Raw genomic sequence first — 56,654 nt, 5'->3', positions numbered from 1 at the left:
GCAGCAGCGCCCGCACCAGGGGGTTGTCGGGCGCGCGGCGCCACATGGCCCACATCTCGGATGAGGGATGCTCGCCGCGCAGCGGCTTGAAAGCCAGGCGCGGAAAGCCCACGCGCTGCAGCGACGCAGGCACCAGCGCCACGCCCAGCTCCAGCGACACCATCGACAGCACCGACAGCCAGTGGCGCACCTCGTGGCGCACCTCGGGTGCAAAGCCGTGCGCCAGGCACATCTCGTAGATGCGCTGGTGGTAGGTGGGTGACACCAGGCTGGAGAACAGGATCAGCCGGTCGTTCTTCAACTCCGCCAGGTCCACGTCGGCGGCACGGCGCAGCCGGTGGCGCGGGGGCAGGCAGGCGACGAAGGGCTCTTCCACGATCAGCTCGCTGGCGATGCCCTCGGGCGGCAGGGTGGAGTGCACCAGCGCCACGTCCAGCCGCAGCTGCTGCAGGCCCAGCACCTGCTCGGCGCTGTTGGCCTCCAGCAGGTCCACGCGCACCTGCGGGTGGCTTTGCTGCAGGCGCTCCAGCGCCTGGGGCAGGCCGCGGTACAGGCTGGAGCCGACAAAACCCAGGCGCAGGTGGCCGCGCGTGCCCTGGGCCACGTCCTGCGTCTCCTGCGCGGTCTGGCGGCTGAGCGCCAGCAGTTGGCGCGCGCGCTCCAGCAGGTGCTCGCCGGCGGCCGTCAGGCGCACGCCCTTGCTGCTGCGCTCGAACAGCTGCGCCCGCAGTTCGTCCTCGAGCTGCCGGATGGCCACCGACAGCGGCGGCTGCGAGATGAACAGGCGCTGCGCCGCGCGGCCGAAATGCAGTTCCTCGGCCAGGGTGACGAAGTAGTGCAGCAGGCGCAGTTCCATGATGACGATTCGCAAATCCTATGGACGAACATTTTATTGATATTGGACACGAATGATCGAGCGGATTCCAATGGCGGCCAGCACGAGCGACCAGGAGACCCGCATGTCCGCCAACGACCTCACCCAGATGACCGCCCTGGCCCAGGCCAGCGCCGCCGCCCACCCGGTGCCCGACCGCGGCCATGTCAACAACTACCTGGAGGACAAGGAGCTGCAGCAGCTGCTGGCCCTGTACCTGCCGGCGGACCTGTTCGCGCACCTGCAGCCCTACTTCGAGCGCATGGGCGAGCTGGCCGGCGGCGCCGTGGACGACTGGGCGCTGGAGGCCGACCGCAACCCGCCGACGCTGGAGATGCGCAGCCGCTCAGGCCAGGAGCAGCAGCGCATCGTCAAGCACCCGGCCTACGTCGAGATGGAAAAGGTCGCCTTCCAGCAGTTCGGCCTGGCCGCGATCTCGCACCGCGAGGACATGCTGGGCTGGAAGGGCAAGATGCCGGCCATCGTCAAGTACGCGCTGACGTACCTGTTCGTGCAGTCCGAGTTCGGCCTGTGCTGCCCGCTGTCCATGACCGATTCGCTGACGCGCACGCTGCGCAAGTACGGCGCGCCCAAGCTGGTCGACAAGTACCTGCCCAGGCTGCTGGCCATGGACTTCGATGCCGCCGTGCAGGGCTCGATGTTCATGACCGAGCAGGCGGCGGGCTCGGACATCTCCAACACCCTGACCATGGCCTACCCGCAGCCGGACGGCAGCTGGCGCCTGTATGGCGAGAAGTGGTTCTGCTCGAACCCGGACGCGGGCTTTTCCATGGTGCTGGCGCGCGTCGATGGCGGCCCGCCCGGCATGAAGGGCATATCCCTGTTCCTGCTGCCGCGCCAGCTCGACGACGGCGGCACCAACCACTACCACATCGTGCGCCTGAAGGACAAGATGGGCACGCGCTCCATGGCCAGCGGCGAGATCCGCATGGAGGGCGCCGTGGCCTGGCTGGTGGGCGAGCAGGGCCGGGGCTTCGTGCAGATCGCCGACATGGTGAACAACTCGCGCCTGTCCAACGGCATGCGCTCGGCCGGCATGATGCGCCGCGCCGTGGTCGAGGCCGAGTTCATCGCCCGCGAGCGCTGGGCCTTCGGCCACCGTCTGCAGGACCTGCCGCTGATGCAGGTGCAGCTGGACAAGCTGCGCGTGCCCGCCGAGCAGGCGCGCACCATGGTGCTTCAGACCGCGCAGACGCTGACGCGCTCGGACGCCGGCGACAAGGCGGCCTATGCGCTGCTGCGCATCCTCACGCCGCTGATCAAGTTCCGCGCCTGCCGCGACGCGCGCAAGGTCACGGGCGACGCCATGGAGGTGCGCGGCGGCTGCGGCTACATCGAGGAGTGGGCTGACCCGCGCCTGGTGCGCGACGCCCACCTGGGCTCGATCTGGGAAGGCACGAGCAACATCGTGGCGCTGGACGTGAAGCGTGCCATCCAGCGCGAGGGTTCGCTGCCGGTGCTGCAGGACTACCTGCACGGCCTGCTGGCCGACACCCAGGGCATCACCGCCGCCTATCGCCAGGCGCTGACGGACGCACTGGCGCGCGCCGTGGCGCTGGCCGAGCGCGCCGTTGCCGAGGACGGCGAAAGGCTGGTGCGCCAGGCCGCCACGGCTCTGTACCACTGCACCACGGCCATCGCGATGGCCTGGGAGGCGCGCAAGACCGGCTCCTTTGAGCGCCTGCGCCTGTCGCAGCTGGTGCTGGCGCACCGCGTGCTGCCGCGCGACCCGCTTCAGGCCGTGGAGGTGCCCGCCGACTGGCTTTCCGTTCCTTGACCCAATACAACCGAAGCGCTTGTCCAACAAGCGCAACCAGCTATCAACTTCATAGGAGACAAGACATGCCCATCCACAAGCGCCAACTGCTCACCCTGGCCCTGAGTGCCGCCGCCGTGACGGCGCTGCCGGTGCTGCCGGCCGCCGCGCAGGAGAAATTTCCGGACCGCATCATCAACTTCGTGGTGCCGTTCTCGCCCGGTGGCCCCACCGACGCCATGGCCCGCCTGCTGGCCGCCGAGCTGACCAAGGAACTGGGCCAGAGCGTGGTGGTCGACAACCGCGCCGGCGCGGGCGGCAACATCGGCGCCGAAGCCGTGGCGCGCGCCAAGCCCGACGGCTACAACATCCTGTTCGGCACCTCGGGGCCGCTGGCCATCAACCACAGCCTGTACAAGGAAATCCGCTACGACCCGCGCACCAGCTTCGAGCCGGTCATCTACGTGGGCTACCTGCCCAACGTGCTGGTGGTGCGCCCCGACCTGGGCGTTGGCACCGTGCAGCAGCTGATCGCCAAGGAAAAGGCTGATCCGGGCAAGCTCAACTACGCCTCGTCGGGCAACGGCGCCTCATCGCACCTGGCTGGCGTGCTGTTCAACGACATGGCGGGCACCAAGCTGGTCCACGTTCCCTTCAAGGGCACGGGGCCGGCGCTCAACGCCCTGCTGGCCGGGCAGGTGGACATGACCTTCACCGACATCCTCACGGCCATGCCCTACATCAAATCGGGCAAGTTCAAGGCCCTGGGCATGACCACCGCGCAGCGCTCCAAGGCCATGCCCGACATTCCCACCGTGGCCGAGCAGGGCCTCAAAGGCTTCGACGTCAGCGTGTTCTTCGGCGTGGTCGCCCCCAAGGGCACGCCGCCCGAGCGCATCAAGGTGCTGAACGAGGCCTTCGTGCGCGCGCTGGCCGCGCCCAAGGTCAAGGAAACCTTTGCCTCGCAGGGGCTGGAGTCGGCGCCCGACCATTCGCCCGCCTACCTCGGCCAGTTCATCAACAAGGAAACCGCAGCCTGGGCCAAGGTGGTCCAGGCCTCGGGCGTGCGGCTGGATTGAACACCATGCAGGGCAAGGTGGGCGCGCTGGCGGGCATCAAGGTGCTCGACCTCTCGCGCATCCTCGGCGGGCCGCTGTGCGGCCAGATCCTGGGCGACCACGGCGCCGACGTGCTCAAGGTCGAGCCGCCGCAGGGCGACGACACGCGCGCCTGGGGCCCGCCGTTCAAGGACGGCGTGGCCTCGTACTACTTCGGCCTGAACCGCAACAAGCGCATCCAGTTCCTCGACCTGTCGGCCCCCGAGGGGCAGCAGCGCGTGCGCGAGCTGATGGCCCAGGCCGACGTGGTGCTGGAGAACTTCAAGGTGGGCACCATGGAGAAGTGGGGCATCGGCTGCGAGCAGATGCGCGGGCAATGGCCGCACCTGGTCTGGTGCCGCGTGACCGGCTTCGGCGCCGACGGCCCGCTGGGCGCGTTGCCGGGTTACGACGCCGCCATCCAGGCCACGGCGGGCCTGATGAGCATCAACGGCGAGGCCGGCGGCGACCCGCTGCGCGTGGGCCTGCCGGTGGTCGACATGGTGACGGGGCTGAACGCGGTCATCGGCGTGCTGCTGGCGCTGCACGAGCGCGCCGCCAGCGGCCAGGGCCAGCTGGTGGACGCGGCGCTGTACGACTCGGGCCTGTCGCTGCTGCACCCGCACGCGGCCAACTGGTTCATGAGCGGCAAGCTGCCGCAGCGCACCGGCAACGCGCACCCCAACATCTATCCCTACGACGTCGTCCGCACGGGCGGCGCCCCGGTGTTCCTGGCGGTGGGCAACGACCGCCAGTTCACGCTGCTGTGCCGGCACATCGGCCGGCCCGAGCTGGCGCAGGACGCGCGCTTCGCCAGTGCCGGCCAGCGCTCCGTCAACCGCGTCGAGCTGAAGGACCTGCTCGAAGCCGCACTGGCCCAGGCCGATGGCACCCGCCTGGCCGACGAGCTGATGGCCATCGGCGTGCCCGCCGCCGCCGTGCTGAACGTGGAGCAGGCGCTGACGCACCCGCACACGCTGCATCGCCAGATGGTGGTCAGGATGGGCGGCTACACCGGCCTGGGCGCGCCGGTCAAGCTCAGCCGCACGCCCGCCACCTACCGCCATGCGCCGCTGAGCGAAGGGCGCGACTTCGGGCCGGATGAAGGTCCGGACTTGGGCACTTGCTGACCTGCTAGAATCACCCGTTCGACACGAATACTCGGAGAGGTGGCAGAGTGGTCGAATGTACCTGACTCGAAATCAGGCGTACGGTATCCCCGTACCGAGGGTTCGAATCCCTCCCTCTCCGCCAGGCCAAAGAAAACCGCGCTACGCAAAACGTAGCGCGGTTTTTTTATCGCTCGATGTGCGCGCCTCGCGGCGGCGCGCTCACTGGCGCATGAAGTCGATCACCACGCCCTCGTGCGAGCGCTGGCGGTATTCGATGTGCACGGCCTCGCCGTAGCGCGCCTGCAGCTGGCCCAGCAGCGGGATCGGGTCGTGGTCGTTGACGAAGCGCATGGTCTCGCCGGGGTTCAGCGCGTCGAGCGCGCCGAAGATGGCCGAGTGGCGAAAGCGCCGCGCGATGCCGCGGGCATCGAAGCCGTAGATGGCCTCGGGGGTGGTGTGGTCGTGTCCGGGTGGGTTTGACATGGCTTGGGGGTGCGCCTGCGGGCAGGCGCGGTGGTTGCAAAAGGGAGGGGCCGCGGTCAGCGCTGCAGCTGGTCGCGCTTTTGCTCGACCTTGGCCCATTCGTCGGCGTCGGGCAGGGCGTCGATCTTGCGCGAGATGGTCTTCCAGCCCTTGGCCAGCTCTTCGTTCAGCGGGATGAAGTCGAGCTGGTCCTTGGGCACGTCCTCGTCGGCGTAGATGGCGTTGACGGGGCATTCGGGCACGCAGACGGCGCAGTCGATGCAGTCGTCCGGCTCGATGACCAGGAAGTTGGGGCCTTCACGGAAGGCGTCGGTGGGACAGACGTCCACACAGTCGGTGTATTTGCAGCGGATGCAGGCTTCGGTGACGACAAAGGTCATGATGGATGGGGCCTTGCGAGGTGATCCTAAAAATGCATAATGAATACATCTTTTAATGTACGCCATGGAGCCACGCGGTGCAATGCAAAGCCGCGTTGCCGTCATGGCGGCCGGACCCGTATTTTCCGCCATGCGCGTGACCACGTTCTCCGACTTCGCCTTGCGCGTGCTGATGTACCTGGCGGTGCAGGAGGATCGCCGCGCGACGGTGGACGAAATCGCGGCCGCCTACGGCATTTCGTCCAACCACCTGACCAAGGTGGTGCACCTGCTGGGGCGCGCCGGCTGGGTGCAGACGGTGCGCGGCAAGGGCGGCGGCCTGCGCCTGGGCCAGCCGGCCGAGTCGATCCGCCTGGGCGAGGTGGTGCGTCTGTGCGAGGGCAACGCCGCCTACGTCGAATGCATGGTGGCCGAGCTCAGCCACCACTGCCGCATCGCGCCCGCGTGCAAGCTGTCGAGCATCCTGAGCGGCGCCTTCAAGGTGTTCTACGCCGAGCTGGACAAGCACACGCTGGCCGACCTGGTGCAGGAGCCGGCGGCGCTGAGCGAATTGCTGGCGGCGCCCTCCTGAATTCACCGCGCCCGCCCGGTGCGGCCATGCCGAGCTGGACCGGCGACGAACCCGAGGTCTGTATGGCGCTGCTGCTGACGCGGTCCGCTTGAGACTTTGGTGCAAAATAAGCCGTTGGCGCGCACGGAACAAGCGCCGTCAGCTACGATTTCAGGAGTTATGACTTGATGATTCTCCGGCATGCCCGACTGGCGCCAGGAGCCGCCGCGTGACGGCGCGCTGCGTGATGGTGCTGGGCACCAGCAGCGGCGCCGGCAAGAGCTGGCTGGCCACCGCGCTGTGCCGCCACTACGCCAACCAGGGCCTGAAGGTCGCGCCGTTCAAGGCGCAGAACATGAGCAACAACGCACGCGTTGTGGCGGGCGCCGATGGCGTGGCGGGCGAGATCGGCTCGGCCCAGTACTTCCAGGCGCTGGCCGCGCGCGCCGTGCCCGACGTGCGCATGAACCCGCTGCTGCTCAAGCCCGAGGCCGACACGCACAGCCAGGTGGTGCTGCTGGGGCAGGTGGATCGCGAACTGACCGCGCTGCCCTGGCGCGGGCGCAGCGAGCGCGTGTGGCTGCGGATTGCCGCCGCGCTGGACGCCCTGCGCGCCGAGAACGACGTGGTGGTGATCGAGGGCGCGGGCTCGCCGGCCGAGATCAACCTGATGGCCAGCGACGTGGTCAACCTGCGCGTGGCGCGCCATGCCGACGCCGCCTGCCTGCTGGCGGCCGACATCGACCGCGGCGGTGCCTTCGCCCACCTGTACGGCACTTGGGCGCTGCTGCCCGAGGCCGACCGGGCGCGCATCCATGGCTTCGTGCTCAACAGGTTTCGCGGCGACGCCAGCCTGCTGGCGCCGGCGCCCGAGCAGCTGCAGGCGTTGACCGGCGTGCCCACGGTGGCGGTGGTGCCGATGCGCTTCGGCCATGGGCTACCGGAGGAAGACGGGGTGTTCGACGATCGCGCCGTGCCGTCGCCCCAGGGCTCCACCAGCGGAGGGCGTTCGACCCGCATCGCCATCGTCGCGTACCCGCGCATCAGCAACCTGGATGAATTCCAGCCGCTCAAGAACGTGCCCGGCGTGTCGCTCGCCTGGGCACGCAGCCCGGCCACGCTGGCGGACGTCGATTGGGTCGTCCTGCCCGGCAGCAAGGCTACGGCGGCCGACCTGGCCTGGCTGCGCGCGCAGCGGCTGGACACGGCCGTCGCGGCGCACGCGGCGCGCGGCGGGCGCGTGCTGGGCATCTGCGGCGGCTTGCAGATGCTGGGCGAGGCCTTGATCGATGTGCACGGGGTGGAAAGCGAGGGCAACGCACCCGGCCTGGGCCTGCTGCCGCTGGTGACGTGCTTCGAGCCCGGCAAGACCGTGCGCCACGCCGCGCAGCGCTTTGGCGCGCTCACCGGCGCGTGGTCGGCGCTGTCGAACGTGCCGGTGGCGGGCTACGAGATCCACAGCGGCCGCACCGTCCAGCACCCGGCCATGGCGGCCAAGGGCGACGTCGCGCGCGAGGTGATGGCAGGCCTGGCCTGGCAAAACGTGGCAGGCAACGTGCTGGGGGTCTACCTGCACGGGCTGTTCGAGGACGCGGCCGTGCTGCGCGCGCTGTTCGGCGCCGACGCCCCCGCGCTGGATGCGGTGTTCGACGGCCTGGCCGACGCGGTCGAGCGCGCCTTCGCGCCCGGCGTGCTGGATGCCCTCGTTCAGCGCCGCATACAGGCGAACGCCCGCGTGTGATACGGAAAGCGCACCATGGCCTGCCCGCGCAGCGCCGGGTGGCTTTCGATCAGCGCCTCGATCCGCGCGCGCACCCGCGCCTGCTCGCTGGCCGGCAGCGCGGCGATGAAGCTGACCGACATGACGCGGTCCACGATGACCTGCTCGGGCGGGCCTTCGTGCACGTGCTCGAACACGCTCTCCTGTAGCGGCCCGAAGGCCGGGTGCGGAAAAACCTCGCGCCAGCTGCCCTTGTAAAAGCGCGGCGCGTCGCCCTCGTAGGGGGTCATGATGCGGGTGAGCGCGGCCACCCAGTCCACTGACTCGTCGCGCACGTTCCACACCAGGCCCAGGCGGGCGCCGGGCTTGAGCACGCGGGCAAATTCGTCCAGCGCGGCGCGGTCGGCAAACCAGTGGAAGGCCTGCGCGCAGACGATGGCGTCCAGCGATGCGCCCGGCAGGCCCAGCGCCTGCGCGGTGCCGGGCAGGGCGCGTACCGTTGGTTGGCGCGCGACGATCTGCGCGCGCATGGCGTCCACCGGCTCGATGGCGATCACGTCGGCGCCGGTGGCCGCCAGCAGCGGCGTGAACTTGCCGGTGCCCGCGCCCACGTCGGCCACCACCCGGCCGGGGCCCAGGCCCAGGGCCGTTTGCAGCCACGCTTGCAGCGCGGGCGGATAGTCGGGCCGCCCGCGGGCGTAGGCGGCGGCCTGTTTTTCATAACCCTGCCGCGCGGCGGCATGCACGGAGTCGGACATCGATGAACCCAGCTTTTCTTCCAGCCATTGAGGACCTGCATGATGCCGTACGCGCGGCCGCCTTGCAGCAAAGGATCGGGAGCAAGACCGCCGTGCTGCGAGAGGCGCTGGCCTGGCCGATCCTGGAGTCGGCCTGCCGCATTCTCGACGAGATGGCCAGCTTCGAGTCGGCGGGGGTGGCGGACAAGGGCTGGAGGGCCTACCATCGCCGGCTGACCCCAACCCTGAGGAGCGTGCGTGAGAATCTTCAAGAAAATCATCCTGGGCATCCTGGCCCTGCTGGTGCTGGCCGGCGTGGCCGGCTGGTTCAGCCTGGACAAGGAAACGCGCGGCCTGATCGCCACCTTTCCGACCAACCGCGACCTGCTGTTCTGGAACGAGGCGCAGCGCGATGCGGCGTTTCGCGCCATGGACCGTATCCCGCTGCTGGCCAAGTGGCACACCGCGCTGCCGGGGCCGGTGCCGCGCCCCCTGCCCACCGGCGCGCCGATCAAGCTGCCGCTGGACGTGGACGCCTACCTGAAGGCGCAGCACGGCGCGGCCCTGCTCATCGTGCAGGGCGGCAAGCTGCGGCTGGAGCGCTATGGCCTGGGCTTTGACGGCAGCGGGCGCTGGACCAGCTTTTCGGTCGCCAAGTCCTTCACCTCCACCCTGGTGGGCGCGGCGCTGAAGGACGGGCTGATCAAGAGCATGGACGACAAGGTGAGCGACTACATCGCCGACATGAAGGGCTCGGCCTACGACGACGTCAGCGTGCGCCAGCTGCTCACCATGACCTCGGGCGTGGCCTGGAACGAGGACTATGGCGATCCCAAGTCGGACGTGGCGCGCTTCAACAACCACGTGCCCGAGCCGGGCGTGGACGCGCTGGTCAGCTACATGCGCAAGCTGCCGCGCGCGGCGCCCGCCGGCACGCGCTGGAACTACAGCACCGGCGAGACCAACCTGGTGGGCGTGATGCTGATGGCCGCCATCAAGAAGCCGCTGGCCGAGTACCTGCAGGAAAAAATCTGGCAGCCCGTGGGCATGGAGCAGAAAGCCACCTGGCTGCTGTCCAAGACCGGCAAGGAGATCAGCGGCTGCTGCCTGCAGGCCGCCCTGCGCGACTACGCGCGCTTTGGCCAGTTCATCCTGGAAGGCGCCAAGGTGGGCGGCGAGCCGCTGGTGCCCGAGGGCTGGCTGCAGCAGGCCACCACCAAGCAGGCCGATATCCACGAGCCCGGTCGCGGCTATGGCTACCAGTGGTGGACGTACGACGACGGCAGCTTCTCGGCCCGCGGCATCTTCGGCCAGGGCGTCTTCATCGACCCCAAGCGCCAATTGGTGATTGTCACCCTGTCCGACTGGGCCAAGGCGGGCGCGGCCAACAACCCGCAGTCGCAGCAGCGCGAGGCCATGTACAAAACGGTGCAAAAAGCGGTCGACGACGAGTCCGCGGCGCGCTGACCCCGGGCCATGTCGGCGCTGGGCCACTGGCTGCTGGCTGCGACCCGATTTGGTCTTGAAACCCGACGCCCGCCTGCGCGAGATGTACTTTGGTGCCTGGGAGCTGCGGCCCTGGGCCGGCATCGCGCGCGCTGAGTTCGACACCTGGCTGGCCGACTTTGTGTCAGGCCAGACCCAGCCCGCGCAGGTGCGCCTCGACGGCCGCGGCCGCGGCCAGGGGCTTTTCCATCGGGAACAGGTGCGTGCCGTCGATCATCGTCACGCGGCCCTTGGCCAGGCGGGCCGTGTTGTCCGTGCCGCCCACCTGCTTCATCTCGGCCGACTGCAGGGCGCCGACGAAGGCCAGCGGGCATTTGAGCGGGTGGCGGTGCAGCAGGTGGCCCAGGTTGTGGGGTATGGTTTCGTAGATGCGCGACTCGACTTCGCGGTCGAAGGCCAGGCGCCAGGTGCCCTCGGCGTCGACCGTGCCGTGGTTCACGTAGTCGTGCAGCACCTGCGGGTCCCAGCGGGCAAACACTTTTTTGCCGGCAAAGTGCTGGTATACGGCTTCGCGGTCGTCCCACTGGTCGCGCCGGCGGCGGCTGATCTGCGCTGGCGACAGGCGCTGCATCAGCGCGGTGCGCTTGACCACGTGCACCGCGCTGGCACGCCAGCCGCCCAGCACGGGCGAGTCGAGCATGACCACGGCGCGCGCCAGCTCGGGGCGTTGCGCGGCGCACATCAGGCTCAGGATGCCGCCCAGCGAATGGCCCAGCAGGATGGGGGCCTGGCCCTGGTCGGCCTTTTTCTGCGCGGCGGCAAAGTCGGCCAGCTGCTGCACCAGGTGCGGCCAGTTGTCGGTGACGGGGTAGCGCGGGTCGTGGCCGAATTTTTCGATGGCGGTCACGGCCCAGCCACGCTGGCGCAGGCTGTCCAGCATCACGCCGTAGGTGCTGGCCGGAAAGCTGTTGCCGTGGGAGAAGACGATGGAGGGCATGGAAGCGGGAATGGGGGAGAACGGTTGCGGGGGTTGAAAGCGTGTCGCCGCGCGAGTGTCGCACCGCTTGGGCGATGGTGTCGATAATCGCCCATGACCACTTCTTTGACCCCGGCGCCGCTCGCGTCCCCTGGCACCGCCGCGACATCGTTTGCCGGCCTGCCGCTCACGCCCGCCACCCAGGCCAATTTGCAGCAGCTGGGTTATCTGGAAATGACCCCGATCCAGGCGGCCAGCCTGCCGCTGGCGCTGCAGGGGCGGGACTTGATCGCTCAGGCCAAGACCGGCAGCGGCAAGACGGCGGCCTTTGCGCTGGCCTTGCTGGCCCGCCTGAATGCGCGCCGCTTTGCGGTGCAGGCGCTGGTGCTGTGCCCCACGCGCGAACTGGCCGAGCAGGTGGCGGCCGAGGTGCGGCGCCTGGCGCGGGCCGAGGACAACATCAAGGTGGTCACCCTGTGCGGCGGCAGCCCGCTGCGCGGCCAGGCGGCGAGCCTGGAGCACGGCGCCCACATCGCCGTCGGCACGCCGGGGCGCGTGCTCGATCACCTGTTTCGCGAGACCCTGAACCTCGACGCACTCAATACCCTGGTGCTGGACGAGGCCGACCGCATGCTGGACATGGGCTTTCACGACGACATGGTGAAGGTCATGCGCCAGTGCCCGAAGGATCGGCAGACGCTGCTGTTCTCGGCCACCTACCCCGAGGACATCGCGCGGCTGGCGCGGCAGTTCATGCGCGACGCGCAGACCGTGAAGGTGGACGTGCGGCACGCCAGCCAGCACATACGCGAGCTGTTTTTCGAGGTGGCGCCCGCCGAGCGCCTGCCCGCCGTGGCCCGGCTGCTGGCGCATTTTCGGCCCGAGAGCACGCTGGCCTTCTGCAACACGCGCCAGCAGTGCCGCGCCCTGGTGGAGCTGCTGCAGGCCCAAGGTTTTGATGCACTGGCGCTGCACGGCGAGCTGGAGCAGCGCGAGCGCGACCAGGTGCTGGTGCAGTTTGCCAACCGCAGCTGCTCGGTGCTGGTGGCCACCGACGTGGCGGCGCGCGGGCTGGACATCACGCAGCTGGCCGCGGTGATCAACGTGGACATCAGCCCCGACCCCGAGGTGCATGTGCACCGCATCGGCCGCACCGGGCGCGCGGGCGAGGCTGGCCTGGCGCTCAGCCTGGCGGCCATGGACGACATGGGCCGCATCGGCCGCATCGAGCAGTTCACCGGGCAGCCGTCGCAGTGGCAGGGCGTGGACACGCTCACGCCAGCGCCCGGGGCGCCCCTGCGCGCACCCATGACCACGCTGCAGATCGTGGGCGGGCGCAAGGAAAAGATCCGCCCCGGCGACGTGCTGGGCGCGCTGACGGGCGAGGCCGGCTTCACGCGCGAGCAGGTGGGCAAGATTCAGGTGATGGAGTACGCAACCTACGTGGCCGTGGCGCGCGACATTGGCGAGGCGGCGCTGGCGCGGCTGAACGCTGGGCGTATCAAGGGCAAGAAGGTGAACGTGCGGCCGGTGGGGAAGGCGTAGCAGGCGCGACCGCCGCGAAAGTCAATGGGCCGCGCCGGGGTCTGCCGACCGCCGTTTCAGCTCATACAGCGCCTCCAGCGCCTCGCGCGGGCTGAGTGCATCCGGGTCGATGGCGGCCAGGGCGGCTTCCACCGCGCTGGGTTCGGGGGGTGCACTGCCCGGCGGTGGCGGCGCGAACAGATCGACCTGGGCCTGGTGCGCGGCGGCGCCTTGCTCCAGCTGCGCCAGCGCGTGGCGCGCGTGGTTGACGACGGCGGCGGGCACGCCGGCCAGGCGCGCCACCTGGATGCCGTAGCTGCGGCTGGCGGGGCCCGGCTGCAGCTCGTGCAGGAAGACGATGTCGTGGCCGTTCTCGGCCGCCGCCACGTGCACGTTGAAGGCCGCGTGGTGCGTGGCCGGAAACTCGGTCAGCTCGAAGTAGTGGGTGGCAAACAGCGTGAAGGCCTGCACCTTGTCGTGCAGGTGCGCGGCGATGCCCGAGGCCAGCGCCAGGCCGTCGAAGGTGCTGGTGCCGCGGCCGATCTCGTCCATCAGCACCAGCGACTCGCCCGTGGCGGTGTGCAGGATCTGCGCCGCCTCGGTCATCTCCAGCATGAAGGTGGACTGCGCGTTGGCCAGGTCGTCGGCGGCGCCGATGCGGGTGTGGATGGCGTCGATGGGCCCCAGGCGGCAGCTTTGCGCGGGCACGTAGCTGCCCATGCTGGCCAGCAGCGCGATCAGTGCCACCTGGCGCATGTAGGTGCTCTTGCCGCCCATGTTGGGGCCGGTGATGACCTGCATGCGCGCCTTGGGGCCCAGCAGCGTGTCGTTGGCGATGAAGGGCTGGCCGGTGGTCTCCTGCAGGCGCGCCTCGACCACGGGGTGGCGCCCGCCGCGGATTTCGATGCAGGGTTCGCGCACGAAGGTGGGCGCGCACCAGCCCAGCGTCAGCGAGCGCTCGGCCAGCGCGCACAGGGCGTCGAGCGCGGCCAGGGCACCGGCAAAGCGCGTGAGCTGGGGCACGTGCGGCTGCAGCTGGGCCAGCAGCTGCTCGTACAGCCACTTCTCGCGCGCTAGCGCGCGCTCCTGCGCCGACAGCGCCTTGTCCTCGAAGGCCTTGAGCTCGGGCGTGATGAAGCGCTCGGCGTTCTTCAGCGTCTGGCGCCGGCGGTAGTCGTCCGGCACCTTGGCGGCCTGGCCGGCGCTGACCTCGATGTAGAAGCCGTGCACCTTGTTGAACTGCACACGCAGGTTGGCGATGCCGGTGCGCGTGCGCTCGCGCGCTTCCAGCTCCAGCAGAAAGGCGTCGCAGTTCTCGGCGATGCCGCGCAGCTCGTCCAGCTCGGCGTCCAGGCCGGGGGCGATCACGCCGCCTTCGCGCACCAGCGCGGCAGGCTCGGCCAGCAGGGCGGCCTGCAGCAGCTGCGTGGCGGCCTCGGGCGGCGCCAGGTCACCCGAAATCAAGGTCAAAAGTGCCTCTGGCCCGCGTGAAAAAAGAGCAAACAGCTCTTGTTTTTGTAGTGTCTGGCGCAAGGCCACCAGCTCGCGCGGACGCACCTGGCCCAGCGCCAGGCGCGCGGTGATGCGCTCCACGTCGCTGGTGCCCTTGAGTTGGGCGCGCAGCTGCCCGGCCAGGCCGCCTTCGCGCAGCGCGGCGATGGCTTGGTGGCGGGCCTGGGCGGCGGCGCGCGCGCGCGCGGGCGCCAGCAGCCAGCGCCTGAGGCAGCGGCTGCCCATGCCGGTCAGGCAGGTGTCGAGCAGCGAGAACAGGGTGGGCGCGTCTTCGCCGCGCAGGGTCTGCACCAGCTCCAGGTTGCGGCGCGTGCTGGCGGGCAGCTCGATCTGCTCGCCGGCGCGCTCCACCGCCAGCGCCCGCACGTGCGTCAGCGCGCGGCCCTGCGTGTGCTCGGCGTAGGTCAGCAGGGCGGCGGCGGCGGCGTGCGCCTGCGGCAGGCCGTCGGCGCCCCAGGCGGCCAGGCTGGCGGCCTGCAGCTGTTGCAGCAGCTTGCGGCGGCCCAGCGCGGCGTCGAACTGGAAGGCCGGGCGGTGGGTCAGCGCGGCGCGCGTGCCGGCCAGGCGCTGCTCGAAGGCGGGCGTGGCGTCTTGCGCCAGCAGCAGCTCGCTGGGGGCGATGCGTTCCAGCCAGGCAGGCAGCTCGTCCAGCGCGCATTCGGCCAGCTGCACCCGGCCCTGGGTGACGGCCAGCCAGGCCAGGCCGGCGCGGCCGCGCGCGCCGGCGTGCACGGCCAGCAGCAGCGATTCGCTCTTGTCGCTCATCAGCTCGCTGTCGGTTAGCGTGCCCGGGGTGACCACGCGCACCACCTTGCGCTCGACCGGCCCCTTGGCGGTGGCCACGTCGCCCACCTGCTCGCAGATCGCCACCGACTCACCCAGCCTGATCAGGCGCGCCAGATAGCCATCCACCGAGTGGAAGGGCACGCCCGCCATCGGGATCGGCTGGCCGGCCGACTGCCCGCGCGCGGTGAGCGTGATGTCCAGCAGGGCCGCGGCACGCTCGGCATCCTGGTAGAACATCTCGTAGAAGTCACCCATGCGGTAGAACAGCAGGGTGTCGGGGAAGTCGGCTTTCAGGCGCAGGTATTGCGCCATCATGGGGGTGTGGGCGGACAGGTCGGTGGCGTTCATGGCAGGGCGGGGCGCTCGTGGGCGCCCCCCCGATTGTGCGCAAAGTGCGCAATCCGCCGCGCCGGGTGCGGGCGTAGACTCCATCCCTTCGTTTTTCCGCCGGCGTCACGGGTGCGTCCTTCGTCTGGCACCGTGTCCATGTCCGCTGCTTCCACGCCTGTCCCGTCCGCCGACTTCAACGACCGCCCCGGTCCGCTGCTGCTGGTGACCATCGCGCTGGTCGGCGTGTTTGCCTTCCTGCAGGTGTATTCGGTGCAATCCATCCTGCCCGAGCTGCAGCGCGACCTGCACGCTACGGTGGTCGAGATCGGCCGCGCCGTGGGGGCCACGGTGCTGGGGGTGGCGCTGGTGTCGCCGCTGATGGGCATGGTGTCGGACGCGCTGGGACGCAAGGCGCTGGTGGTGGTCTCGGTGTTCGCGCTGGCGCTGCCCACGGCGGCCATGATCGGCGTGCAGACGGTGCATGGCCTGACGGTGTGGCGCTTCGTGCAGGGCCTGGCGGTGCCGGGCGTGACGGTGGTGGCCATCGCCTACATCGGCGAGGAGTTCCGCGCCGCGGCGATGGTGCGGGTGATGACGCTGTACATCACCGGCAGCGTGCTGGGCGGCTTTCTGGGGCGCTTTCTGCTGGGGCACCTGACCGACCACATGTCCTGGCGCGCGGCCTTCGGCGTGATGGCGGTGCTCAACGTGGCGGGCGGGGTGCTGGTGTGGCGCGTGCTGCCGCCGTCGCGCCACTTCGTGGCCGATCGGCGGGTGGCCAGCACCCTGGCCACGCTGATGGCGCTGCTGCGCCATCCGGCGCTGCAGGCGGCGGGGGCGCTGGGCTTTACCGCGCTGTTTGCGCAGGTGGGCATGTTTACCTTCGTCAACTTTCACCTGGCGGCGGCGCCCTATCGCTTCAGCGCGGCCGCCCTGGCCAACGTGTTCGCGGTCTACCTGATCGGGGTGGTGGTCACGCCGCTGGCGGGACGCTGGATTCCGCGCCTGGGCGCGCGGCGCACCATCCAGCTGTCGGTGGGGCTGGCGGCCCTGGGGGTGCTGGCGACGCTGCTGCCCTCGGTGGCGGGCATCGTGACCGGACTGGCGCTGGCGTCCTGCGGCACGTTCATCACGCAGTCGGCCACGCTCAGCTACATCGCCTACCGCATCGACCACGGCCGCTCGCTGGCCAGCGGCCTGTACTACACCGCCTACTACACCGGCGGTTTTTGCGGCGCCTGGCTGGGCGGCGTGGCCTATGCCCACGGTGGCTGGTCGGGCACGGTGGCCTTGCTGCTGGCCACGCAGGCGCTGGGCTGGTGGGTGGCCTGGCGCTTCATGGCGGCGCCGGCCTCGGCCCGGGCCTGAGGCACGGGCGCTCAGGCTCGGTGGGGTGCCGGGTCGACCGAACGGGGCACCAGCTCGGCCAGCACGCGGTCGGCATCGGCACGCACCGCGCCCGCCAGGCGGCAGGCCAGGGCCAGGCGGCGCAGCAGCCAGGCGCTGGAGTCGGACTCGAAGGGGTCGGGCAGGACCTCGGGCACGGCCGAGCGCAGCAGCGGCGCGTCGTCGGCCGGGTGGGACGGGGTCTCGGGCGGCTGCCAGGAGCGCGTCATGTCCAGCGCCTCCTCGATGACGCGCGCCGCCGAGTCCAGCGCAGGCTGCACCGCATCGAGCTGCAGGCGGTGGCGCCGCAGCAGCAAAATGGATTGGATGGCGCTGAGCTGGCCGAGCAGTTGGTAGCCGTGGCCCTGCAGCTGCTCCAGCGCCGCGATGGGCGGGCGCACGGCGCGCGGCTCGACCAGCGCGCGGCTGCTGGCCAGCACCAGGGCCGACAGCGCGTCGTAGGCCTCGCGCCGGGCCAGGCGCCAGGCCAGCTCGGGCTGGCCTGTGACCTCGGCCAGCGTGGCCAGCGCCAGCGAGAACCTGGCGTGGCGCCCCATGGCGCGGGCCACGCGGCGCACGGTGTCGGCCACCTGGTGGCGCTCCCACGAAGGCAGCACGTACGAGAAGGCCCAGGCGATGCCGGTGCCCAGCAGGGTGTCGCCCACGCGCTCGATGAAGTCGAGGGCGGGCTGGTCGCCGCTGTACAGCAGGTGGGCCAGCAGCAGGCCCATCACCGAGCCGGCCAGGGCGGTGGTGGCGTAGTGGCGCACCACGAAGGCGTGGGCCACCCCCTGGGCGACGACCACCAGCAGCAACAGCACGGCGGCCGGCGGGTGGAGCGCCAGCAGGCCCACGGCCAGCCCGCTGCCCACCAGCGTGCCCAGCACGCGCGCGTTGCGCCGCTCCAGCGTCTGCGCCAGGCTGCCGCGCAACACGACGACGATGGTCAGCAAGACCCAGTAGTCGCGCGAACCCCAGGGCAGCAGGCGTGCCAGCGCGTAGCCGGCGCCGAGGGCCAGCGCCGCGCGCAGCGCATGGCGCAGCGCCGGCTGGCGCCAGTGCCACACGCCCAGCAGCGGCTGGATGGACCAGTAGGCGGGGCTGACGAACAGCTGCCAGCCGCGGCGCACGGCCGACAGCTGGGCTGCCTGCTCGCCCCGGGCCAATGCGGTCAGCTGGCGCACGGCGGTGTCCTCGTCGCCCACGCGCACGCAGACGCTGCGCACCAGCGCGGCGCGCTCCAGCACCCGGCCGTCGTCCGGGTTGGCGCCAGCCTGGGCCTCGGCCTGCTCGCGCAGCGCCTGCAGCGCGGCGCGGTGGTCGCTGGCGGGCTGGGGGGTGCGGCCCAGCAGCAGGGCGTCGGCCAGCGCCGCCACCTCGCCGGCCATGGTGTGCAGCATGGCCGCCAGCGGCACCAGGGCCGCGGGCTGGCTGGCCTGCAGGCGTTCGATGTCGAGCTCGCCGGCGATCAGGCGGTCGCGCAGCTCCAGCACCACGATCAGCATGCCGGCCAGGCGCTGGCGCCGCGGCGTGCTGGGCGATTCGAGAATCAGGTCGCGCGCGGCCTGCAGCTGCTCGGCCAGCGCGGCCTGGCGCTGCAGCACGTCGCCGACGGCGCCAGGGTCCTCGGCCTGTCCCGGGCCGGCCGGGGCGTGCGTGAAGCGGCCGGCGTGGGTGCGCATCAGCGCGGCCACGCTCAGCAGCACGCCGGCCATGGTCTGGGTTCGGTAGCGCCCGTTCAGCAGGGCGTTGCTGGCCGTGGCGTACAGCACGTACAGGAAGGCGCCGCCAGCGCACCAGGCGGTGCGCAGCAGGGCCTCGTGCAGGCTGGTGGCCGGTTGCGGCGCCATGGCCAGCAGCATGGCGAACATCACCGCCGCCGCCACCGGCATGCCGGCGCGGCCCCAGGCGGTCGACAAAAAGGCCAGGAAGGTGGCCGGCACCAGCAGCAGGCCCAGCTCGGCCGGGTGCCCGCGCAGCAGTTGCACCGCCAGGAACAGCGGCAGGCCCAGCAGCGGGGCGGCCAGCAGATGCGAGAACTTGCCGCGGCGCGCGCGCGGGTTGTCGGCGATGAGGGCGATGACGGTGCCCACGCTGGCGTTGGATGCGGCCGCCACGCCGAATGTGGCGTGCATGAGGGCGACCACCAGCGCCATGCCGACGGCCACCGACGCGCCGTTGAGGACGGCCGCGCTGAGCAGCGTGCGGCGCGCCTGCACGAGGCGCCGGTGCAACGACGTGCCGTGAAACAGGGCCATCGTGCGATTGTTGCATGGCTATCATGCGGCGATGAGCAAGGCTTTCACGCGCGAAAGCGATGGCGACGACGAGGACGAGGTCGCGCTGCCGCCCTTGCCCGCGGGGGGCAAGAACTACCTCACGCCGCAGGGCTACGCGCGCCTGCGCGGCGAGTTGCTGAACCTGATCGACGAAGAGCGCCCCAAGGTGGTCGAGACGGTGCACTGGGCGGCCAAGAACGGCGACCGCAGCGAGAACGGCGACTACCTGTACGGCAAGAAGCGGCTGCGCGAGATCGACCGGCGCGTGCGCTTTCTGACCAAGCGCCTGGAGATCGCCGAGGTGACCGACCCCAGCGTGCACCACGGCGGCGACCAGGTGTTCTTCGGTGCCACGGTGACCTATGCGGACGATCAGGGCGCCGAGCGCACCGTGACCATCAAGGGCATCGACGAGGCCGAGAGCAGCCGGGGCGAGGTGAGCTGGATCAGCCCCATCGCCCGCACCCTGCTGCGCACGCGCGTGGGCGACGTGCTGCAACTGCCCACGCCGGCGGGGGTGCAGGAGATCGAGGTGCTGGCGGTGGACTATCCGGCGCCCGTGGCGTAGGCAACGCTCAGACGGCGCTCAGGTGGCGGTCGGAACCGTGCGCGTGGCGCGCAGCACCGAGTGCGTCCAGCGCAGGGTGCGCAGCACTTGGTCCAGGTGGGTGCGGTCGCGCACCGTGATGACGAAGCGCAGGTCCAGCGCGTCCTGCGCCACCTCGTCGGGCATGCCCAGGTGCACGATGTCCGATTCGGCCGAGGCGATGGCGGCGGCCACGCGCGCCAGCACGCCCTTGCCGTTGACCACGGTGACGACGATGCCGACCTCGAAGGCGCGCACCGGCTCGTCGGCCCAGGCCACGGTGATGAAGCGCTCGGGGTCCTTGTGCTGCAGGCGGCGCGCCACGGCGCAGTCGTCGGTGTGCACCACCAGGCCTTCGCCGCGGCCCAGGTAGCCCAGCAGGCCGTCGCCCGGGATCGGGCGGCAGCAGGTGGCGTACTTGATGGAGACGTCGGCGCTGCCATCGACCGTGACGGCGCCCTGCGAGAGGTTTTCGTGCGCGGTGTAGCGCGCGCGGGTCAGCAGCAGCGCGTCGGGCTTGACGCCCTGCTCGCCCAGCAGCGTGACCAGGCGCTTGGCCACCATGCTGGCGCTGCGCTTGCCCAGGCCGATGTCCAGCAGCAGTTCGTCGCGCGCGCGGTTGCCGGTGAAGCGCAGCAGTTTGTCCCAGATCGGCTTGTCCTCGGGGCCGTCGCCCGGCGGCTTGCCCAGGCCCTCGGCGCGCAGCGCCTGCGCCAGCAGCTTGTCGCCCAGCGTGCGCGACTGGTCCTGCGCCAGCGATTTGAGGTGGCTGCGGATCTTGGAGCGTGCGCGCCCCGTGCGCACGAAGCCCAGCCAGGCCGGGTTGGGGCTGGACACGGGGGCGGTGACGACCTCGACCACGTCGCCGTTGGTCACCTCGGTGCGCAGCGGCACCTGCTCGCCGTTGACCTTGGCGGCCACCGTGTGATCGCCCACGTTGCTGTGGATGGCGTAGGCGAAGTCGACCACGGTGGCGCCGCGCGGCAGCGCCAGGATCTGCCCCTTGGGCGTGAAGACGTAGACCGCGTCGGGAAACAGGTCGACCTTGACGTTGTCCCAGAACTCGGCGGCGTCGCGCGTCTCGCTCTGGATGTCCAGCAGCGACTGCAGCCACTGGTTGCCCAGCTGGGCGTCGTGCAGCTGGCCGTGCTCGCCGCTCTTGTACAGCCAGTGCGCGGCCACGCCGGCCTCGGCCACCAGGTCCATGGCCTCGGTGCGGATCTGGAACTCGACGTTGATGCTGGCCGGCCCCACCAGCGTGGTGTGCAGCGACTGGTAGCCGTTGACCTTGGGGATCGCGATGTAGTCCTTGAAGCGCCCCGGCACCGGCTTGTACAGCTGGTGCAGCAGGCCCAGCGCGGTGTAGCAGCTGATGATGTCGGGCAGGATCAGGCGCACGCCGTACAGGTCGCTCACCTGGGCGAAGGACAGGCGCTTGTCGTCCATCTTGCGGTAGATGGAATACAGGGGCTTTTCGCGCCCGATGATGCGCGCCGCCAGGCCGGCCTCGGCCAGCACGCGCTCGACGTCCTGCTGCACCTTCTGGATCAGGTCGCGCCGGCGCTGGCGGGCGCGCGTGACGGCTTTGGACAGCACGTTGTAGCGCCAGGGCTTGAGGTAGCGAAACGCCAGGTCCTGCAGCTCGCGGTAGGTCTGGTTCAGCCCCAGGCGGTGGGCGATGGGGGCGTAGACCTCGAGCGTCTCGGCGCTGATGCGTCCCCATTTGCTGCGCGGCATGTCGCCCATGGTGCGCATGTTGTGCAGGCGGTCGGCCAGCTTGACCAGGATGACGCGCACGTCGCGCGCCATGGCCAGCAGCATCTTGCGAAAGGACTCGGCCTGGCCTTCCTCGCGCGTGTTGAAGCGCAGCTTGTCCAGCTTGGTCAGCCCGTCCACCAGCTCGGCCACCGGCGCGCCGAAGCGCTCGACCAGGTCGGCCTTGGTGACACCGCAGTCCTCCATGGTGTCGTGCAGCAGCGCGGCCATGATGGCTGAGGCGTCCAACTTCCACTCGGCCGCCTGCGCGGCCACCGCGATGGGGTGGGTGATGTAGGGCTCGCCGCTGTGGCGCAGCTGGCCCAGGTGGGCGGTGTCGGCAAAGCGGTAGGCCTGGCGCACGCGCTCGACGTCGGCCGCATCCAGGTAGCCCAGCTTGGATTCCAGCGCGGCAAAGCTGGCGGCCGCGGCGTTGGCGGCAGCCAGCGGGGGGTCCAGGGGTGGCGCCGCGGTGCTCATCCCCCGAATTTAACCACTCGGGGCGCGGATTGCCCGCAGACATGAAAAATGCGCCGCTTGCGGCGCATTGTTCTGGGGGGGTTCATGGCGCGGGTGCGCTCAGGGCACCTTTTTGAGCATTTCCAAGCCGACCTGGCCGGCGGCGATCTCGCGCAGCGCGGTCACGCCGGGCTTGTTGGTGGTCTCGACCTTGGGGGCGTGGCCCTGGCTGAGCATGCGCGCGCGGTAGGTGGCGGCCAGCACCAGTTGGAAGCGGTTGGGGATTTTTTCGAGACAGTCTTCGACGGTGATGCGGGCCATGGCGGGTGCTGTGGGTAAGGGGTGGATCAGTCGATGTCGAGGGCCTTGAACGTGTCGGCGTGGACGCGTTTCTGGGCGCTGAATCTCAGGCGTTGCGCGTGGACGATGGCCTTGAGGTCAAACAGCGCGCGCTCGAATACCTTATTGATTATAACGTAGTCGAAGTGCTTGACTTGGGCCAGTTCCTCGCGCGCATTGGCCAGGCGCAGCTCGATCACCTCGTCGGAATCCTCGCCGCGCCGCTGCAGGCGCGCGCGCAACTCGTCCCAGCTGGGCGGCAGCACGAAGATCAGGATGGCGCTGGCAAACAGCCGCCGGATTTGCAGCGCGCCCTGCCAGTCGATCTCCAGCACCACGTCGCCACCGGCCTGCATGCGCGCGGCAATGGCCTGGCGCGAGGTGCCGTAGCGGTTGCCGTGCACCTGGGCCCACTCGAAGAAGTCGCCCGCCTCGATCATGCGGTCGAAGGTGGCGCGGTCGACGAAGAAATATTCCCGCCCGTCCTTTTCCTGGCCGCGCGGCGCGCGCGTGGTGTGCGAGACGGAAGGAGCCACGCCGGCATCCACCTCCATCAGTGCCTTGACCAGGCTTGACTTGCCAGAGCCGCTGGGCGCGGCGACGACGAACAGATTGCCAAGAGTGTCCATGAAGGTGCAAACCGTGGGTGTTTGCGGCCCGATTTTATTTCGGCGCGGCTTCGCGCGCGGCTGTGGCGATGTCGAGCGCGCGCAGGCGCAGCGCGGGGTCGTACACGTCGCACACCAGCATCATCTCGTCGCAGCCGGTCTGCTCGGCCAGCGCCTGCAGGCCGGCGCGCACGGTTTGCGGGCCGCCGATCACGGCACAGGCCAGGAAGTCGGCGATGCCGGCGCGCTCGGCCTCGCTCAGTCGGGCAAAGAAGCCTTCCTGCGGCGGCTGCAGCAGGCCACGGGCGCCGCGCAGGATGCCCAGCACGCGCTGAAACACGCTGCCGGCCAGGTGCAGGGCCTCCTCGTCGGTGGGGGCGGCCACCACCGGCACGCCGATCATCACGTAGGGCCGCGGGCACTGCGCGGAGGGCTTGAACAGGCGGCGGTACAGCTCGATGGCCTGCAGCAGCAGCGCGGGCGCGAAATGCGAGGCAAAGGCGTAGGGCAGGCCGCGCTCGGCCGCCAGCTGCGCCGAAAACAGGCTGGAGCCCAGCAGCCAGACCGGCACGCGCGTGCCCGCGCCCGGCGTGGCGATCAGCTTTTGGCCGGGCTGGGGCGCGTCCAGCAGGTGCTGCAATTCGGCCACGTCGCGCGGAAAGTCCTCCACCGTCTCCACGCGGTCGCGGCGCAGCGCGCGCATGGTCATGGGGTCGGTGCCGGGCGCGCGGCCCAGGCCCAGGTCGATGCGGCCGGGGTACAGCTCGGCCAGGGTGCCGAAGGCCTCGGCCACCACCAGCGGCGCGTGGTTGGGCAGCATCACGCCGCCGGAGCCGACGCGGATGCGCTCGGTGCCGCCGGCGATGTGGCCCACCAGCACGGCCGTGGCCGAGGAGGCGATGCCGATCATGTTGTGGTGCTCGGCCATCCAGTAGCGCGCGAAGCCCAGGCGCTCGACATGCCGCGCCGTGGCCAGCGCCACCGCCAGCGCATCGGCCACCGACCGCCCCTCGCGCACGGGCACCAGATCGAGCATGGAAAAGGCGATATCCTGCAAGGCTTGGGTCATGCGCCGATTGTGCGTGATGTGCGCCAAGCGGGCGCCGCGACGCCCTGCCGCGCCTGCAACCCCTTCGATTCATCATGAAGCTCAACGACACGCCCCTGGAAGTGCTGCCGCGCGATCTGTCGGCCTACCGCGCCGGCAACACCGGCATCGACTACGTGCACCGCTTCGACTCCGGCCTGCCGGGCCCGCACGTGCTGATCAACGCGCTGACGCACGGCAACGAGATCTGCGGCATGGTGGCCGCCACGCACCTGCTGGACACAGGGGTGCGCCCGCGGATCGGCACGCTGACGGTGAGCTTCGCCCACGTCGAAGCCTACGAGGCCTTCAAGGCCGAGGACCCGTTTGCCAACCGGCAGCTGGTGCACAACCTCAACCGCGTGTGGTCGGCCGACTGGCTCGATGGCGCCGAGGACAGCCCCGAGCTGCGCCGGGCGCGCGAGCTGCGCCCGGTGGTCGCCGCGGCCGACCACATCCTGGACATCCACTCGACCAGCCATGACGGCGGGCCGTTCTGGGTCTACCCCGGCTTCGAGCGCAACCGGCAGGCGGCGCTCGCCATCGGCGCGCGGGGCGTGGTCGGCACGCACCTGGTGATGCCCAGCGGGCTGGGCAGCGGCACGCCGCTGATCCAGCACGGGCGCCATGGGCTGGCGGGCGGCGACGCCGGCGTGGCCCTGGTGGTCGAGTGCGGCCAGCACTTTCTGCGCGCCAGCGCCGAGGTGGCCACGCGCACGGCGCAGGACTTCCTGGCGCACTTCGGCCTGATCGACGCGCCTGCGCCGAGCGGCCAGCCAACACCCCAGCGGCGCTTCGAACTGTTGCGCACCTGCATGGTGCAAACCGGGGCATTTCGCTTCGCGAGGCCGCTGCAGGGCTTCGAGACTTTTGCACAAGGCGAGCTCATCGCCACCGACGGCGAGGCAGGCGAAATCCGCTCGCCCTGTGACCAATGCACCGTTTTCATGCCCACGCGCCAACCGATCGTTGGGCGCGAGGCGGTATATTTGACACAGCCGCTGCCGGCCTGAACGGGCCTGGCCCCTCGTCGCGGCACGATCACCGACCGAGGCGCCGTGCTGGCGCTGATTGCACCATGTCGACTGTCCAGGTTTTGTTCAATGACGCGCTGCAACCGCAGGTGCCGGTCGACGTCATCTTCGGCGCTCAGGCGCACTGACCGTTCATGCACGCTGCCCGCGACCACAGTCCACTGATCGAGCGCAGCAAGCGCGAGGTGCTGCTGCAGGCCGCGCCCATGGTGGAGCGCACGGTGCAGGCGGCGTGCGGCGCGATCGAGGAGGCGGAGCGCGGTGCGCGCTCGGTGGCGCGCCGGCTGCAGTTGGGCGATGCGCACGCGGCGCTGCTGCGCCATGCGCCGCGGCTGCGTGCCGAATTTCCGCGGGTCCTGATGCAGGGCGTCGAACGCGCCTTGCGGCAGGAAGCCGACGCCGAGCCCCAGCGGGAGTCGGAGCGCGAGGCGTCGGTGCTGGCGTTGCTGGACGACATCGAGGTGGCGCGCTTTGTCGAAGCCTCGCGCCTGCAGCAAAGCGCGATGCCGGTGATCGAGCGCTCGCTGGGCGTGCTCGATTCGCTGATGAGCTCGGTGCTGGGCCTGCCGGTGGTGCGCGCGGACCTGAACCCGTTTCGCCCCGACGTGTTTTGCGCGGCGCTGCTGCAGGTGCTGGAAGCTCAGCTCGAGGCGCCGGAGGTGCGCGGCCACTGGATTCGCCATATGGGCCGCCCCTTCGCGGCCGAGATGCACGCGCTGTACGAGGCGCTGAACACCATGCTGGCGGCCCATGGGGTCGAGGAGGCGCGCTATCGCCTGCGGCTGGTGGACGGCGGGGGTGGGGGCGGTGGCTCGGGACGGTTGGGAGGGTCGGATTCGGGTGAAGCGTCGGATGCCGACGCGGTGGCGGGCGGCACCGGTGCCGGTGGCCACGCCGCCACCGGTGCGGGGTTGGCCGGCGGCGCAACGGACGGCCTGGCGTTGATGGATGGGAGCGGCGCACGCGGTTCGGGTCGCGGCGGGCGCCGGCGCAGCTTCGTGCCGCGGATGGAGCAGCTGTCGCAGGCCAAGCCCGCCGTGGACGCGGGGGTGATCCGCGACTTTCTGTATCAGCCGCAATGGATCGAGGCCCACGACGAGCCCCTGCCGCAGGGTTACTACGACGCGGTCGAGGCCGAAATGAAGGCCTTGGTGCGCCGGCCGGAGGCGGGGTTCGACACGCTGGCGTACGAGCAGGAGCAGGAGCGCCGCCGCAGCCAGGACGTGATGGAGCGTTCGGCGCCGCGCGTCGGCGTCGATCGCCCGCTGCCGCCCGACGAGTGGGGCGAATGGGGCTCGGCGCGGGCGCGCACCGACACGCTGATGCGGCTCAAGGCCCAGGCCGCGCGCATCAGCCAGGTGCTGGGCCTGGATGCGGTGCGCGCGCTGATCAACCAGGTGGCGGGCGACGAACGCATGCTGGCACCGGTGCGCGAGGCCTTCGTTGCGCTGGAGCCGGCACTGCTGCGCATGGCGCTGGACGACCCGCGCTTCTTCGGCGACGAGTCGCACCCGGCGCGCGTGCTGGTCGAGGCCATCGCCCAGCGCAGCTTCAAGTACAACGACGAGTTCGCCCCCGAGTTCGAGCGCTTCATGGCGCCGGTGCGCGCCGCCGTGCGCGAACTGGTCGGGCTGTCGGCCGCCACGCCCGGCGACTTCGAGGCGCGTCGCGTGTCGCTGCAGGCCGACTGGCAGGCGCAGGACGAGGGCGAGCAGAGCGCGCGCGAACAGCTGCAGCACTCCATGCAGTTTGCCCAGGAGCGCCAGGCACTGGCCGACCGCATTGCCTGGGAATTCAGCCTGCGCTCCGACCTGGTGGGCGTGCCCGCCATGGTGGCCGACTTCCTGTATCGCGACTGGTCGCTGGTGATTGCGCACGCGCAGCTGACGCACAAGGGCGCCAAGCTCGATCCGGGCGGCTACCTGGCCGTGGTCAGCGACCTGCTGTGGTCGGTCAACCGCGAGCAGGCGATGAAGCGGCCGGCGCGCCTGTTCGAGGTGGTGCCGGGCGTCATCATGACCCTGCGCCGGGGCCTGGACATGCTGGGCAAGGAGCCGGCCGAGACGCAGGCTTTCTTCGACGCGCTGCTGCACTATCACGACCCGGTGCTGCGGCTGCGCCGCCTGCGCAGCGCGCAGGACGTGGAGGCCTCGGGCTTCGTGCGCATCGACCAGGATTGGGCGGAGATGCCGCCGCCGGAGGCCGGGGGCACGCAGGAGCGGCCCACGCCCCGCAAGGCCGACGAGCCCTGGCTGGGTCGCCACGAGCGCGAGGCAGCCGGCTTCGAGGACACGGCGGGCCTGGACTGGACCAGCACCCAGGTGCCCGAGGAGTCCACGCAGCCGGCCATGCCGACCGATGTGCCAAGCGCCTCGCAGCGTGCCGACCTGCCCCTGTTGACCGAGCGCGCCGACGCACTCCGGCCTGCGGCTGGGGCGCCGGCGTCCTTGTCCGAGGGCGAATTGATGGCGCGCATCCAGGCCGAGGTGGCGCGCCTGCGTCCTGGCGACTGGGCCGACCTGTACGTGCATGGTGCGTGGCGCCGTGCCCAGATGAATTGGATGAGCGACAACGGCTCGCTGTTCATGTTCGTCAGCCACGGCGGGCGGGCGCACAGCATGACGCGCCGCACCTGCGAAAAACTGATGCTCCGGCGCCATCTGCATCCGGTCGACATCGACCCGGTGGTGGCGCGCGCGCTGCAGCGCCTGGCGCAGGCCGCCAGCGACGAGGACGAAGGGGAAGGCGAAGCGGGCGCAACCGGCCTGCCGGCCCCGCTGCCGCCGCCGCAGTAGGCCGGGCGCCGGGTCAACCCGCCGGCGGCGCCTCGCACAGCAGGCGAAAGCCCACCAGCACGTAGCGCGTCTGCGGGGTGTTCCAGTTGCGAAAGGCCACGCGCGCGTACAGCGGCCAGGTGTGCCAGGAGCCGCCGCGGCGCACGCGCACCGTGCCTTCCGCGGGGCCGGGCGGGTCGTCCACGGGCGAGCGGGCGTAGTAGTCCTCGCCGTACCAGTCGCCCACCCATTCCCACACGTTGCCGATCATGTCGCGCAGGCCGAAGGCGTTGGGGGCCAGGCGGCCCACCGGCGCGGTGAAGGCGTAGCCGTCGCTGCCGGCGCCGGCCTGCGTGCGCCAACGCGGCCAGTGCACGGCGCCGGACTGGTCGAAGGTGTTGGCGCTGGCCAGCAGCACGGCGGGGTCGTCGCCCGCCGGATAGCGCGTGCGCGTGCCGGCGCGCGCGGCGTATTCCCATTCGGCCTCGGTGGGCAGGCGGCAGCGTGTGCCTGCCTGGGCGCCCATCCAGCGCGCCATGGCGTTGGCGTCGTTCCAGCTCACGTTGACCACCGGATGCTCGTCGGTCTGGGCAAAGCCGGGGCTCAGCCACGAGTAGCGCGGGTCGCGCCCCTCGAAGGCGTCGCCGCGCGCCGTGCGGGCGGGGTCGTAGCCGGGGTTGTAGCCGTAGCCGCCGGTGCCGTCGCGGATGGATTCGGGCACGTAGCCCGAGGCCTGGACGAAGCGCCGGAACTGCCCCACCGTGACCTGGGTCTGGCCCAGCCAGAAGTCGTGCGTGATGCGCACGCGGTGCACCGGCGCCTCGTCGGCGAACTGGGCCAGGCGCCTGGCCTCGGCCTGCGGAAAGGCGTGCGCCAGCGCCTGGGGCGATTCGTCGCTGCCCATCAGGAATTCGCCCGCCGGCACGCGCACGAAGCGCATGCCGGCCAGGGTGGTGACGGGCGCCGGTGGCGGCGTGGCGCAGCCGGCCAGCCAGGCGGCGAGCAGCAGGGCCAGGGCGGTGAATGAAAGGGATGGCATGGGGCGCATGGCGACGGGCCATGCTTGCCGGTGCGCCGCGCCCTGTCAACCCGCGCAAACGCGAATCAGACGTCCAGGAACAGCGCCGGATCGACCGAGGCGCGGTTGAGCACCACGCCCCAGTGCAGGTGCGGCCCGGTGACGCGGCCGGTGGCGCCCACGCGCCCCAGGGGCTCGCCCGCCGCCAGCTGCGTGCCCACCGCGGCGTCGATCCGGCTCAGGTGGCACATCATCGACAGCAGGCCGCCGCCGTGGTCCAGCCACACGGTGTTGCCGTTGAAGAAGTAGTCGCCCGTGTCGACCACCGTGCCGGCCAGCGGCGCCACCACGGGCGTGCCGCTGGCGGCGGCGATGTCCATGCCGCTGTGCGGGTTGCGCGGCTGGCCGTTGAAGAAGCGCCGCTTGCCGAACGAATCCGACCGCTTGCCGGGCACGGGCGGGCGCATGGCCAGGCGGCCCTGGGGCGTGGCGCTCAGGGTGGCGATCACGCCTTCCTGGTGCTTGCGCTCGCGCTCGTAGCGCGCCAGGTCTTCGGGCGACAGGTCCACCGTGCGGGGCGCCACCTTCAGGTGCTGCTCGGCGTAGCGCTTGGGCACGATGGTGTAGGCCAGCTCGTGCACGGCATCGCCCTGGCGCACGCGGATGGATTGTGGGCCCGGCCGGGCGGCCAGCGCGATGCCGACCAGCGCCGTCCACGCGATCATGTCGCCCACCACCAGCAATGGCACCTCGCCCTCGAAGGCCTGCGGGCGCTCGGGCGCGGGGCCCAGGGCGATGCGCGCCACGCCGCCGGGCACGCGCTCGTCGCGGGGCCAGGGCCCGTCGTCGGCCGAGCGCGCCCAGGCCGGCACGACGCAGGCCAGGCCGGCGGCGGCAAGCAGGCCGCGGCGCGTGGTACGGGATGGCTTCGGGGTGTCGTGATTCATGATCCAATGGGCCGCTGGCCCGCAAGAAACAAGCGCCGTCAGCTATCAATCATAGAGCTAATCGCCGATGGGGGCGTGCCCTTCAACTGGCCGCTTCCAGGCCGCCCTCGAAATGCTGGCGCATGCACCGCGCCGCGCGCTCGCCGTCGCGTGCTGTCAGCGCGGCCATCAGGGTGCGGTGCTCCAGCAACGCCTGCCTGGGGCGTCCGGATTTTTGCAGCGAGTGCTGGCGGTGCAGCTTCATCACCTTGCGCAAATCCTGCACCACCTGCAGGCGCCAGCGGTTGTCGGCCAACTCCAGCAGGCGCAGGTGAAAGGCTTCGTTGAGGGCGAAAAAGCGCGCCGTGTCGTCGATGGCGTCTTCCAGCTCCTGGTGCAGGGCGCCCAGCTCGGCCAGCGCGGCGTCGCTGGCGTGCTGGGCCACGGCGCGGGTGGCGTCGGCTTCCAGCAGCGACAGCAGGTGGTAGACGTCGGCCAGGTCCTTGGGCGAAGCCTCGGTCACGTAGGCGCCGCGGCGCAGCTTCATGGTGATCAGGCCCTCGCTGGCCAGCACCTTCAGCGCCTCGCGCAGCGGCGTGCGGCTGATGCCCAGCTCGTCGGCGATCTTCAGCTCGTCGATCCATTCGCCCGGCGCCAGCTGGCGCGCGTAGATGCGCTGGCGCAGGCGCTCGGCCACTTCTTCGTAGAGGGCGCGGGGGGCGAGGGTGGCGGTCACGGGCAGGGATGGGAAAAATATTTTTGCGATTCTAGTGCAAAAACTGAATTTTGAATTAATAATTACGGCATTGAGTGGGCTGCCATCGAGCCGGGTCGTTGACGGGCGTGGACGGGCCATCTTCCTGAACCCCTTTCGAGACCGCCATGAGCCACGACGCACCCGCCTTCAAACCCTCCACCCTGGCCGACTGGAACAAGGCCGCCGCCAAGTCCGCGCCGGGTGGCGACGTGGCGGCGCTGGACTGGCACACGCCGGACGGCATCGCCGTCAAGCCGCTGTACACCGCCGCCGACGTGCAGGGCCTGCCCTATGCCGACACGCTGCCGGGCTTCGAGCCCTTCGTGCGCGGCCCGCAGGCCACCATGTACGCGGTGCGGCCGTGGACGATCCGCCAGTACGCCGGCTTTTCGACCGCCGAGGAGAGCAACGCCTTCTACCGCAAGGCGCTGGCCGCCGGCGGGCAGGGCGTGTCGGTGGCGTTCGACCTGGCCACGCACCGCGGCTACGACAGCGACCATCCGCGCGTGACGGGCGACGTGGGCAAGGCGGGCGTGGCCATCGACAGCGTGGAGGACATGAAGATCCTGTTCAACGGCATTCCGCTGGACAAGGTCTCGGTGTCGATGACGATGAACGGCGCGGTGCTGCCCATTCTGGCGGGCTACATCGTGGCGGCCGAGGAGCAGGGCGTGGCGCAGGACCAGCTGGCGGGCACGATCCAGAACGACATCCTCAAGGAGTTCATGGTCCGCAACACCTACATCTACCCGCCCGAGCCGAGCATGCGCATCATCGGCGACATCATCGAGTACACGGCCCAGAAGATGCCGAAGTTCAACTCGATCAGCATCAGCGGCTACCACATGCAGGAGGCCGGCGCCACGCAGGCACTGGAGCTGGCCTTTACCCTGGCCGACGGCAAGGAATACGTCAAGACCGCGCTGGCCAAGGGCATGGACGTGGATGCGTTTGCCGGGCGCCTGTCGTTCTTCTGGGCGATCGGCATGAACTTCTATCTGGAGATCGCCAAGATGCGCGCGGCGCGCCTGCTGTGGTGCCGCATCATGAAGGGCTTTGACGCCAAGAACCCCAAGAGCCTGATGCTGCGCACGCACTGCCAGACCAGCGGCTGGAGCCTGACCGAGCAGGACCCCTACAACAACGTGGTGCGCACCACCATCGAGGCCATGGCGGCGGTGTTTGGCGGCACGCAGAGCCTGCACACCAACAGCTTCGACGAGGCGATCGCGCTGCCCACCGAGTTTTCCGCCCGCATCGCGCGCAACACGCAGCTCATCATCCAGGAGGAGACGCACATCACCAACGTGGTCGATCCCTGGGCCGGCAGCTACCTGATGGAAAAGCTGACGCAGGAGATGGCCGACGCTGCCTGGGCCATCATCGAGGAAGTGGACGCCATGGGCGGCATGACCAAGGCGGTGGACAGCGGCTGGGCCAAGCTCAAGATCGAGGCCGCCGCGGCCGAGAAGCAGGCGCGCATCGACTCGGGCCAGGACGTGATCGTGGGCGTCAACAAATACAAGCTGGCGCAGGAAGACGCCATCGACATCCTGGAGGTGGACAACGTGAAGGTGCGCGACTCGCAGATCGCGCGCCTGCAGGACATCAAGCAAAAACGCAATGCAGCCCGGGTGCAGCAAGCGCTGGCAGCTATTACAAACATAGCTGCCAGCGGCCAGGGCAACCTGCTGGCCGCCGCCATCGACGCGATTCGTGCCCGCGCCACCGTGGGCGAAGTGAGCGATGCCATGGAAAAGATTTTTGGCCGGCACCGCGCCGACACGCAGAAAGTCAGCGGCGTGTACGCCGCCGCCTACGCCGGCGCCGAGGGCTGGGAAAAACTCAAGCACGAGATCGACGCCTTTGCCGAGGCCGAGGGCCGCCGTCCGCGCGTGATGATCGCCAAGCTGGGCCAGGACGGCCACGACCGCGGCGCCAAGGTGGTGGCCACGGCCTTTGCCGACCTGGGCTTCGACGTGGACATCGGCAGCCTGTTCCAGACCCCCGAGGAATGCGCGCGCCAGGCGATCGAGAACGACGTGCACGCCGTGGGCGTGAGCACCCTGGCCGCCGGCCACAAGACCCTGGTGCCGGCCATCATCGCCGAGCTGAAAAAGCAGGGCGCCGACGACATCGTGGTCTTCGTCGGCGGCGTGGTGCCCCGGCAGGACTACGACTTTTTGTACGAAGCCGGCGTCAAGGGCATCTACGGGCCCGGTACGCCGGTCCCGGCCAGCGCCAAGGACGTGCTGGAGCAGATCCGGAAGGCCCACCGGGCATGAATCGCCTGCCGAACGGGGTGACGGACATGGCCGACTCGCGCCTGGTCGACGCCGTGCTGCATGGCGCGCCCATGGCCCGGCGCCGCGCCATCGCCAAGGCCATCACCCTGCTCGAATCGACCCGCGCCGACCACCGCGCGCAGGCCGATGCGCTGCTGACGGCGCTGCTGCCGCACACCGGCCAGTCGCTGCGGCTGGGCATCAGCGGCGTGCCGGGGGTGGGCAAGAGCACCTTCATCGAAGCGCTGGGGGTTGACCTGATCGCGCGCGGCCACCGCGTGGCGGTGCTGGCCATCGACCCGTCGTCCACCGTGTCGGGCGGCTCCATCTTGGGCGACAAGACGCGCATGGAGCGCTTGTCGGTGCTGGAGCAAGCCTACATCCGCCCCAGCCCCAGCAGCGGCACGCTGGGCGGGGTGGCCGAGAAGACGCGCGAGGCCATGCTGGTGTGCGAGGCCGCCGGCTACGACGTGGTGCTGGTCGAGACCGTGGGCGTGGGGCAGAGCGAGACGGCGGTCAGCGGCATGACCGACATGTTCGTGCTGCTGCAGCTGCCCAACGCCGGCGACGACCTGCAGGCCATCAAGAAGGGCGTGATGGAGCTGGCCGACCTGGTGGTGATCAACAAGGCCGACATCGAGCCCGCCGCCGCCATCCGCGCGCAGGCGCAGATCAAGTCGGCCCTGCGCCTGCTGGGCCAGCAGGGCAACCCCGAGCACATGCTGCACGACGCGCGGCAGTGGCACCCCGAGGTGATCCGCATCAGTGGACTGAAGGGCGAGGGGCTGGAAGAATTCTGGCATTGCGTGACGCGCTTTCGCGACCTTCAGACCGCCAACGGCAAGCTGGCCGCGCGCCGCCAGCAGCAGGCGCGGGCGTGGATGTGGGCGCTGATCGAGTCGGGCCTGAAGGCCGCCTTCCACCGGCACCCTGCCGTGCGCGCCAGCCTGGCTGCCGTGACCGAGCAGGTGACACGGGGGCTGCTGCCGCCATCCACCGCCGCGCGCCAGCTGCTGGCCACGGCCGGCTTGGCCGCCACCCCATGTGAGTGATTTTTTTTGCAAAGAGCCAACATGAACACCATCCTTGAACAACTGGAAAGCAAACGCGCCGCGGCCCGCCTGGGCGGCGGGCAAAAGCGCATCGATGCGCAGCACGCCAAGGGCAAGCTCACCGCGCGCGAGCGCATCGAGGTGCTGCTGGACGTGGGCAGCTTCGAGGAATGGGACATGTTCGTCGAGCACCGCTGCGCGGACTTCGGCATGGACGCCACGCACATTCCCGGCGACGGCGTGGTCACCGGCTACGGCACCATCAACGGCCGCCTGGTGTTCGTCTTCAGCCAGGACTTCACGGTGTTCGGCGGCGCGCTCAGCGAGGCCCACGCCGAGAAGATCTGCAAGGTGATGGACCAGGCCATGAAGGTGGGCGCGCCGGTGATCGGCCTGAACGACTCGGGCGGCGCGCGCATCCAGGAGGGCGTGGCCAGCCTGGGCGGCTACGCCGAGGTGTTCCAGCGCAACGTGATGGCCTCGGGCGTGGTGCCGCAGATCAGCATGATCATGGGCCCCTGCGCCGGCGGCGCGGTGTACAGCCCGGCCATGACGGACTTCATCTTCATGGTCAAGGACAGCTCTTACATGTTCGTCACCGGCCCCGAGGTGGTCAAGACCGTGACGCACGAGAGCGTGACGGCCGAGGAGCTGGGCGGCGCGCTCACGCACACCACCAGGAGCGGCGTGGCCGACCTGGCCTTCGACAACGACGTCGAGGCGCTGCTGATGCTGCGCCGCCTGTTCAACTACATCCCCGCCAGCAACCGCGAGAAGGCGCCGCATCGCCCCACCCAGGACGCGGTGGACCGCGCCGACCTGAGCCTGGACACCCTGGTGCCGGAGAACCCGAACCTGCCCTACGACATCAAGGAAGCCATCGTCAAGACGGTGGACGACGGCGAGTTCTTCGAGCTGCAGCCCGACTACGCCGCCAACATCGTCATCGGCTTTGCGCGCATGGACGGCCACGTGGTCGGCATCGTCGCCAACCAGCCGCTGGTGCTGGCCGGCTGCCTGGACATCAAGAGCAGCATCAAGGCCGCGCGCTTCGTGCGTTTTTGCGATGCCTTCAACATCCCCATCCTGACCTTCGTCGACGTGCCCGGCTTCATGCCCGGCACCAGCCAGGAATACGGCGGCATCATCAAGCACGGTGCCAAGCTGCTGTTTGCCTACGCCGAATGCACGGTGCCCAAGATCACCGTCATCACGCGCAAGGCCTACGGCGGCGCCTACGACGTGATGAGCTCCAAGCACCTGCGCGGCGACGTCAACCTGGCCTGGCCCAACGCCGAGATCGCGGTGATGGGCGCCAAGGGCGCGGTGGAGATCATCTTCCGCGAGGAGAAGAAGGATCCCGAAAAACTGGCCGCGCGCGAGGCCGAGTACAAAGCGCGCTTTGCCAACCCCTTCGTGGCCGGCGCGCGCGGCTACATCGACGACGTGATCCTGCCGCACGAGACGCGCCAGCGCATCTGCCGCAGCCTGGCGATGCTGAAGGACAAGAAGCTGGAAAACCCGTGGCGCAAGCACGACAACATTCCGCTCTGATGAGGCGATGCGGCGATGAACTTCCTGCTTTCCCTGTTGGAGACGGTGGCCGACGTGCTGTTCTTCACGTGGTTGCGGCGGGAGCGGCGCGGGCGCGAAGGGCGCCCGCAGCGGCCACTGCAGGACGACGTCGCCGAGGGGGCTTACTTCGACGTCGTGACCACCATGGTGTGGGGCCTGGTGGGCGCCGCGCTGTTTTTCACCCTTCTTTTCGGGTTCGATCTGCCATTCGGCTGGAGCTTTGCGATCGCCGTGATTCCCGTCGGGCTCCATCTCGGCCGGCGCCTGATCCACTTGCTGCGTGACTAGCCGGTGTGCGATGGCACGCCGTCCATTTCATTTTTCGAGTTCAACCATGTTCAAGAAAATCCTCATTGCCAACCGCGGTGAAATCGCCTGCCGCGTCATTGCCACGGCCCGCAAGATGGGCATCGCCACCGTGGCCGTCTATTCCGACGCCGACAAGCAGGCGCGCCACGTCAAGCTGGCCGACGAGGCCGTGCGCCTGGGGCCGCCGCCTTCGCGCGAGTCCTACCTGCTGGCCGACAAGATCATCGAGGCCGCCAGGCAGACCGGCGCCGAGGCGGTCCATCCGGGCTACGGCTTTCTGAGCGAGAACGAGGCCTTCGCCAAGCGCTGCGAGGATGAGGGCATTGCCTTCATCGGTCCCAAGGCGCATTCGATCGCGGCCATGGGCGACAAGATCGCGTCCAAGAAGCTGGCGCTTGCCGCCAAGGTTAACACCATCCCCGGCCACAACGACGCCATCGAGTCGGCCGAGCGCGCGGTGCAGATCGCGCAGGGCATCGGCTACCCGGTGATGATCAAGGCCAGCGCCGGCGGCGGCGGCAAGGGCCTGCGCGTGGCCTTCAACGACAAGGAGGCGCTGGAGGGCTTTGCCGCCTGCCAGAACGAGGCGCGCAACAGTTTTGGCGACGACCGCATCTTCATCGAGAAGTTCGTCGAGCAGCCGCGCCACATCGAGATCCAGGTGCTGGGCGACGCGCACGGCAACGTGGTCTACCTGAACGAGCGCGAATGCTCCATCCAGCGGCGGCACCAGAAGGTGATCGAGGAGGCGCCTTCGCCCTTCATCTCCGACGCCACGCGCAAGGCCATGGGCGAGCAGGCCGTGGCCCTGGCCAAGGCCGTCAAGTACCAAAGCGCGGGCACGGTGGAGTTCGTGGTCGGCAAGGACCAGGATTTTTATTTTCTGGAAATGAACACCCGCCTGCAGGTGGAGCACCCGGTGACGGAGCTGATTACCGGGCTGGACCTGGTCGAGCAGATGATCCGCGTGGCCGCGGGCGAGAAGCTGGCCTTCACGCAGGCCGACGTCAAGCGCGAAGGCTGGGCCATGGAGTGCCGCATCAACGCCGAGGACCCGTTCCGCAACTTCCTGCCTTCCACCGGCCGGCTGGTGCGCTTTCAGCCGCCGGCGCAGGACTTGCAGCAAAGCCAGGCCACCACGGCGCTGGGCGTGCGGGTGGACACCGGTGTGGTCGACGGCGGCGAGATCCCGATGTACTACGACTCGATGATCGCCAAGCTGATCGTGCACGGCAAGGACCGGCTTGATGCCATCGCACGCATGCGCGAGGCGCTCAACGGCTTCGTCATCCGCGGGGTGCAAAGCAGCATCCCGTTCCAGGCCGCGCTGCTGGCCCATTCCAAGTTCCAGTCGGGCGACTTCAACACCGGCTTCATCGCCGAGCACTACGCGCACGGCTTTTCGGCCGCCGACGTGCCGCATGCCGACCCCGGCTTTCTGGTGGCCCTGGCCGTCTGCCTGAACAAGTTCTACCGCAACCGCGCGCGCGCGCTGCAGGGCCAGTTCTGGGAGGGCAACCAGCGCCCGCCGCGCAGCGGCTTCACGGTGTGCACCCTGGGCCAGGCGGGCGACAACCAGTACGTCGAGACCACGCTGGACGAGGGCGCGCCGGGCGAGGCCAGCCGCGTGACGGTGCATGCCGCCGGCGGCGAGCGCACGTATGAGCTGGCGCTTCAGCACACCCTGGGCGAGGCCCGCGTGACGGGCCAGTGCAACGGCCAGCCCTTCACCGCGCAGCTCGAGCGCGGACGCGCGCACAACCCGCTGGTGATCCGCGTCATCCACAACGGCACCCAGCTCGACGCCCTGGTCATGCACCCGCGCACGGCCGAGCTGCACCGGCTGATGCCCTACAAGGCGCCGCCGGACATGAGCAAGTACGTGCTCTCGCCCATGCCGGGCCTGCTGGTGCAGGTGGCCGTGCAAGCGGGGCAGGAGGTCAAGGCCGGCGAGCGTGTGGCCGTGATCGAGGCCATGAAGATGGAGAACGTGCTGTTCGCCAGCGCCGACGGCGTGGTCAAGGAGGTCAAGGCGCAAAAGGGCGACAGCCTGGCGGTCGACCAGGCGATCGTCGAATTTGAATAGCAGCCAGCGTGACGGCCTTCGAGCTGCGCCTGGCCATCCACGCCACGCCCGGCGCCAAGCGCACCGAGGCCGCGGGCGCCTACGGCGATGCGTTGCGCGTGCGGCTGGCCGCGCCGCCGGTGGATGGCAAGGCCAACGCGACGCTGATCGCATGGGCCGCGCGCACGTTCGGCCTGCCCATGAGCCAGGTGGAACTGCTGCATGGGGCGTCGGGGCGGCAAAAACGGCTGGCGCTGCGTTTTGCCACGCCCGCCGACCTGCAGGCTGCGCAAGAGCAAGTCGCACGCTGGATGGCGGCCGGCAAGGACGATGGCGCTTGATGTGCCGTGGTGCGCCGTGACCCCGATAGCTATCAAAACAGAAGCTAATTGCGCATGCTCGATGCGGGCTGGCGGTGATTTTTTCTTGAAATCTGCATGCTTCATGACACGGCGGCGGGCGGCGCTCGGGGTGGCCGTGCTGGCCGCGACCCGGCCTGCCTGGGCGCGCGATGCAAGCCCGGATGCGCCTGCGCCATCCAGCACCCCGGTGACCTGGCCGCCCGCACCCGTCCCGCTGGCCGCCATGCACCACCGCGCCTTCACGGGTCTGCAGGGGCGCATCCAGACGCAATGGCCGGACGTGCAGAGCGCGCTGGTGGTGCATCGCGCCCATCGGTCCTTCGAGTTCTATCGCCCAGGCTTGAGCGCCGACAGCCTGCACGACGTGCAGTCCGTCACCAAGAGCGTGCTGGCCCTGCTGTTCGGCCAGGCCATGGCCGACGGCCACGTGCGCGGGCCCGACGAGCTGGTGGCGCTGCGCCTGCCGGCCCTGCTGCGCCTGGGCGCCGACGCGCGCGTGCAGCGCCTGCGCTTTGCCCACCTGCTCGCCATGACCGCCGGCTGGCCGCCCGACGAGACGGCCCGGCGCGACCGCGACGACGACCTGCGCTGGCTGGCGCGCCGCCCCTTCGTGGCCGAGCCCGGCGCGCGCTTTGCCTACGACAACGGCGCCGCCAACCTGCTGGCGCTGGCGCTGGCCCAGGCGGTGGGCGAGCCGCTGGCCGACTATGCGCGCCGGCGCTTGTTCCAGCCGCTGGGCATCGAGCGCTTCGACTGGCGGCGCGGCGCGCAGGGCCACGCGCTGGGCGCCATCGGCCTGTCGCTTGCCACGCCCGCGATGGCGCGGCTGGGCGAGCTGGTGCTGGCCGAGGGCCAGTGGCAAGGCCGCGCGCTGGTGCCGCGCGGCCACATGCAGGAGCTGGCGCGGCGGCACAGCGCGGGCGGTCCGCCGCTGGCCACGGCCTACGGCTACCTGTGGTGGCTGGGCGCGGGCAGCGTCATGGCCAGCGGCTACGGCGGGCAGTGGATTCACGTCGAGCCCGCGCTGCAGCTGGTGGTGGCCGTCACCTCGCGGCGCACGCCCGAGAGCGCCGCGCGCGGCCAGGCCCGCTCGCTGATCGGCCGCGAGATCGTGCCCGCCGTGCGGCGCCTGCAGCGCGCGGGACCCTAGCGGCACGAACGGCGCCACCGCCCTGCGGCGGGGGTGGGACGCGTCCTGTCCAGCCGGATTGGATGGCCAATCGGGCCCTGATCCCCGTCGAACAAGCCTAAATAGCTATTTGTCTTATAGCATCGGGTTGAGCCGGCCGGGCGACCGGCCTGCGCCACAATGCGGGGCATGAACCCCCAACACAAGACCTCCCAACCCCGCGTCGTGCTGCTGGGCACGGGCGGCACCATCGCGGGCGCTGGCGCGCTGGACGCGGGCGTCGGCGCCGGCTCGGCGGCCTACCGCTCCGCCGTGGTGACGGCGCAGGACCTGGTCGCCGGCGTGCCCGGCCTGGTCACGCTGGCCGAGCTGCGGGCCGAGCAGATCTTTCAGATCGACTCGGCCGACTTCACCGACGAGCGTCTGCTGCAGCTGGCGCGCCGCGTGGCCGCGCTGTGCCGGCAGGACGACGTGGACGCGGTGGTCATCACCCACGGCACCGACACCCTGGAGGAGACGGCGTACTTTTTGCACCTGACGGTGCCCAGCGCCAAGCCCATCGTGCTGACCGGCGCCATGCGCCCCGGCACCGCGCTGGCGGCCGATGGGCCGGCCAACCTGCTGCACGCCGTGGCCGTGGCCGCCCACCCCGGCAGCGCCGGGCGCGGCGTGCTGGTGGTGATGAACGAGGAAATCCACAGCGCGCGCGACGTGGCCAAGGTGCACAGCCTGCGGCTGGACGCCTTTGCCTCGCAGCATGGCGCGCTGGGCCTGGTGGTGGAGGGTGCGCCGCGCTGGTACCGGCGCGTGGAGCGTCCGCACGGCCCGGCCAGCGGGTTCGATATTGCGCGCATCGACGCGCTGCCGCTGGTGGGCGTGGTGGCCAGCCACGGCAACATGCGCCGCGAGATCTACGACAGCTGGGCGGCCCTGGGCGCGCGCGCCATCGTGCACGCGGGCTTTGGCGGCGGCACCGTGCCCGAGTACCTGAAGGCGCCGCTGGCCGAGCTGCGCGCGCGCGGCGTGCTGCTGGTGCGCTGCTCGCGCACGGGCGCGGGGCCGGTGGTGCGCGGCGCCAGCATCGACGACGACGCGCTGGGCTGGGTGGCGGCGGACGACCAGAACCCGCCGCGCGCGCGCCTTCTGGCGGCGCTGGCGCTCACGCGCGGCAGCGATCCGGACGCGGTGCAGCGGGTGTTCTTGCGGTACTGAGGGTGTCGCTCAGGCCGGGCGCCGGAGGGCGCGGCGCGCCGCATCGGCGGGGCCGCGCGCCATGCAGCCCTCGGCGTGGTCGTTGATCAGGCCCATGGCCTGCAGGAAGGCGTGCACGGTGGTCGGGCCGACGAAGCTGAAGCCGCGCTTCTTCAGCGCTTTCGACAGCTGAATCGAGGTGGGCGAGGTCGTCACGCCCTGGTGCGCGGCCTGCTCGCCGGCCCCTGGCTCGTGGCGCCAGATCCACGCCGCCAGCGAGCCTTCGTCACGCACCAGGTCCTGCGCGCGGCGCGCGTTGTTCAGCACGCTCTCGATCTTGCCGCGGTGGCGCACGATGCCGGCGTCCTGCAGCAGGCGGTCGACCTCGGGCGCGCCCCAGCCGGCCAGCACGTCGATGTCGAAGCCGGCGAAGGCGCGGCGAAAGTTCTCGCGCTTTTCCAGGATGGTCCGCCAGCTCAGGCCGGCCTGAAAGCCCTCCAGGCACAGCTTCTCGAACAGGCGCCGGTCGTCGGTGACGGGAAAGCCCCATTCGCCGTCGTGGTAGGCCAGGTACTGCGGCGTGGCCAGGCACCAGTGGCAGCGCAGCTGGCCGTCGGGGCCGGGGGCGGTGTTCATGCACGCTCCTTCGTACTATTGAAACAATAGCTGCCTTGGCTTGATCGATGCGGACGACAGCCGTTTTTCATGTCGAATCCTTGCGCAGCACCAGGATGCGCTGGCGCACCGTGGCGATGTGGTCGCGCAGTGCGTACAGCTCGTCGGCGTGCGCCAGCGGCACCGCGATGTGGTGCGCCACGCGGTCCAGCTCGTCCAGCTCGTCCAGCAGCGCGGCGGCGGGCACGCGCGGGTCCTGCGCGCGCATCTCGATCTGGCGCAGCCGCGCGTACCAGCGGAACACGCGCTGGCGCACGCGGTAGGTGTACAGCGGCGGCACGATGCGCGACAGCGGCAGCAGCAGCACGATCACGCCGCCGATGACCAGCCACATGCGCTGCACCAGGTTGCTGGCCCAGAACGGCAGCCAGCGCTGCCAGAACGGCGGCGTGCCGTTGATGGCGCGGTCGCCCTCGGGGCTGACGGGCAGCTCGCTGGTGCGGGTGTTGGGAAACTCGCGCGCGCCGTTCAACCAGCCCGCGCGGCTGTGGATGCCCTGCGCCGCCTGCGCGAACAGCTGGCGCAGCGCGGGGTGGGTTTGCTCGCGCGTCAGCAGCGAGGTGGTGGCCGCCAGCAGCGTGATGTCGTGCCGCGGCACGTCGGCGGCCAGGTCGGCCACGCCGCGCGGCAGCGTGACGGTGCGCAGGAACGGAAAGCGCCGCGTGTAGGCGTCGGCCTGCGCCAGCTCCAGCGGGGCGATGCCGGGCGTGCGCAGCAGTTCGCGCACCACGGGCGACTGCGGCGCGCTGGTCAGCACCACGGCGTCCAGCTGGCCGGCCAGCAGGGCCTGGGCGGCGCTGCGCGCGTCCTGCTCGCGCAGCTGCACCTCGTCCGCCGCCAGGCCGCTGGCCGCCAGCAGGCGCTGCATCAGCGCCGGCACGCCGCTGCCGGCCCGATCGACGCTGACGCGCAGGCCCTTGAGCTGGGCCAGCATGCCGGGCGCGGCGGCGCCGCCGTCCTGGCGCATGAAGATCCACAGCGGCTCGTAGAACAGCGCGCCCAGCGACTGCAGCGACTCGTTGGGGTCGGCCGCCGCGGCGGGCTCGCTGGCGGCGGCCGAGGCGCCGGCGGTGACCGGCGCCGCGCCGCTGCCGCCGCGCACGAAGGCCACGTCGGCGCCGCCGTCCTGCAGCAGCTTGAGGTTTTCCACCGAACCCTCGGTGGCGATCGTCTGCACGGTGATGCCCTCGCGCGCCAGCGCCTGCACGTAGCGCTGGCCAAAGGCGGCGTAGGCGCTGCCCTCGGGCCCGGTGGCCAGGCGCACGGTCTTGGGCGGCTGCGGGTCCAGCCACCAGTAGGCCGCCACCAGCAGGCCCACGGCCAGCAGCAGCACCGGCCCGGCGCTGACCAGCAGGTCGCGGATCGACAGCAGGATGAGGGTGAGGCGGCGCATGGGTTGGCGAAACGGCTTGTCAAGCCATTTTGCCATCTGGCCGGCATGCATCAAGTGCGGGCAGCTTCCAAATCAGTAGCGGATGGTAACCACCCCGCGCCTGCGTGCAGCCCGCGTGCGGCGCGCACGGCGTGCACGCAGGCGCGCGCCACCGCTTCGCTGGCCATGGCGCACAGCACGTTGAAGTCGATGGCGGGAGCCAAGCCGGTGGACAGGGCAAACAGCGTGTCGCCGTCGCTCATGGTGTGCACCGGGGCAATGGCGCGCGCCAGCCCGTCGTGGCCGGCGCCGGCCAGGCGCTTGGCGCGGGCTTTGGTCAGCGGCGCGTCGGTGGCGATGACACCGATGGTGGTGTTGCTGCCGGCCAGGATGGCCTGCGGCGCCTCGCCCGCCAGCAGGGCGCGCACGCTGTGGCGCAGGGCGCGGCCGTCGTCGGTGCGGGCGCCGGCCATCGGCCGGCCGGTGGCTGGGTCGATGACATCGCCCAGCGCATTGACGGCGATCAGCGCGCCCACGGTGACCTGGCCCACGCGCACGCTGGCGCTGCCGATGCCGCCCTTCATGGCCGAGGCCATGCCGAACAGCTTGCCCACCGTGGCGCCGGCGCCGGCGCCCACGTTGCCTTGAGCGGGCGCTGCGCTGGTGGCGGCTGCGCAGGCGGCATAGCCGGCCTCGGCGCCGGGGCGGACGCGCGCGTCGCCCACGTGCAGGTCGAACAGCACGGCGGCCGGCACGATGGGCACCAGCTGGCCGGGCGCCGTGCCCACGGGCAGGCCGATGCCGCGCTCCTCCAGCCAGCGCATCACGCCGGCGGCGGCGTCCAGCCCCCAGGCACTGCCGCCCGAGAGCAGCACGGCGTGCACCTCCTGCACCAGGTTGGCGGGGTCGAGCAAATCGGTCTCGCGCGTGCCGGGCGCGGCGCCGCGCACGTCCACGCCGGCCACCGCGCCGCGCCCGTTCGGGCCTTGCGCCAGCACCACGCTGCAACCGGTGGGGCGGCGCGGGTCGGTGTGCTGGCCCACCTGGATGCCGCGCACGTCGGTGATGGCGTCGGCGCGGGGGGACAGGTTCTCGGTCGTCACGTCAGGGCTGCTTTCAGTTGCTCGGCGTATTGCTGCAGGGCGGCCGGCCCGGGCTCCTTGCGCGGCCAGGCCAGGTCGACGCCGTCGCCCGCGTGGCGCGGCAGCACGTGGATGTGAAAGTGCCCCACGGTCTGGCCGGCCACCGCGCCGTTGGCCTGCAGCAGCGTGATGCCCGCGGGCTGGAACGCGGCCTGTGCGGCCAGCGCCACGCGGCGCGCGGTCTGCATGACGGCGGCGGCTTCCTCGGGCGTCAGGTCGAGCAGGGTGCGGGCGTGGCGCTTGCTGGCCACCAGCACGTGGCCGGGGTTGACCTGGCCCAGGTCCATGAAGGCCAGGGTCAGATCGTCCTCAAAAACGCGGACGGAAGGGATCTGGCCGGCAATCAGCTTGCAGAAGAGACATTGGTCGGCGGGCGTGGGATCGATGAATTCGGGCATGGCGGGGTGTCCTGGTCGAAGTGCCCATTTTGCATCGGAGCCACCTCGGTCAAAGCCACTTCTGCATCATCAGCGCGTGCCCTTGCGCCGGGTCCAGCACGTAGGGCGCAAAGCCGAACTGCTCGTAGCTGCGCAGGGCGCGGGCGTTGCTGGACAGCACCTCCAGCGTCAGCTTGCAGCAGCCCTGCTGCCGCGCATGGGCCTGGGCGGCGGCCAGCAGCGCCTGCCCGACGCCGCGCCCGCGCTGGCCGGCGCGCACGATGAGGTCGTGCACGTTCAGCAGCGGCTGCGCCCTGAAGGTGGAAAAGCCTTCGAAGCAGTTGACGAGGCCCACCGCCTCGTCGCCCTGCCAGGCGATGAAGCTGGTGGCCAGCGGCACCTGCGCCAGGCGGTCGCACAGCGTGGTCTGCACCGCATCGGCCAGCGGCTCGCCGCCGCCCATGGGGTCGAGCGCGTAGGCGTTCAGCAGCGCGACGAGCGCCTGCCGGTCGGCGGGGGCGTGGTAGTCGGCGCGGCGGATGGTGATGGGGGCAGCGGTCATGGCGGTGTTTTGAGGCAGGGAGAAGGAAGCAGGGGGATGGGTGACTGTAAGGCGAGTCTTGCTCCCTCGCTCGGGAGCGCCGGCGTCCCGCCGGCAAAGGGGGGTGAGGGACAGCGGGCGTTGGCTTCGTCGCTGCTGTTTTCTATGTTGTTTGGCTCTGCAAGCCTCGGCTGGCCGGGATGTGCGCCCGGCGGCGCAGTTCCTTTCTTTGTCTCGCCAAAGAAAGGAACCAAAGAAAGGCGACCCCAAGTCTGCGACCCCTACGCTTCGCTCCGGGGCAAACCTGCGTCACAGCGTTTGCGGGGTGCGCGGTGGAACTCGCTGCGTTCGCTGCGCTCTCTGCGCTCAAACAACCCCCGCGAGTCAGAGCACGAACGCGTGCATCCTGCGGTGCACGCGCCACCCCGCAAACACTGCGCCGCAGGCGCAGCCACAGGGGGTTGAAAACCATTCGGGCCATCGCTGCGCTCGGCCTGGAATGGGGCCGAGCGCAGCGATGGCCCGTGTTGGGTTTGCCCACCCCTCTGGCCGTGCCGAGAAGCGCAGGGCTTGGGGCGGGCATGGGCAGCGCAGCATGCCCATGCTTCGTGCTCTGACTTGCTGCGGTTGTCTGAGCGAAGCGCGCCAGCGCGCAGCGAGTTCCGCAGCACCGCCCCGCGACCGAGCATCGCAGGTTGCCCGCAGCGAAGCGAAGGGACACGGCCAGTGGGGTCGCCTTTTCTTTGCTTACTTTCTTTTGGCGACGCAAAAGAAAGTAAGTGCGCTGCCGGGCGCACATCCCGGCCAGCGGAAGTATCCAGCATCAAACAACACAAACAACAGCAGCGACGAAGCCAACGCCCGCTGTCCCTCACCCCCCTTTGCCGGCGGGACGCCGGCGCTCCCGGGCGAGGGAGCAAGTCAAGCCAGCTCGTCCAGCGGCACGCAGCTGCAAAACAGGTTGCGGTCGCCGTAGACGTTGTCCACCCGCCCCACCGGCGGCCAGTACTTGACGCTGCCCGGCTGCTGCTGCGCCAGCGCGCCGCCAACCGCGCGCGGGTAGGGGTGCGGCCAGTCGGCGGCCAGCAGGCTGGCTGCCGTGTGCGGCGCGTTTTTCAGCGGGTTGTCGTCCTGCGGCCAGGCGCCGTTCTCGATCTGCGTGATCTCCTGGCGGATGGCGATCATGGCGTCGATGAAGCGGTCCAGCTCGGCCAGGTGCTCGCTCTCGGTGGGCTCGACCATCAGCGTGTTGGCGACCGGAAACGACAGCGTGGGCGCGTGAAAGCCGTAGTCGGCCAGGCGCTTGGCCACGTCCTCGGCCTGCACGCCGCTGGTTTCCTTCAGGTGGCGCAGGTCCAGGATGCACTCGTGCGCCACATGGCCGTTGGCGCTGGCGTACAGCGTGGGGTAGTGCGCCTTCAGGCGCTTGCTGATGTAGTTGGCGCTGAGGATGGCCGCCTCGGTGGCGTGCGTGAGGCCGGCCGCGCCCATCATGCGGATGTACATCCAGCTGATGGGCAGCACCGCCGCGTTGCCGAAGGGCGCGGCGCTGATGGCCCCGACGCCACCGGCCACGCCGCCCTCGCCATGGCCGGGCAGGTAGGGCACCAGATCGGCCACCACGCACACGGGGCCCACGCCGGGGCCGCCGCCGCCGTGCGGGATGCAGAAGGTCTTGTGCAGGTTCAGGTGGCTCACGTCGCCGCCGAATTCGCCCGGCGCGGCCACGCCGACCAGGGCGTTCATGTTGGCGCCGTCCACGTACACGCGCCCGCCGTGGCGGTGCACGATCTGGCACAGCTCCTTGACCTGCGTCTCGAAAACGCCGTGCGTGCTGGGGTAGGTGATCATCACGCAGGCCAGGTTGGCGGCGTGCTTCTCGCACTGGGCCTGCAAGTCCTGCATGTCGACGTTGCCGTTGTCGTCGCATTGGGTCACCACGACTTTCAGCCCCGCCATCTGCGCGCTGGCCGGGTTGGTGCCGTGCGCGCTGGCCGGGATCAGGCACACGTCGCGCTGCCCCTGGCCCTGCGCCGCGTGCCAGGCCTTGATGGCCAGTAGGCCGGCGTATTCGCCCTGGCTGCCGGCGTTGGGCTGCAGGCTGACGCCCGCGTAGCCGGTGATGGCGGCCAGCCACTGGCACAGCTGGTCGTTGAGCTGCTGGTAGCCGCGGCGCTGATCGGCGGGCGCGAAGGGGTGCACGTTGGCGAACTCGGGCCAAGTGATGGGGATCATCTCGCTGGTGGCGTTCAGCTTCATGGTGCAGCTGCCCAGCGGGATCATGCTGCGGTCCAGCGCCAGGTCCTTGTCGGACAGCTGGCGGATGTAGCGCAGCATGGCCGTCTCGCTGTGGTGCGTGTTGAACACCGGGTGCGTGAGGTAGGCGCTGGCGCGGCGCAGCGCGGGCGGGATCAGGTCGGGTGCGGTTTTCTCCAGTGCGGCGAAGTCGGGCAGGGCCTTGCCTTCGCCGGCAAAGATGCGCCACAGCAGTTCCACGTCGGCGCGGGTGCTGGTCTCGTCCAGCGACATGCACAGGTACACATCCCAGGCTTTGCGCAGGTTGGCCCCCATCTGCATTGCGCGGGCAGCTATCGTATCGGTAGCGCCGTCGGTCTTCAGGCTGAGGGTGTCGAAGGCGCTGTCGTGGTGGCCGTGGGTAAAGCCCAGTTGCGCCAGGCCGGCCTTGAGGATGGCGGCCAGGCGCGCCGTGCGCTCGGCGATGCGGCGCAGGCCCTGCGGGCCGTGGTAGACCGCGTACATGCTGGCCACCACGGCGGGCAGCACCTGCGCGGTGCAGATGTTGCTGGTGGCTTTTTCGCGGCGAATGTGCTGCTCGCGCGTCTGCAGCGCCAGGCGGTAGGCGGTGTGGCCGTGTGCGTCCACGCTCACGCCGACCAGGCGCCCGGGCATGCTGCGCTTGAAGGCGTCCTTGCAGGCCATGTAGGCCGCGTGCGGGCCGCCCGCGCCCATGGGCATGCCGAAGCGCTGCGTGCTGCCCACCACGATGTCGGCGCCCATCTCGCCGGGTGACTTGAGCAGGGCCAGGGCCAGCAGGTCGGCGGCAAAGATGGCGGCCGCCCCCTTGGCCTGGATCTTCTTGACCTCGTCGCTCCAGTCCATCAGCCAGCCGCTGCTGGCGGGGTACTGGATGAGGGCGGCAAAGTAGTCATCCTGGGCGATGGCGGCGTCCCACTCGGCCGCCGAGTTGGCCAGCTTGATTGAAAGGCCCAGCGGCGCGGCGCGGGTGCGCATCACCTCGATGGTCTGCGGGTGCGTGTCGCCAAACACCACGATGGCGTTGCCCTTGGCCTTGACCGAGCGGCGCGCCAGCGTCATGGCCTCGGCGCAGGCGGTGGCCTCGTCCAGCATGGAGGCGTTGGCGATGTCCATGCCGGTCAGGTCAGCCACCATGGTCTGGAAGTTGACCAGCGCCTCCATGCGGCCCTGGCTGATCTCGGCCTGATAGGGCGTGTAGGCGGTGTACCAGGCGGGGTTTTCCAGCACGTTGCGCAGGATCACGCCGGGCGTGTGCGTGCCGTAATAGCCCTGGCCGATGAAGCTCTTGATGTCGTGGCGGTTCTGCGTCGCGATGGCTTTCAGCTCGGCCAGCGCGGCGGCTTCGGTCGCGGCGGGCGGCAGGTCCATGGGCGCACTGCGCGCGATGCTGCGCGGCACGATGGAGTCGATCAGCGCGCGGCGCGAGGGCTCGCCGATGACGGCCAGCATGGCCTGTTCGTCGGCGGGCGTCAGGCCGATGTGGCGGGCGATGAATTCGCCGGGGTTTTCAAGATCGTGCAGGGCAGGGTGGCTCATGGCGGGGCAAACGACGACAGTGCTTCAAATACGAGAGCTGCCGGCGACCATCTGACGGGCGCAAGCGGCCGATTGGGCTTAAAAACCGCACGCAGGCGAGCCGGCGTGCGGGACACACTTCACGGACGGCTCAGTCCTTGCTGAACTCGGCGTAGGCCGCTTCGTCCATCAGCGCATCGAGCTGGCTGGGGTCGGCCAGCTTGACCTTGAAGAACCAGCCCGCGCCCAGCGGGTCGCTGTTGGCCAGGCTCGGCTCGGCGCGCAGGGCCTCGTTGACCTCGGTGACCTCGCCGCTGATCGGCATGTACACGTCGGCCGCGGCCTTCACGCTCTCGACCACGCCAGCCGTTTCCTTCTGCGCGTAGCCCTGGCCCACGGTGGGCAGGTCGACAAACACCACGTCGCCCAGCGCGTCCTGCGCGTGCGCCGTGATGCCGACGGTGGCGATGTCGCCCTCGACGTTGATCCATTCGTGGTCTTCGGTGTATTTGGTAATCATGTTGATACCCTGTGAAAAATTGGATGATGTTACGAATGACGGTTCGGATTTTAATAATTCAAATTTTCAGCTTGCTGATTGAATTGTCCTCGCCAAGTGGATAAAAATCGTTGGTGACATCCGAGGCCTGCAATGGCCAATCTATCATTGCGTCAGCTGTCTTTTTGACAAGTACGGCGGAATATTCGAATCCGCAGGCCTTTTCAGCATCGGCATAATTTGGATTCCATCTGAATGGAATGATGTAGTTTGGACTTTGCAGTTCGGTTTCGATGATTTCGAAACCCGTGTGCCTGTTGAATAAAGCTTTCCATGCCGAATCCGAAAATCTGAAAAAATCCCACGGCATATCGTGCATTCCGACAGTCTGGTGCGTTATGATGAAGGCTTGCGCGCCGGTTTTCATGACCCGGTTCATTTCTATTGCGACTTTCCATGGCATCACCAGGTGTTCGAAGACAAAAAAACTGCATACGGCATCGAATTTCGCAGATTCAAGTACCTCGCTCATTTTGTGAGCATCGCATACCGTCGTAACACCGTCGCCAGGTATGATGTCAAGTACTTCAACGTCAAGATTGCTGAATTCTTCGCTCCGTAGCAGTCCGCTGCGAGCCCTCCCGCCGATATCGAGCAATGAGCGACAGTGGTTGGTCTTCAGGTGGTTCCTGAATTTTTCTGTTAATTTTACGGGGTGATGGTCTTTGGGAGGTGACCACTGCGCCCGGATCGAGCCGGAATTTTCGATATTAAAGGCGAATTCAATGGTTTCTGGAAATTCGTCGTTCTCCAGTAGAATTTGTATTCTGAATTTTGTCGATTTTTGCAGCTTTGTTTGGTCTGCAATGCCAAATTTTACGTTGCTGGCAATTATATCCTTCCCATTCACTGTAATGGATTGGATGTTTTTCCCGGCCGGCGAGAAAAAATTGATCACCCCTTCAAAGATGACGGAGCAAAAAAATTTCGTGTAGGTTTCAAAATAAACCGAAATATTCGAGATGGGCGGCTGAATTTGTGATGTCATGATTGAATTGATAAATGGTACAGCTGTGCCGATTTATTCTTGGCCAAGAGCATCTTGAATCAGTTCAAGCGCGGGTGTGTTTTTCCATTGCGGCGCATGTTCGGCGGTTTGCAGCAACTGACTTGCAAAAATGCTCTTGCGCATGAAGTCGATCTTGACGGTGCCGAACTGAAAGAACAGCCGATCCCACATGGAATGGGTCGGATTGGTCTGATTGGCCAAGCCAAGGTTGAACATGAACATGTCGTTGTGGATCGGAACGTCTTCCGGAACCCGCCCCAGCACCAGCGATCGCATGACGGCCATGACACGGTCGCTGTTGGTGGGCTTGAGGAGCGCTTCCAGCGGGACGCCATGAGACTGGAAATGGCGCGACAGACCCAGTTCGTACCGCTGAATGACCTGCTCGCGGTCGGAGATGGGCTCCATCTGTTCCCACCACTGGCGCATGGGGGGCGATTGAATCAGTGGAGCACCGTCGAAGAGCAGGCAAAAGGACTGCAGGTGCTCGACATACTGGTAGGACCGAGTCAGGCCGAGGATGCGGTTGCCCGATGACGGCGCCAGCAGCGGATCGATGAACCGCTGCGGCTCCACCACGATGATCGAGCTGTTCAGAAGCAGTTGCCGCTGCCAGACGATCCCGGCGGGTAGGGCCTCGAGACCGACCTTGTAGGACCAGAAATCGTAGCCGTGGTTGTCGCGCTGGATGACGTGACAATGCTTCGCCAGGTCGTCGGCCGCGGCCGACGAGATGCCTGTGGAGACGAACACCACGTGCGGAGTGACCTGCTCGGTCAGGTAAACCACGAGTTGGCGCAGGTATCGGGCGACCTTGCCAGCCGGGTCGTAGTGGGCAATGACGATGCCGGTGCTGTCCTGCTTCATGCTCGTGAGTCAATGCGTGGGGGCCGTGGCTTCGGGATTCAATCGGGCCACTTGTCCTGATAGCTGCGATGCGCCTGCTGCCACGCCGGCGTGCCAAACGCCCCCCCGCTCTGGTGCGTGACGGCCAGCGGCCAGGTGCCGATGCGCAGGCCCTGCTGGCGCAGGCTGCGGCAAAAATCAAGATCGTAGAAGTGAAAGGCAAAGCGCTCGTCGAAGCGCACGCCGCTTTGCCTGAGCGCGTCGGCACGCGCGGCCAGCAGCACGCCGTCGAGCAGCTCGCAGTCGGCCGGGGCGGGACCGAAGTGCGACACGGCGCCGAACGGCGTCTTGCCGTGGCCGACGCTGCCCGAGAGGTTGGCGCGCTCGTCCCAGCTGAACTTGGCGTCGACGAAGGCCCAGCCCGGCTGGCCGGGGACGCGGCGCCTGTTGCCGGCGACGCCGATGGCGTCGTACTGCGCCAGGCCTTCGGCGATGCGCTGCGCGAAGAAATAATCGTCCAGCCAAACGTCGTCGTGCACGAACACCAGCAGCGCGCCGGGCGGTGCGGCGTCGATGATGCGGTTGTAGACGGTGGGCAGGCCGGCGGTGTTTTCAAACGCGACCGCCATTTTCAGCGGGTGCGCGGCCTCTACCCTGCCCAGGCGCTGCAGCGACTGGCCCAGAGCCGATTCCTGCCAGAAACGCGATGCCGGCAGGCGCGTGGCACTGGTGACGATGAGGGGCGCAGGCGTCATGCTGGCTTGGCGGGCGCCACGCGGTGGTAGCGCGTGGGCACGAAGGGCGTGGCCACCACCTCCATCGGCACGGGCTTGCCGCGCACCATGGCGAACAGCTCGGTGCCGAGGGTGGCGTAGCCGGGCTTGACGTAGGCCATGGCGATGGGGCGGTCCAGCGTGGGGCTGAGCAGGCCGCTGGTGACCTGGCCGATGGTCTGGCCGTCCAGATTTTCCAGCGGGGCGGGTTCGCGCACGGGCACGCGCTCCTTGGCGGCGAGGGCGATGCGCTGGCGCTCGAGCTTGCGGGTGCCGTCGAGCTGGCCCAGGACCAGGTCGGCGCCCGGAAAGCCGCCGGCGCGCGCGCCGCCGCTGCGGCGCACCTTCTGGATGGCCCAGTTCAGGCCCGCCTCGACAGGGGTGGTGCCGGTGTCGATGTCGTTGCCGTACAGGCACAGGCCGGCTTCCAGCCGCAGCGAGTTGCGCGCGCCCAGGCCGATGGGCTTGACTTCGGGCTGCGCCAGCAGGGCGCGCGCCAGCGCCTCGGCCTGGGCAGCGGGCACCGAGATCTCGAAGCCGTCCTCGCCGGTGTAGCCGCTGCGGGTGATGAACAGCGGCGCGCCCTGCCAGTCGAAGGCGCCGCCGGTCATGAACACCAGCGCCTGCACGCCGGGCACCAGGCGCTGCAGCGCGGTGACGGCCTGCGGGCCTTGCAGGGCCAGCAGGGCCTGGTCGGGCAGGGGTTTGACTTGGCAGCGCGTGCCGATGCGCGCCTGGATGTGGGCGATGTCGCCCGCCTTGCAGGCGCCGTTGACGATCAGGAACAGGTGGTCGCCCCGGTTGACGAACATCAGGTCATCGATGATGGTGCCCTCGTCCGTCAGCAGCAGGCCGTAGCGCTGCTTGTCCACGCCCAGGCCGATCACGTCCACCGGCATCAGCGATTCGAGCGCGGCGGCGGCGTCGGGGCCGGCGAGCTGCAGCTGGCCCATGTGCGAGACGTCGAACAGGCCGGCGCTCTCGCGCGTCTGCTTGTGCTCGGCGATCAGGCCGCTCTTGTATTGCACCGGCATCGAATAGCCGGCAAAGGGAACCATGCGGGCGCCCAGCTCGACGTGCAGGGCGTGCAGCGGGGTTTTGAGCAGATCGGCGGCGGTGTCGGACATGCGCTGTCTCCATGAAAGGAATGTTGCGCAAGCACGGTGGCTTGCGAGCATGCCCGGCTGTCCGCTTTACCTGAGAGATTCATGCGGACGATGCCGCACTTGCTCCTTCGGTGGAAGGCCGCTCGCGCCGCCTTCTCTCTCCAACCCGGTGGCGCCCGGTTGCCCGGGCGTTTGCCAGTCCTTTTGCCTGAGCGTTTGGGCATTGGCCGCGCGCCTTCGGCGGCGCCGCGCCGGTCTCTTGCCGAGGCCGGGGGCGCGCTCTCCTGACAGGCCGCGATTTTACGGGCTATTTCGCCTACACCATGTCGCGCTACGGGCTATTTGGCATACACCAGGTCGCGCAGGAACAGCGACAGGCTGGGCACGTAGGTGATGATCATCAGGCAGGTCAGGATGACCAGCACGAAGGGCACCAGGTCGCGGATGATCTTGTCCAGCGACACGCGCGCCACCGTGCAGACGGCGAACAGGTTGACGCCGAAGGGCGGCGTGATCATGCCCAGCGCCAGGTTGACCACCATGATCAGGCCGAAGTGCACCGGGTCGATGCCGAAGTGCGCGGCCACCGGCGCCAGGATGGGGCCCAGCACGATGATGGCGGCGCTGGTCTCGATGAACATGCCGATGACGAACAGCGCCGCGTTGACGCCCAGCAGGAACCAGTGCGGCGAGCGCAGGTTCTGCTCCAGCCAGTGGCCGATGGCGTCGGGCACGCCCGCGCGCGTGATCAGGAACGCGAACAGGCCCGCGTTGGCGATGATGAACATGATCACCGCCGACGAGATGACCGACTTGCGCAGCACCGCGTACAGGTCGCGCACGCCGATCTCACGGTAGATCGCCAGGCCCACCACCAGCGCGTAGGCCACGGCCACGGCCGAGGCCTCGGTGGGGGTGAACACGCCGCCGTAGATGCCGCCCAGCACCACCACCGGCATCATCAGCGCCCAGGCGGCCTTGCGCGTGGCGCTCCACACGCCCAGGCGGCCGTCGCCGTCGTGCTTGCCCCAGCCCTTCCATTTGCAGTACAGCCACACGAACAGCATCAGCGCGCCGCTGATCAGGATGCCGGGGCCGAAGCCGGCGATGAACAGCTCGCCGATCGACACCTCGGAGGCCACGCCGTACAGGATCATGGGGATCGAGGGCGGGATGATCACGCCCAGCTCGGCGCTGGTGGCCTGCAGCGCAGCGGCCCAGGTGGTGGGGTAGCCGTGCTTGATGAGCGCCGGGATCAGGATGGCGCCGATGGCGAAGGTGGTGGCCACCGACGAGCCCGACACCGCCGCGAAGATCATGCAGGTGAGCACGCAGGTCATGGGCAGGCCGCCCTGCACGCCGCCGACCAGGCTCTTGGCGAAGTCCACCAGCCGGCGCGAGATGCCACCCGTTTCCATCAGGTTGCCGGCCAGGATGAAGAAGGGGATGGCCGCCAGCGGAAACTTGTTGAGCGCGTTGAACATCTCCTTGACGGAGATGAGCATGGGCGCGTGCACCACCTGGATGCCGACGATGGAGGCCAGCCCGATCGACACCGCGACCGAGACGCTGAGCGCGAAGCCCAGCAGCATGGTGATGAGCATGGCGCTGGTCATGCGAGCCCCCACGCTTGACGCTGCGCGCCTGCGCTGCCCCCCATGGGGGCCTTCGTGCCTTGGAGCGGTCCGGCGGCACTCATTGCGCCGTCTCCAGCTCCATCCGCCGCGGATCGAGGTAGTTGGCCACGATGCCCAGCAGCGAGAACACGGCGCCCACCGGCATGGCCACGTAGGCCCAGAACATGGTGACGGATTCGAGCCCGGCCACGGTCTGCACGCCGCCGCGGATGGCGTAGTCGGAGCCCCACCACAGGATGATGAGGATCAGCGCCAGCGCGGCCAGCGCCACCACCAGCTCCAGCACGCGCTGCAGGCGCTTGGGCGCGGCGCGGTACAGCGCGTCCACGCTCACCATGGCGCCCTGGCGAAAGGCCATGGGAATGCCCAGGAACACCATCCAGATCAGCGAGAAGCGGATCAGCACCTCGCTCCACTCGGCCGGCTGCTCCAGCACGAAGCGGGTGACGATCTGGAACACCCCCAGGGCCGAGGCGATGACCAGCATCAGGCAGGCCAGCGCCATGGCGATGCGCGTGGTCCAGCTCTCCAGCGTCAAGACAAGCGCTTTCATGATTCTTGTGCGTTCTGAATAAAAAAAGCCCGTCGCGCAGGGCGGACGGGCGCTGGCAGCTATTTTAAACGTAGCATGCGATGTCTCGCGTCGCGGATGCCGCCGGCCGCTTACTCTTACTTGTAGTTGCGGATGCGCTCCATGTTGGCCTTGCCGAACTTCTTCTCGAAGTCGGCCTCGACCGGCGCCAGGGCCTTGACGAAGGCCGGCTTGTCGACCTCGGTGTCCACCTGCATGCCCTTGCCGCGCAGGAACTCGACGCCCTTGGCGTCGTCCTCGTCCACGCGGGCGCGGTTGGCCTTGGTGCCTTCCTTGGCGGCGTCGATGAAGGCCTGCTTGTCGGCCGCGCTCAGCTTGTCGAACGCGCCCTTGTTCATCAGGAAGATGCAGGGCGAGTACACGTGGCCGGTGAGCGACAGGTACTTCTGCACCTGGTCGAACTTGGCCGAGATGATGACCGACAGCGGGTTCTCCTGCCCGTCCACGGTGCCCTGCTGCAGCGCGGTGAACACCTCGGGGAAGGCCATGGGCGTGGTGATGATGCCCAGCGCCTTGTAGGCGGTGATGTGCACCGGGTTTTCCATCGTGCGCATCTTCAGGCCCTTGACGTCGGCCGGCTCCTTGATGTCGCGCTTGCTGTTGGTCATGTTGCGAAAGCCGTTCTCGGCCCAGGCCAGCGCCTTGAAGCCCTTGGCGTCGAACTTGGTCAGCATCTCCTGGCCGATCGGGCCGTCGAGCACCGCGCGCGCGTGTGCCTTGTCGCGGAACAGGAAGGGCACGTCCAGGATCTGCGTCTCGGGCACGAAGTTGGGCACCGGCCCGGTGGAGGTGAAGGTGAGTTCGTGCGTGCCCAGCTGCACCGCCTCGATCGACTCGCGCTCGCCGCCCAGCGAGCCGTTGTAGAAGGTCTGGATCTTGTAGCGGCCGCCGGTGCGCTTTTCGACCTCCTTGGCGAAGACGTCGATGGCCACGCCCTGGTGCGAGTTCTGTGCGGTGGAGATGTTGATGCGCATGACGGTCTGCGCGCCGGCGGCGGCCAGCAGGCCGAAGGCAAGGCCAAGGCCCAGGGCGAGGGAACGGAATTTCATGGGGTGGGTCTCCTGCGAATGGTGAAACGGGGGCAAGCCCAGGGCGCGCCCGGTGCGAGGGCCATTATGGTGGCGCAGGTGCTAAATATTTCACGGGGTTTTCGCGCATTTCCCCAGTATGCTTGGGGTTGACCGGTGCGCTATAGGGGCTTGAAGCGCTGGGCGTACAGGCGGCTGACCGCCAGCCGTTCCCGGTGGCCGCGCAAGGCCATGTGCAGGCGCCCGGCCTTGTCGCGCTGCACGGTGTCGATGGCATCGGCGCGCACGTTGCGGTCGATTTATACCTTGGCGCGCGCCGGTACGCTGATATCAAAGATGGGGGGGCCACGCCGCCCGAACACCTAGGAGGGAAATATACCATGATCGAGCAGATGAAATGTTGGTTCAGCAAGAGTTTGCGCGCACGCCTTGAAGGCAAAACACGGAGTGCACGTGTTCTTCTGATCGGCGTGTTATGGGGCGCAGTCGCTGTGCCAGCGACTGCGCAAGTGATAGGCTTTGAAGTGCCGTTTGGCGGCTCTCAGGCTTCGTGCAATGGTGGAGTTCACGGCTACAGCGGCACTGCGCCAACGCTGTGCATGCAAAACATGGATACCGATTGGAGTGACGGCATCGGAGAGCTAAACACCGTGGCGTTGAGAATGGACGGAGAACGGGTTTGCGGGACCGATGCACCTGCGCACGGCGGAAGTTGCTATCTTTCTCTGCTGCGCAATGCCAATGATGGGTTCATGCCGACTGCGCCATGGAACGGCTCTTGGCAAAATGGCGCGCCGGATCAGCAGGGGGCAGTCTTCAACGTGTCGAGCACCGGTGTTGGCATGCGCTCAATCTCGGTGTTTTCGCGCGCCAATCCGATTGCGCGTTATGCGAATACGTCGTATGGGGGGTATCCAGGCGGAAA

48 protein-coding genes, 1 tRNA gene, 1 pseudogene and 2 riboswitches (2 of these 52 only partly in view) are annotated in these 56,654 nt (G+C 69.3%); of the genes and pseudogenes, 21 read left to right on the top strand and 29 right to left on the bottom strand.

The genetic code is table 11. The features are described from left to right. On the bottom strand, window positions 1-856 hold the 5' portion of the coding sequence (locus tag H6927_15315; GenBank protein ID MCP5219460.1) for a LysR family transcriptional regulator. Its footprint begins 59 nt before the window's first position; 856 of the gene's 915 nt are visible here — the first part of the coding sequence; it begins with the start codon at window positions 854-856; its stop codon lies beyond the left edge, outside the window. Between the two features lie 103 nt (window positions 857-959). Between H6927_15315 and H6927_15310 the strand changes: the two genes are divergently transcribed. From H6927_15310 to H6927_15295, 4 genes are all read left to right on the top strand, one after another. Continuing rightward, window positions 960-2,672, top strand: a complete 1,713-nt coding sequence (locus H6927_15310; protein ID MCP5219459.1) for an acyl-CoA dehydrogenase family protein — start codon at window positions 960-962, stop codon at window positions 2,670-2,672. A gap of 65 nt (window positions 2,673-2,737) precedes the next feature. Beyond that, window positions 2,738-3,730: a tripartite tricarboxylate transporter substrate binding protein gene (locus H6927_15305; protein ID MCP5219458.1), complete on the top strand. Its 993-nt coding sequence runs from the start codon at window positions 2,738-2,740 to the stop codon at window positions 3,728-3,730. A 5-nt stretch (window positions 3,731-3,735) separates the two neighbouring features. Beyond that, window positions 3,736-4,878: a CoA transferase gene (locus H6927_15300; GenBank protein ID MCP5219457.1), complete on the top strand. Its 1,143-nt coding sequence runs from the start codon at window positions 3,736-3,738 to the stop codon at window positions 4,876-4,878. 33 nt (window positions 4,879-4,911) lie between these two features. Beyond that, window positions 4,912-5,002, top strand: a tRNA-Ser gene (locus H6927_15295). A gap of 77 nt (window positions 5,003-5,079) precedes the next feature. Here H6927_15295 and H6927_15290 read toward each other — a convergent pair. Further along, entirely contained in the window at window positions 5,080-5,343 is a 264-nt protein-coding gene (locus tag H6927_15290; GenBank protein MCP5219456.1) for a DUF2249 domain-containing protein, read from the bottom strand. A gap of 56 nt (window positions 5,344-5,399) precedes the next feature. Further along, a complete protein-coding gene (locus H6927_15285; GenBank protein MCP5219455.1) occupies window positions 5,400-5,723 on the bottom strand; it encodes a ferredoxin family protein in 324 nt (107 codons plus the stop codon). Window positions 5,724-5,853: 130 nt separating this feature from the next. Between H6927_15285 and H6927_15280 the strand changes: the two genes are divergently transcribed. Together H6927_15280 and H6927_15275 are read left to right on the top strand one after the other, a co-directional pair. After that, the gene (locus H6927_15280; protein MCP5219454.1) at window positions 5,854-6,294 is read left to right on the top strand and encodes an Rrf2 family transcriptional regulator; all 441 of its coding nucleotides are present in this window, start codon (window positions 5,854-5,856) and stop codon (window positions 6,292-6,294) included. 208 nt (window positions 6,295-6,502) lie between these two features. After that, window positions 6,503-8,014 (top strand): cobyric acid synthase, encoded by a 1,512-nt coding sequence (locus H6927_15275; protein ID MCP5219453.1) that lies wholly within the window; start codon window positions 6,503-6,505, stop codon window positions 8,012-8,014. Here the strand turns inward: H6927_15275 and H6927_15270 are convergent. After that, a complete protein-coding gene (locus tag H6927_15270; protein ID MCP5219452.1) occupies window positions 7,981-8,751 on the bottom strand; it encodes a methyltransferase domain-containing protein in 771 nt (256 codons plus the stop codon). The genes H6927_15275 and H6927_15270 overlap by 34 nt on opposite strands. A gap of 237 nt (window positions 8,752-8,988) precedes the next feature. On the opposite strand from H6927_15270, the gene H6927_15265 reads away from it, so the two are divergent. After that, a complete protein-coding gene (locus H6927_15265) occupies window positions 8,989-10,197 on the top strand; it encodes a serine hydrolase (GenBank protein MCP5219451.1) in 1,209 nt (402 codons plus the stop codon). 163 nt (window positions 10,198-10,360) lie between these two features. Here the strand turns inward: H6927_15265 and H6927_15260 are convergent, their stop codons facing one another. Further along, window positions 10,361-11,173, bottom strand: coding sequence for an alpha/beta hydrolase (locus H6927_15260; GenBank protein ID MCP5219450.1), 813 nt, complete (start codon window positions 11,171-11,173; stop codon window positions 10,361-10,363). A 93-nt stretch (window positions 11,174-11,266) separates the two neighbouring features. Between H6927_15260 and dbpA the strand changes: the two genes are divergently transcribed. Then, window positions 11,267-12,697, top strand: a complete 1,431-nt coding sequence (dbpA, locus tag H6927_15255) for an ATP-dependent RNA helicase DbpA (protein ID MCP5219449.1) — start codon at window positions 11,267-11,269, stop codon at window positions 12,695-12,697. A 21-nt stretch (window positions 12,698-12,718) separates the two neighbouring features. On the opposite strand, the gene mutS is transcribed toward dbpA, so the two are convergent. Next, on the bottom strand, window positions 12,719-15,322 hold the full coding sequence (gene mutS, locus H6927_15250; protein MCP5219448.1) for a DNA mismatch repair protein MutS: 2,604 nt from the start codon (window positions 15,320-15,322) through the stop codon (window positions 12,719-12,721). Window positions 15,323-15,460: 138 nt separating this feature from the next. Here mutS and H6927_15245 point away from each other — a divergent pair, with 138 nt between their 5' ends. Continuing rightward, on the top strand, window positions 15,461-16,672 hold the full coding sequence (locus tag H6927_15245; GenBank protein ID MCP5219447.1) for an MFS transporter: 1,212 nt from the start codon (window positions 15,461-15,463) through the stop codon (window positions 16,670-16,672). A gap of 11 nt (window positions 16,673-16,683) precedes the next feature. On the opposite strand, the gene H6927_15240 is transcribed toward H6927_15245, so the two are convergent. Next, the gene (locus H6927_15240) at window positions 16,684-18,948 is read right to left on the bottom strand and encodes an FUSC family protein (protein ID MCP5219446.1); all 2,265 of its coding nucleotides are present in this window, start codon (window positions 18,946-18,948) and stop codon (window positions 16,684-16,686) included. A gap of 31 nt (window positions 18,949-18,979) precedes the next feature. Between H6927_15240 and greB the strand changes: the two genes are divergently transcribed. Next, window positions 18,980-19,537 carry a transcription elongation factor GreB gene (gene greB / locus H6927_15235; protein ID MCP5219445.1) on the top strand — a complete coding sequence of 186 codons (558 nt, stop codon included), beginning with the start codon at window positions 18,980-18,982 and terminating at the stop codon, window positions 19,535-19,537. Window positions 19,538-19,555: 18 nt separating this feature from the next. Here the strand turns inward: greB and H6927_15230 are convergent, their stop codons facing one another. The 4 genes from H6927_15230 to H6927_15215 form a co-directional block, all read right to left on the bottom strand. Beyond that, window positions 19,556-21,790, bottom strand: a complete 2,235-nt coding sequence (locus H6927_15230; protein ID MCP5219444.1) for a bifunctional (p)ppGpp synthetase/guanosine-3',5'-bis(diphosphate) 3'-pyrophosphohydrolase — start codon at window positions 21,788-21,790, stop codon at window positions 19,556-19,558. Between the two features lie 99 nt (window positions 21,791-21,889). Then, on the bottom strand, window positions 21,890-22,090 hold the full coding sequence (locus tag H6927_15225; GenBank protein MCP5219443.1) for a DNA-directed RNA polymerase subunit omega: 201 nt from the start codon (window positions 22,088-22,090) through the stop codon (window positions 21,890-21,892). Window positions 22,091-22,116: 26 nt separating this feature from the next. Beyond that, window positions 22,117-22,737, bottom strand: coding sequence for a guanylate kinase (gmk, locus tag H6927_15220; protein ID MCP5219442.1), 621 nt, complete (start codon window positions 22,735-22,737; stop codon window positions 22,117-22,119). 34 nt (window positions 22,738-22,771) lie between these two features. Beyond that, window positions 22,772-23,752: an LLM class flavin-dependent oxidoreductase gene (locus H6927_15215; GenBank protein MCP5219441.1), complete on the bottom strand. Its 981-nt coding sequence runs from the start codon at window positions 23,750-23,752 to the stop codon at window positions 22,772-22,774. Between the two features lie 107 nt (window positions 23,753-23,859). On the opposite strand from H6927_15215, the gene H6927_15210 reads away from it, so the two are divergent. Both H6927_15210 and H6927_15205 read left to right on the top strand, forming a co-directional pair. Next, a complete protein-coding gene (locus H6927_15210; GenBank protein ID MCP5219440.1) occupies window positions 23,860-24,816 on the top strand; it encodes a succinylglutamate desuccinylase/aspartoacylase family protein in 957 nt (318 codons plus the stop codon). Window positions 24,817-24,971: 155 nt separating this feature from the next. Next, window positions 24,972-27,632 (top strand): DUF1631 family protein, encoded by a 2,661-nt coding sequence (locus H6927_15205; GenBank protein MCP5219439.1) that lies wholly within the window; start codon window positions 24,972-24,974, stop codon window positions 27,630-27,632. 13 nt (window positions 27,633-27,645) lie between these two features. Here H6927_15205 and H6927_15200 read toward each other — a convergent pair whose 3' ends face one another. The 3 genes from H6927_15200 to H6927_15190 form a co-directional block, all read right to left on the bottom strand. Further along, window positions 27,646-28,659, bottom strand: a complete 1,014-nt coding sequence (locus tag H6927_15200) for a formylglycine-generating enzyme family protein (GenBank protein MCP5219438.1) — start codon at window positions 28,657-28,659, stop codon at window positions 27,646-27,648. Between the two features lie 56 nt (window positions 28,660-28,715). Continuing rightward, entirely contained in the window at window positions 28,716-29,576 is an 861-nt protein-coding gene (locus H6927_15195) for a peptidoglycan DD-metalloendopeptidase family protein (GenBank protein ID MCP5219437.1), read from the bottom strand. Window positions 29,577-29,658: 82 nt separating this feature from the next. Next, the gene (locus tag H6927_15190) at window positions 29,659-30,411 is read right to left on the bottom strand and encodes a GntR family transcriptional regulator (protein MCP5219436.1); all 753 of its coding nucleotides are present in this window, start codon (window positions 30,409-30,411) and stop codon (window positions 29,659-29,661) included. Window positions 30,412-30,437: 26 nt separating this feature from the next. Between H6927_15190 and scpA the strand changes: the two genes are divergently transcribed. From scpA to H6927_15150, 8 genes are all read left to right on the top strand, one after another. After that, a complete protein-coding gene (scpA, locus tag H6927_15185; protein ID MCP5219435.1) occupies window positions 30,438-32,597 on the top strand; it encodes a methylmalonyl-CoA mutase in 2,160 nt (719 codons plus the stop codon). Window positions 32,598-32,623: 26 nt separating this feature from the next. Beyond that, on the top strand, window positions 32,624-33,649 hold the full coding sequence (gene meaB / locus H6927_15180; protein ID MCP5219434.1) for a methylmalonyl Co-A mutase-associated GTPase MeaB: 1,026 nt from the start codon (window positions 32,624-32,626) through the stop codon (window positions 33,647-33,649). Between the two features lie 21 nt (window positions 33,650-33,670). Next, window positions 33,671-35,203, top strand: coding sequence for an acyl-CoA carboxylase subunit beta (locus H6927_15175; GenBank protein ID MCP5219433.1), 1,533 nt, complete (start codon window positions 33,671-33,673; stop codon window positions 35,201-35,203). A gap of 15 nt (window positions 35,204-35,218) precedes the next feature. Then, window positions 35,219-35,512, top strand: coding sequence for a hypothetical protein (locus tag H6927_15170; GenBank protein MCP5219432.1), 294 nt, complete (start codon window positions 35,219-35,221; stop codon window positions 35,510-35,512). Between the two features lie 46 nt (window positions 35,513-35,558). Next, complete coding sequence (locus H6927_15165) at window positions 35,559-37,619, top strand: acetyl/propionyl/methylcrotonyl-CoA carboxylase subunit alpha (protein MCP5219431.1); 2,061 nt, start codon at window positions 35,559-35,561, stop codon at window positions 37,617-37,619. 8 nt (window positions 37,620-37,627) lie between these two features. Next, window positions 37,628-37,939: a DUF167 domain-containing protein gene (locus H6927_15160; protein ID MCP5219430.1), complete on the top strand. Its 312-nt coding sequence runs from the start codon at window positions 37,628-37,630 to the stop codon at window positions 37,937-37,939. A 208-nt stretch (window positions 37,940-38,147) separates the two neighbouring features. Continuing rightward, window positions 38,148-39,110 carry a serine hydrolase gene (locus H6927_15155; GenBank protein MCP5219429.1) on the top strand — a complete coding sequence of 321 codons (963 nt, stop codon included), beginning with the start codon at window positions 38,148-38,150 and terminating at the stop codon, window positions 39,108-39,110. Between the two features lie 168 nt (window positions 39,111-39,278). Further along, window positions 39,279-40,301: an asparaginase gene (locus H6927_15150; GenBank protein MCP5219428.1), complete on the top strand. Its 1,023-nt coding sequence runs from the start codon at window positions 39,279-39,281 to the stop codon at window positions 40,299-40,301. A 9-nt stretch (window positions 40,302-40,310) separates the two neighbouring features. On the opposite strand, the gene H6927_15145 is transcribed toward H6927_15150, so the two are convergent. The 15 genes and pseudogenes from H6927_15145 to H6927_15075 form a co-directional block, all read right to left on the bottom strand. Then, a complete protein-coding gene (locus tag H6927_15145) occupies window positions 40,311-40,916 on the bottom strand; it encodes a DNA-3-methyladenine glycosylase I (GenBank protein MCP5219427.1) in 606 nt (201 codons plus the stop codon). Between the two features lie 67 nt (window positions 40,917-40,983). After that, complete coding sequence (locus H6927_15140; GenBank protein ID MCP5219426.1) at window positions 40,984-42,384, bottom strand: TAXI family TRAP transporter solute-binding subunit; 1,401 nt, start codon at window positions 42,382-42,384, stop codon at window positions 40,984-40,986. A gap of 14 nt (window positions 42,385-42,398) precedes the next feature. After that, window positions 42,399-43,499 (bottom strand): P1 family peptidase, encoded by a 1,101-nt coding sequence (locus H6927_15135; protein ID MCP5219425.1) that lies wholly within the window; start codon window positions 43,497-43,499, stop codon window positions 42,399-42,401. Continuing rightward, the gene (locus H6927_15130) at window positions 43,427-43,867 is read right to left on the bottom strand and encodes an HIT family protein (protein ID MCP5219424.1); all 441 of its coding nucleotides are present in this window, start codon (window positions 43,865-43,867) and stop codon (window positions 43,427-43,429) included. Before H6927_15130 ends, H6927_15135 begins: the two co-directional genes overlap by 73 nt. 49 nt (window positions 43,868-43,916) lie before the next feature. After that, entirely contained in the window at window positions 43,917-44,408 is a 492-nt protein-coding gene (locus H6927_15125) for a GNAT family N-acetyltransferase (protein ID MCP5219423.1), read from the bottom strand. 900 nt (window positions 44,409-45,308) lie between these two features. Next, window positions 45,309-48,200 carry an aminomethyl-transferring glycine dehydrogenase gene (gcvP, locus tag H6927_15120; GenBank protein MCP5219422.1) on the bottom strand — a complete coding sequence of 964 codons (2,892 nt, stop codon included), beginning with the start codon at window positions 48,198-48,200 and terminating at the stop codon, window positions 45,309-45,311. A gap of 130 nt (window positions 48,201-48,330) precedes the next feature. Further along, a complete protein-coding gene (gcvH, locus tag H6927_15115) occupies window positions 48,331-48,699 on the bottom strand; it encodes a glycine cleavage system protein GcvH (GenBank protein ID MCP5219421.1) in 369 nt (122 codons plus the stop codon). Window positions 48,700-48,757: 58 nt separating this feature from the next. Continuing rightward, window positions 48,758-49,726, bottom strand: a complete 969-nt coding sequence (locus H6927_15110; GenBank protein ID MCP5219420.1) for a methyltransferase domain-containing protein — start codon at window positions 49,724-49,726, stop codon at window positions 48,758-48,760. Window positions 49,727-49,759: 33 nt separating this feature from the next. Further along, window positions 49,760-50,614, bottom strand: coding sequence for a hypothetical protein (locus H6927_15105; GenBank protein ID MCP5219419.1), 855 nt, complete (start codon window positions 50,612-50,614; stop codon window positions 49,760-49,762). A gap of 38 nt (window positions 50,615-50,652) precedes the next feature. After that, window positions 50,653-51,222, bottom strand: a complete 570-nt coding sequence (locus tag H6927_15100) for a hypothetical protein (protein ID MCP5219418.1) — start codon at window positions 51,220-51,222, stop codon at window positions 50,653-50,655. A 122-nt stretch (window positions 51,223-51,344) separates the two neighbouring features. After that, on the bottom strand, window positions 51,345-52,493 hold the full coding sequence (gene gcvT, locus H6927_15095; protein MCP5219417.1) for a glycine cleavage system aminomethyltransferase GcvT: 1,149 nt from the start codon (window positions 52,491-52,493) through the stop codon (window positions 51,345-51,347). A gap of 47 nt (window positions 52,494-52,540) precedes the next feature. After that, window positions 52,541-52,647, bottom strand: a riboswitch (glycine riboswitch). Window positions 52,648-52,665: 18 nt separating this feature from the next. Beyond that, window positions 52,666-52,762, bottom strand: a riboswitch (glycine riboswitch). A gap of 48 nt (window positions 52,763-52,810) precedes the next feature. Next, entirely contained in the window at window positions 52,811-54,088 is a 1,278-nt protein-coding gene (locus H6927_15090) for a TRAP transporter large permease (GenBank protein ID MCP5219416.1), read from the bottom strand. A gap of 79 nt (window positions 54,089-54,167) precedes the next feature. Beyond that, a complete protein-coding gene (locus H6927_15085) occupies window positions 54,168-54,662 on the bottom strand; it encodes a TRAP transporter small permease subunit (protein ID MCP5219415.1) in 495 nt (164 codons plus the stop codon). A 116-nt stretch (window positions 54,663-54,778) separates the two neighbouring features. Then, window positions 54,779-55,750 carry a DctP family TRAP transporter solute-binding subunit gene (locus H6927_15080; GenBank protein MCP5219414.1) on the bottom strand — a complete coding sequence of 324 codons (972 nt, stop codon included), beginning with the start codon at window positions 55,748-55,750 and terminating at the stop codon, window positions 54,779-54,781. Between the two features lie 140 nt (window positions 55,751-55,890). After that, window positions 55,891-56,016, bottom strand: a pseudogene (locus tag H6927_15075) (DNA-binding response regulator). Between the two features lie 93 nt (window positions 56,017-56,109). Between H6927_15075 and H6927_15070 the strand changes: the two are divergent. Further along, window positions 56,110-56,654: the 5' end (the start) of an IPTL-CTERM sorting domain-containing protein gene (locus H6927_15070; protein ID MCP5219413.1), read on the top strand. 637 nt of this gene lie beyond the right edge of the window; 545 of the gene's 1,182 nt are visible here — the first part of the coding sequence; the start codon lies at window positions 56,110-56,112; its stop codon lies off the right edge, out of view.

It is taken from the genome of Burkholderiaceae bacterium, assembly GCA_024235995.1.
Classification (GTDB): domain Bacteria; phylum Pseudomonadota; class Gammaproteobacteria; order Burkholderiales; family Burkholderiaceae_C; genus Ottowia.
This window is presented reverse-complemented; position numbering and strand designations above follow the sequence as displayed.

Coding starts and splice junctions, on each gene's coding strand:
- mutS (MCP5219448.1), bottom strand. CDS start 15,322: ATGAACGCCACCGACCTGTCCGCCCACACCCCCATGATGGCGCAATAC.
- H6927_15150 (MCP5219428.1), top strand. CDS start 39,279: ATGAACCCCCAACACAAGACCTCCCAACCCCGCGTCGTGCTGCTGGGC.
- gcvT (MCP5219417.1), bottom strand. CDS start 52,493: ATGTCCGACACCGCCGCCGATCTGCTCAAAACCCCGCTGCACGCCCTG.
- H6927_15170 (MCP5219432.1), top strand. CDS start 35,219: ATGAACTTCCTGCTTTCCCTGTTGGAGACGGTGGCCGACGTGCTGTTC.
- H6927_15085 (MCP5219415.1), bottom strand. CDS start 54,662: ATGAAAGCGCTTGTCTTGACGCTGGAGAGCTGGACCACGCGCATCGCC.
- H6927_15215 (MCP5219441.1), bottom strand. CDS start 23,752: ATGCTCGATCTGGTGCCCGTGCGCGAGGGGCGGTCGGTGGCCGATGCG.
- H6927_15190 (MCP5219436.1), bottom strand. CDS start 30,411: ATGGCCCGTCCACGCCCGTCAACGACCCGGCTCGATGGCAGCCCACTC.
- gcvP (MCP5219422.1), bottom strand. CDS start 48,200: ATGAGCCACCCTGCCCTGCACGATCTTGAAAACCCCGGCGAATTCATC.
- H6927_15205 (MCP5219439.1), top strand. CDS start 24,972: ATGCACGCTGCCCGCGACCACAGTCCACTGATCGAGCGCAGCAAGCGC.
- H6927_15195 (MCP5219437.1), bottom strand. CDS start 29,576: ATGAATCACGACACCCCGAAGCCATCCCGTACCACGCGCCGCGGCCTG.
- H6927_15105 (MCP5219419.1), bottom strand. CDS start 50,614: ATGAAGCAGGACAGCACCGGCATCGTCATTGCCCACTACGACCCGGCT.
- H6927_15300 (MCP5219457.1), top strand. CDS start 3,736: ATGCAGGGCAAGGTGGGCGCGCTGGCGGGCATCAAGGTGCTCGACCTC.
- H6927_15245 (MCP5219447.1), top strand. CDS start 15,461: ATGTCCGCTGCTTCCACGCCTGTCCCGTCCGCCGACTTCAACGACCGC.
- meaB (MCP5219434.1), top strand. CDS start 32,624: ATGGCCGACTCGCGCCTGGTCGACGCCGTGCTGCATGGCGCGCCCATG.
- H6927_15290 (MCP5219456.1), bottom strand. CDS start 5,343: ATGTCAAACCCACCCGGACACGACCACACCACCCCCGAGGCCATCTAC.
- greB (MCP5219445.1), top strand. CDS start 18,980: ATGAGCAAGGCTTTCACGCGCGAAAGCGATGGCGACGACGAGGACGAG.
- H6927_15165 (MCP5219431.1), top strand. CDS start 35,559: ATGTTCAAGAAAATCCTCATTGCCAACCGCGGTGAAATCGCCTGCCGC.
- H6927_15090 (MCP5219416.1), bottom strand. CDS start 54,088: ATGACCAGCGCCATGCTCATCACCATGCTGCTGGGCTTCGCGCTCAGC.
- H6927_15225 (MCP5219443.1), bottom strand. CDS start 22,090: ATGGCCCGCATCACCGTCGAAGACTGTCTCGAAAAAATCCCCAACCGC.
- H6927_15140 (MCP5219426.1), bottom strand. CDS start 42,384: ATGGCAAAATGGCTTGACAAGCCGTTTCGCCAACCCATGCGCCGCCTC.
- H6927_15260 (MCP5219450.1), bottom strand. CDS start 11,173: ATGCCCTCCATCGTCTTCTCCCACGGCAACAGCTTTCCGGCCAGCACC.
- H6927_15110 (MCP5219420.1), bottom strand. CDS start 49,726: ATGACATCACAAATTCAGCCGCCCATCTCGAATATTTCGGTTTATTTT.
- H6927_15100 (MCP5219418.1), bottom strand. CDS start 51,222: ATGGCGGTCGCGTTTGAAAACACCGCCGGCCTGCCCACCGTCTACAAC.
- H6927_15130 (MCP5219424.1), bottom strand. CDS start 43,867: ATGCCCGAATTCATCGATCCCACGCCCGCCGACCAATGTCTCTTCTGC.
- H6927_15285 (MCP5219455.1), bottom strand. CDS start 5,723: ATGACCTTTGTCGTCACCGAAGCCTGCATCCGCTGCAAATACACCGAC.
- H6927_15230 (MCP5219444.1), bottom strand. CDS start 21,790: ATGAGCACCGCGGCGCCACCCCTGGACCCCCCGCTGGCTGCCGCCAAC.
- H6927_15210 (MCP5219440.1), top strand. CDS start 23,860: ATGAAGCTCAACGACACGCCCCTGGAAGTGCTGCCGCGCGATCTGTCG.
- H6927_15125 (MCP5219423.1), bottom strand. CDS start 44,408: ATGACCGCTGCCCCCATCACCATCCGCCGCGCCGACTACCACGCCCCC.
- dbpA (MCP5219449.1), top strand. CDS start 11,267: ATGACCACTTCTTTGACCCCGGCGCCGCTCGCGTCCCCTGGCACCGCC.
- H6927_15280 (MCP5219454.1), top strand. CDS start 5,854: ATGCGCGTGACCACGTTCTCCGACTTCGCCTTGCGCGTGCTGATGTAC.
- gmk (MCP5219442.1), bottom strand. CDS start 22,737: ATGGACACTCTTGGCAATCTGTTCGTCGTCGCCGCGCCCAGCGGCTCT.
- gcvH (MCP5219421.1), bottom strand. CDS start 48,699: ATGATTACCAAATACACCGAAGACCACGAATGGATCAACGTCGAGGGC.
- H6927_15270 (MCP5219452.1), bottom strand. CDS start 8,751: ATGTCCGACTCCGTGCATGCCGCCGCGCGGCAGGGTTATGAAAAACAG.
- H6927_15080 (MCP5219414.1), bottom strand. CDS start 55,750: ATGAAATTCCGTTCCCTCGCCCTGGGCCTTGGCCTTGCCTTCGGCCTG.
- H6927_15200 (MCP5219438.1), bottom strand. CDS start 28,659: ATGCGCCCCATGCCATCCCTTTCATTCACCGCCCTGGCCCTGCTGCTC.
- H6927_15240 (MCP5219446.1), bottom strand. CDS start 18,948: ATGGCCCTGTTTCACGGCACGTCGTTGCACCGGCGCCTCGTGCAGGCG.
- H6927_15305 (MCP5219458.1), top strand. CDS start 2,738: ATGCCCATCCACAAGCGCCAACTGCTCACCCTGGCCCTGAGTGCCGCC.
- H6927_15175 (MCP5219433.1), top strand. CDS start 33,671: ATGAACACCATCCTTGAACAACTGGAAAGCAAACGCGCCGCGGCCCGC.
- scpA (MCP5219435.1), top strand. CDS start 30,438: ATGAGCCACGACGCACCCGCCTTCAAACCCTCCACCCTGGCCGACTGG.
- H6927_15310 (MCP5219459.1), top strand. CDS start 960: ATGTCCGCCAACGACCTCACCCAGATGACCGCCCTGGCCCAGGCCAGC.
- H6927_15145 (MCP5219427.1), bottom strand. CDS start 40,916: ATGAACACCGCCCCCGGCCCCGACGGCCAGCTGCGCTGCCACTGGTGC.